The sequence below is a fragment of the Paenibacillus sp. p3-SID867 genome, assembly GCF_025142895.1.
Taxonomy (GTDB): Bacteria; Bacillota; Bacilli; order Paenibacillales; family Paenibacillaceae; genus Paenibacillus_AQ.
In genome coordinates, this window is record NZ_JAMBDM010000002.1 from 576,715 (window position 1) to 634,385 (window position 57,671).

Here is a 57,671-nt window from a genome sequence, read left to right on the forward strand (position 1 = left end):
AAATCAAGACCGCTGTATTGAACACCATCCTTCTTGACGGTTAGCTGCTTCGCCAGATCAATAAGTTCATCCCATGTCATATTGTCAGACGGATAGTTGACCCCTAACAGATCAAAGATTTCTTTGTTATAGTACAAGGCGAGGACATCGCCCGCATCGGGAAGACCGATCAGACGTCCTTCTTTGTCCCTTGAACGTAATTCCTGAAGCAGTTGTGGATTGACTCCGCTCAAATCAACGCCATACTCAGCAATCATGTCATCCAGACCGAATACCATCTCAAGTTCTTCAAACGGTGCTTGACCGGTATAACCTAACACAATATCAGGAACAATGCCTTGCGCACTTAATTCCTGCATATTCTCTGCCGTTCCGTTCCAGTCAACATGCTCGACGGTCACATGGGGGAATTGCTCTTGAATCGGATCAATCATTCGCGGTGTGAAATAGTCGATTCCCCAAGGCGTCGCTATCTTCAGCGTTACGGGTTCATTGCTAAATTGTTTGACAGGCTCTTTCGGTTCCTCTCCCTTACCTTCCTCCGCGCTTGTATCCGTATTATTGGTATCCGCCGCTTCAGACTGGCTTTCCGGTTCATTAGCTGTACTATCGGAGCCGCTGCAAGCGGTTACAAAAACGGTAAACATAAGGCACAAAATCAAGAGTACATTCCAGATTTTACGGTTCTTCATCACAATCAATCCCCCTCACATATATGAATATCAAATTTCAAAAAGCATCCCCCGAACTGTACGGGGTTAGTTACTTCTCTGGCTGATGCTCGGATTGTTCTCGAATCCCCCCCACATAGTAGATAGCAATTTGGCGGATAGAAGGCACACCTTCATAATCTGTTATTTCTAATTGAAGGCCTCGAACTTTAATCGCAGGGATGCGAATAATCGCTTTATGGCCAATGTTTCTTCCTTCGTACACGGTGATTGACCGTTGAGTCTTTTCAGTCGTGACGTTAATCCGGAAACTCCGAACATGTTCTCCGTTCGTTAGATCCTCTTGAATCAGGATGTGATCGATTAAATGAGGTTTCGTTGCTTCATAAGACCATCCTGACTTATTCTGCGAACACTGTTCAATTGAAGCAATCGGATGATCGAATCTTCTACGAATCTCGTCACCCATTGCCTGTAACTGTGCTGTGTCTTTGGCAGGTAACAGACCTTCTCGATCCGGTCCGATATTTAATAGCAAGTTAGCGCCTCGACCTACCGAATAATAATACAAGCCCATAAGTTGATCCAGACTCTTGATGGTGTGCTCATCACGATCACTGTAGAACCAATTCGCCCGCATCTGTACATCGCATTCAGCAGGTAACCATATATGTTCCCCCAATGCATCTTTCTGCTCGGTTAATATCGAGAAATCCGTCGCATCTGTAACATTCCAGCAAGGAATCGGTGCAATCCCGTCTTCATTGCCTACCCACCGGAAATTAGGATCACCCATATTAAAAATCAAAATATTCGGCTGCAGCCTTCGAATCTCACCAATAATCCTTGCCCAATCATACTCATGACCTTCAGAGCCGCAGCCGTCAAACCACAGAATATCAATGTCTCCATAATCTCCAAGCAGTTCCGTAATTTGATTAACGAAGTAATCATCATATGCACGGGCATCCTGATTATAAAAATCTGCCGAGCCGTCAAATGGAGAATAATATAATCCAGGTTTCACACCATACTTACGGCAAGCGGCGACGAACTCCTTCACCACATCCCCTGTTCCCTCTTTCCATGGGGACTGAGCAACCGTGAATGAACTATATTTCGATGGCCAGTTAGAGAAACCGTCATGATGCTTGGCTGTCAATACCGCGTAGTTCATCCCCGATTCTTTAGCTGTCCGAATCCACTGCTCGCAATCTAACTGAGCAGGATTGAATTCCGAAGGTGACATCGGGCGCTTATCAAAATCCACATACCCCTCATAGAATGTACGCAGACCAAAATGCAAAAACAGGCCGAACTCCCAGCTCTGATACTCTAACTGCCTGTGAGTAGGTTTGATCATCGAATTCGTTATCACAAAGACCCTCCTCAACTTTTTTTCTAATCTTAACAATTCTGTTGTGAAGGTGGTGTGAAGATGCTGCGTATTTCATGTGATGATCCATAACGATAAATAGCAGTAAGGACTAGTGTCCTTACTGCTATTTAAAGGGGTTACTTACGTATTAGGGATTCATTACATTTATTCATGCAGACGCTTTGTTTAACAACAACTGCTGCATGAAAGCAATTTGAACAACGCCCAGGACAACGGCACAGATAGGGATCGCCACAACTACTGCTGCCGGGCTCCATAAATAGTGAAGCAGCAAGCTAATGACGCCTGAACTGATCATCATGACAATAATAAGTCCTGACGTGTTAAAACTTGACGCTTGAAAATAACGTCTGCTCTGACGAAATGCTGCATCAATAGTCAATTGATTAACAACAATACAATATTCAACATAAATAAAGATAATCCGGAGAATTACAAATACAACGAGGGACAGGAACAGTCCGATAACACCTAGAAACGCTGCCAATAACGTGGTAATTGCTGTCTTTGCCGCTGTTATGATCATAAACAAGAAGATAAAGCGGACCGCGTACTTTTTGCCGTCTTTCATAAATTGACCGATTGAAATGGGTCTGCCTTCCACAACATTACGCAAAGAAGCGATATAGCCCCCTTGAGCAAAAGCCATCAGCAACAGCATGAAGATAACAGGAATCCACGCTCTCACGGATATCGTGTCCCCCATAAACTGCATCTGATTGATGAGCTGCGGAATATTACTAACATAACTGACCGATGGAATTCCCATCTCCAGAATAAGACGTATGGATAGTGAAGGTACACCAATAAAACCAACAATCATAAGCCCTATAATGAATGATAGCGCATCCAAAATAATCGGATACATGATAATTAATGGGTTTCTGAATAGCAAGCGGAATGTTTTTTTCATGATGAAAGCAAAACCTCCGTCACAACTTATATGGCGAATAGGAGTTCACCAGCAGCTCGTTTTTGGGTGATCTGACTAACGGAAGATCAATTCGAAACATCGAACCCTCACCTATCTTACTTTCTGCTTGAACCGTTCCCCCATGAGCTTCAATCAGTGCCTTGGCAATACTTAATCCAACTCCAATTCCGCCCGTATCTCTAGTACGGGCTTTATCTGCCCGATAAAACCGGTTGAAAATAAGCGGCAAATCGTGCTCCGATATCCCTATCCCGTTATCCCTACAATAAATAGTAACCATTTCTTTGTGATCAATGGTGACTCCCACATCAATGCTCCCTCCAACTGTCGTATACTTGATCGCATTGGAAATTATATTCGTCATAATTTGGACGAAACGGTCAGGATCTACTTCTACGTGACAAGGGGTATAGATCGTATGCAGCGTAAAGTTTATATCTTTGGCTTTAGCTAAGAAGATTAAATTCTCGTAAACATCCCTCACCAGATTACGTATATCGAGTAGTTCGGTATCAAGCTGGAATTTAGCTCCTTCTGCTTCAGACAATTTTTCCACATCATCCACAAGGCGGCATAGCCGATCAATTTCGGCGTAAATACGTTTTAAATTCTCTTCATTCGCTGGATAAATACCATCAATAAGCGCCTCCATTCTGGATAACATTGAAGTTAGCGGAGTACGAAGTTCATGCGTTAAATCTTGCATCGATTGTTCCCGCCAGTGTTCTTGGTTATTCAAATCTACGACAAGCTTATTCATCGAAGTAATCAGCTGATTCAGCTCCAACGTTCCCGTTTCCGTAATTAAAGTGTCCCTATGCCCCCCAGCAATACGTTTCGCCTGAAGGCTGCTTAAACGAAGCGGCTTCGACAATCGCTTGGCAAGAAGATAACAGATAACTACCATTAGACATAGTAAGAGGAAGGCAACACCGCCGCTACCTCCAAATAAAGCAAACGAAAAAAACGAAACGGAAGGAAGATTGAAATCATGATCCAAATCCACCGTAGCATCCAATATTCCGATTAACTGGCCATCGACATAAATCGGACTGCTCGCCGTGAAGGGCCGGCCATATTGCTGACTTTCCAGCCCTGAATCATACAGTACTTCTTCATGGTCCGGAGCATAATAACGCACACTCATTGAATACACATTAACTGCCGTTTTCAGCCAGTCCATCTGCTCGATCGATAGCTTGCCCGGTTCTAGATGTGTGCGCAAAGTAAAGGCGATTTTCTGCGTTTGATCCTCCACAAACTTCATCTTATAAACCTCTATTGAACGATCAAATGAAAGGCGGGATAAGAAGTAGGTCGCTAGCAAAAAGATCAAAGACGTCAAAATAAGGGAGATAAAAAGAATGCAATGGGTCTGACGCAATCTATTCCACAGTTCCATTAGTAATCTTCATCCGGATGGAACGTAAATTTATACCCCGCACCAATTTTAGTTACAATATAAACTGGATTTTTATGATCCTCTTCAATTTTTTTGCGGATATTTTTTATATGCGTATCTGTCGTTCTCCCATCTCCAATATCCCGATAACCTTGAACTTCATAAGATAAATCTTGTCGACTATATAACTTATTTGGTTTTTTGAGCAAAACGCTTAACAGCTTAAACTCGGTAACCGTTAAATTCACGAGTTTGCCGTTTACATATACTTCCTTCGATTCAAAGTTTATTTGAAGTCTTCCTTTGTTAAATCGCATCACAGTTCGGCTATTTACAGAGAGCATATTCATTCTTCGTTCCAGAGCTCGAATTCGAGCGATGACCTCTTTCATACGGAACGGCTTCGTAATGTAGTCATCCGCACCTAAATTAAGACCATTAATCGTATCGATTTCACGAGCCTTGGATGTGATCATGATGATCGGCATGCTGGAAGACCCTCTTACTTTCCGGCAAACTTCTTCCCCTGGTATGCCATGAATCATCAAATCCAGAATTAACAAATCAATTTTAAAGTTATGAATTTTTTGGAGGGCATCATTACCATCTTCCGAGGTATATACCGTCCAACCTTCATTCACCAGATATGATTGTAATATATTGCAAATTGATTCATCATCCTCAACGATTAAAATGTTCATGCTATATTTCTTCTTCCCCCCATAATTTAGTAAACTCAATATCCATATATTCTATCACCTAACAGCCTTCCCTAAAATAAGCAGCATGAATTAAAAATAAGAATAAGAAGAAGTAGGCATTTCTTATACAAGCCTGCTTCTCCTTATTTAATCATAATCTGATATAATGCATGACTTTATTTCTTGCTCTCTTTCTCTTTCAATAACGCATCATATTCCTCTACCATTTTGCGTAAAAATGTGTTTATGTCTTCCTTGCCGTTCAATTTAATAAACTCTGCGGTCTTATCATCAATAATGTTAGCTTCGTAATAGAAAATGTCTGGACCAAAAGGTGAATAAACCGGTTTAGCCGGTTCTCCTTTATAGGCAGCATCAATGTTATAAACGCCTACATTATCTTCACCCGCCATATATTGTCGTATTTCAGCGTTCTTAACCACTGGAGGAGCTCCGCCAATGGATAAATTCTTCTGGTTCTCATCAGAAACTGCGAATTCTAACACTTGAAATGCCTCTTTAATGTGTTCACTGTTCGGGTTAATAGCCAGTGTAAGCGGTACGTTGTTTGGCAATACACCTGGAAGCTCGCTCCAGCTTGGGTACGCAGACATACCGAAATTCAAACCTTCTGTATGAGCATATAAGTTAGCACTGTTTACAAAGGACAGAATCATGGCGACATTTCCTTTTTCAAAGCCAAAATTATCCTTCTCTGATTCAGCGGGAACATTGTCCGGGATACTCACGACACGATGGATTAAATCAAAATATTTGGCGAAAGCAGGATCTTTCTCGAACATAATTTCTCCTGTTTCCGGATTTGTACCAGGAGCGGATAATTGAAGCATCGCTTGGGATAGGCCACGTGTGGCTAAGCCAACGTATGTGCTGTCACCATGCTTTCCTGCAAGTTTCGCTGCCTTATCAAGAACTTCATCCCATGTTGGTGTTTCACTTGGGTATTCAATGCCCATCTTATCGAAAATATCTTTGTTATAGAATAGATTCACGACAACATCTTCAAATGGTAAGCCAAGTAATCGGCCCTGCTGTTCCGGATCACGTAACCGAATGGCATCAATTGCGCCATCACGGAATTTAGTCAAATCCAGGTTACTTTCAGCAATCAAACTATCCAGTGGATAGGTCATTTCCAACTCGTTTAATGTCACGAACGGGTCGGTTACGAGCATAATATCTGGTGAATTATTAGCAGCGTTGGCTTCCTGAATTTTCTCAGCAGATGCAAATGCACCAATATGTTCAATTTTAATATTCGGGTATTTTGCCTCCAGTGCATCCGAGAGTCGGCTTTAACTTCTTCCGCCCCCCAAGGTGTCATAAATTTAATCGTCACTTGCTCACCTGAATCGGTTACATCTTCTGTCTTATTCTCATCTGATTTGACTTCACCACTATTTGAACTTGTGCATGCAGAGAGAAAGATTGAAACAAGGAACGTAGAAATAAGTAACATAAACCGTAGTTTTTTGAACTTTTTCATAAAATGCCCCCCATTCGAATTGTAGGCTCACCATGTAAGCCCTTACACTAAATCGTACAGAATATACTTTTAGTGACACGCCCCCTCCTTTGGATATGACAGATGAATTGATTAGATATAATGTATCAAATAATTCATAATCCGGTGTGGATTTCCAGTGATTATCATGTGTGTTTCGTGTGAATTTTTAATATAACTGTGGACAAAGGACTCGCCTTTCGTTCCCTTTCCATCGCTTCAAGCATTTATGACCGGACTCCCCTCTTTCGATAAAAAACCTATCCTGACTAAGATCGGGATAGGTTCTATCTTTTTGGGATCAGGGCCGCATCCGCCGGGCTTCCAGTATCCGTATGTATCAAGTATGTAAGGTTGGCTCCAGCACCCGTTCGGTTTGAGTCTTAGACATGTTTCGCTGCGCAGATAGCAGCTTGTAATATATTCCCCGCTTTTGAATCAATTCTTCATGGGTCCCGATCTCTGCAATGACTCCTTTATTCAGTACAAGCAGTCGATCCGCATTCTTCAATGTGGCAAGTCGATGTGCAATGGCAATTGTTGTCCGGTTCTTGGTGACACGTTGCAGTGCCTCTTGGATTTCCGACTCTGTTTCAATATCTAGCGAAGCCGTTGCTTCATCCAATATTAGAATTCTGGGATTGTTCAGCACGGCTCTAGCAATCGCAAGCCGCTGTCTTTCACCACCTGAAATGTTGTTCCCGTTCTCTTCCAGTTTTGTATCATAACCGTCTGGGAACTGACTAATAAAATGATGAGCATTAGCTATTTTTGCAGCCTGTATCACTTCTTCCATCGTTGCCTCTGGTTTTGAATACTTGATATTATTCATAATGGTCCCGCTGAACAAAAATGTCTCCTGAAGCACAACCCCGATTTGAGAACGCAAATCCTCTTGCTTGATATCTCTAATATCCACACCATCTATGCTTATCGTTCCTTCATTGACGTCATAGAACCGGGAGATCAGATTGATAAACGTTGACTTCCCTGATCCCGAGTGACCCACGAGCCCTATCATTTCACCCTTCTTGATATCCACATCGATGGACTTGAGTACGGGCTCATACGATTTATAACCAAACGTAACATTCTTAAAGCTTATCGTCCCCTCAATCCTGTGCTTCAGGGATTTCTCCTTGTCGATGATCTCCGGCTGCTCATCAATGACAGAGAATACGCGCTCTACAGAAATTAGGGCGTTAGCAATCCATCTCGGCATATTCATTAACCACCCAAGTGGACCATAGATCATCGCTGCGTAACCAGTAAACTGAACGAGTCCGCCAAGTGACAGCTCTCCGCCTAAAATCATATGGCAGCCAGCAAGCAATACAAAATATTGTCCAATCTGGATCAAGTAATGAGAGATAGGCGATAAGTAACTGTATACTTTTTCACTTTGGATTGTCGCTAATGCATACTCACGGTGATACGCCCTAAACCGCTTGATCTCCCGCTCCTCTTTGCCGAATGCCTTAACCACGCGAATCCCGCTCAGCACATCGTGCAGGAATGAATTGGCTTTATCATGGACCCGCCACTGCTTGCGAAAGAGCTTTCTAAGCACGACTTTCCAGACAAAATATTGAATGTAAACAACGATTGGCGCAGGCAAAATGATAATAAGGGCAAGCTTCCAATCGGTATAAAATAGCAGGAAGCTCACAGAGGCGAGCATAATGACTTGATAGATAGCCATTGAAAACACTTCTTGAATCAAATTCCGAATGCGGTCAGTATCGGAATTAATTCGATTCATGATATCGCCTGCACGCTGCGAGGTTAGGAATCCAAGCGACAAGCTTTGAACCTTCTCAAAGACAAGCATACGCAGATCTGCCGCTATTCTCGAGCTGACACGGGCCATAATCCTACCTCTTAACACCCCTAACAGCTCTCCTGCCACTAAACCAAATGCAATTCCAGCAATCGCAAATAGAAATATCCGTGTACTTGGGTTTACGCCGTCTGGCGGCTGCAAAGCCGAATTCACGAGTATTTTCTGGAAATACGGACCCGTTAACGTAACAGCTGACATGATTAATAGTACAACGAGTGCCGTGATCAATATTTTCCAATGTGACTTCGAGACGCCCCAGAGCTTCTTAAAAGCCGCTCCTTTATTCATACACTTCGGACATAACCGGGTACCTTGAACAAGGTGGCCGCCACATTGTGAACATACACTCTCGCTCTCATTGTTGTAGATTCGGATCTTGCTGTTCGAAGCCATGTAATTTAGAATTTGAGCAATGTAAGAGAGCCTTGCCGCATGCTGCATCGTGCACCGGATGATGATCCTCGGGGTCTGCATATGCGTCGCCTCAATGATCACATTTCCGATTAAAGGAACAACCTTATAATCATGTGCCTCATGAACAGCACAGGTTTCGATAACTTCTCCATTGTCTACGTGAACCCACTTGGTCTCCCCAATCACAAAATAACCATTCGTCCTACGGCTATCAAACGATAAATCTGCGGGGACGCAATACGTAATATTTTCTCCTAAGGCTTGCTGAACAGCTAGAAGATCTTGCTCTGACAGCTTATATTGAAGATTCATCGCAGTCTCCCCTATATATACATTTCCACCAGTCGATATTCCTTTTCGCTTAGATGCTTGATATCCTCGATGACGAATCGGTTCCCATACACATCGATAATTAATAGTTTGCGATCTGTCACGAGCTTCACATTCCCTCCGCCGCTACGAACCGTAAACCGAACACTCCCGGAAACGGTTTCGGTCTCCCAGTAGGAGTACCCGAATTCTTCTTTAATTCCGATCAGTTTCGTTATCTCAGGAGCAAAATATCTCATTTTTATTTGCTCCTCCAGCAGGCTAACGGTATTCTTCGGGAAATCTTCATCCAAAGACTTGATGATGCCAATCTCTTTATTTTCACTTGTGCGAACCGATATATATTCTCTTCTATTGGTGTGTGGGAAGGAGCAGTGCAAATATACCGCCGGATATTTCTCATCATTCACTTGAACCATAAGCATTTGGCCTTCTGTTTTTGTAAACACTGTGTTATCAGCCGTTAAATAATTCATGCTCGCTGCGACAGACAAATCGGATTGATTAGGTACCGTGATTTGCATCAAAAGATTAACCCACCCTTCTCATGCTCAGCGCTTCATCATGCTTTTGTACTAAGCCATGGTATACGCCTTTTATCGTCATTAATTGATCATGCGTTCCCTCTTCAACGACCTTGCCTCCATCCATAACCAGTAAATAATCCGCATTTCTTAATGTGGACAACCGATGCGCAATCGCTATCGTCGTTCTACCTTGAATTAACGTTTCAAGTGCTTCTTGAATTTGAAGTTCCGTCTCCGTATCCAGTGACGCGGTTGCTTCATCCAGGATTAAAATTTTCGGATTATGCAGCACCGCTCGTGCGATGGATATTCTTTGCTTTTCTCCACCAGATAAAATATGACCTCCAGTACCTACGATCGTGTCATAGCCATCAGGCAGCTTTTCAATGAAATCATGCGCATTCGCAATTCGAGCAGCGTTAATGATGTCATCCATCGAGCATTCAGGATCAGCGTAAGCAATATTCTCGGCGATTGTTCCCATGAACACATATAGTTCTTGCGACACAATCCCGATGTTTTTACGCATCGTATCGATTTTGAGATCTTTCACGTTAACTCCGTCAATCACGATTTCACCATCTGTAACATCATATAAGCGAGAAATCAGATTCACGAGTGTGGATTTACCGGCACCCGAATGTCCCACGACACCGATCATCTGTCCAGGTTTTGCATGCATTGACACATCTTTCAGGATCAGCTTGTTCGGCTCATAACCGAAGGTAACATGGGAGAGACGAATATCGCCATTCAATTGCTCCATATGAACCGCATCCTCCTTTTCGACAACATCGGAGACGGAATCCTGTATTTCAAAAATGCGCTGCGCCGCACTCATACAACTGGACCACCAATTGACAATGTTATTCATAAACTGCAGTGGACCGTACAGCATGTAGATATAACTTACAAAAGTCATGATTTCACCGAACGAGATACTGCCCTGCATCACCCTCCAACCACCAAAAGCCCAGATTAAGATGCCCCCGAATTGAGTTACGATCGTTAATATCGGGAAGATGGTACTGCTCATCAGGTTAAAGGACTGTTCCGATTCAGAGTAGGAAGTATTTGCCCTCTGGAAACGCTCAAGCTCTTGACGTTCTTTCCCGAACGCTTTCACAATTCGCGTACCTTGTATCGTATCGCTGATCATGGCGTTGAGCATGCTCACACGTCGATGTCTCCGCCAAGACAACCGCCAAAGCTTAGGGAACACCCATCGTATCAGCAGCAAGACAAATGGAATCGGGATGAAGCAGATCAATGTGAGTTTCCAGTCCATAATCAGCATAATGGTTGTAATACCGACGATATTCATGGCATTGACGATAAAGTACGAAATGCCATCCACGAAAAAATACTGCAATTCTTGCGCATCATTGCTAACCCTGGTCATGAGCTGACCGGTTTGTTTTTTCTGAAAAAAACTAAGCGATAACCGCTGCATCGCAGCGAACACGCTTGCCTTCAAATCAAATACGACATTCGCCGCCAATCTGGCATTTATCATGCTAAATAGGACCCCGAACAATAAGGAAATCGTTCGAAAAACGAAAATGAGCAGGATCACGAGACCAATTCGTCCAGCGAAGTCTCCGGTATTCCCAAGTGCTTGATCGAACAAGACCGTACCTTGCAGATAAGGTATGGCAAGACCTGTAGCGGAATTGAGCAGCATAAATAAAACAATGAAAAACATCAGAAGTTTATACTGTCCAGCAAATCTTAGAAGCCTAAAGAAGATGGCATGTTTCTTCATACATTTCGGACAAATGGGCCTGCCTTCTTCGGGAAATCGCATTCCGCACTTTGGACAAGTGGTGTTCTCCTGACGATCTTCTACATCTTCATCGCTAATGTCTTCGTTCTTCTTAAGCTTTGTAAAGATCGAGACAAACTTGGCCGCACTCCCCATCTCTCTATTTGTAAATGCTGCTACTACCCTCTCCTCTTTCTCTTTTAAAACAATGATACCGGAGGCGACTAAATTGACAGTGAATGCGGTTTCAATGCTGTCGATATTCATGGACTCTACATTCGCCTCATCCCCTTGAAATGACACAACAAACAATCTTTCCTTACTTAGAATCAAGTACGTGTTTGCGTAACCTTCGCCATCTATACTTCGATCACATAACATCCAGTAGATAACATCATATGGTTTATAAGGTTCTATCGCGGTAATCACATTTGGTGGTAAACTCTTGATCATGGGCTCCCCTTTCATCATTCGATAAATCCATAATTTTGGAGTATTCTTTGTTTGAATGTTTACTCATATCTCCTTACATAGGACTCCCTTATCTATAGAAGTAATCCTTGAATTAGAACCTAAAAAGGTATTTATCCCCTGTAAATATTTTATCAACTACGATGTGAAGATAGTGTGTGTTCTTAGGTAAAGTGTTGTTTTGAGGGTACACCCAGATAAGCAAAAATGAAAGTAACCTTTTACGTCTCGCCACTTCAACCTCCATGATGAATTCCAGTAATTGTACTTTTCCGTTGATGTCAATTCTGGTTTGAATTCCTCAAACTCCCTAAACACAAAGAAGCTGCCCCAAAAGCCATCATCATGGCAATGGAACAGCTCCTCTCTTATTTAGGTTAAAAATATCAGCTTCTACGGTATTTCATCGTTCGCTCATCCTCGATCACGCCGCTCCAGTTCATCCCGAAGGCAAAGTCATATACATGATGCTCCGAATCGACATGGCATTCCATATCGTGCGCGACATCTTCCAGCTGCTCTTCGACGGTTCGCATATGGGCGGGCATTTGCATCGGCAGCAGCCCGGACGGCTCGGCTGCTCCCGTCAATACATCCATCATCGCCTGATTCTGAACGCCGAAGTTCGCCAGGATGGCGTCCACTTCCGCTTCAAATTCCGAAACAACCGTGGGATTGCTCAACAGCATCGAGACGATGACGGGTTTGCCCTTCATTTTTTCCTTCGTCTCCAGTACCATATCTAAGTCCGTCGTATTATGCGGGATGACGGTTTTTCCTCTATAAGAACGGTTCCGCGGTTCATTCCCGTGTTCATCGCCGGCCAGGCTAACTTCACGAGCATGTTCCGCCGTATACGGCTTGTATTGCAGGCTGATCGGCACATAACCGTTCCAGCCCTGCTCCTCATCCTCTTGGCTGTAGCCGGTACCGGACTTCGGTGATGTGATAAAGACAAGGGCGAATTCCGCTTCGTCCGGATTGTCGGTTACTTCGAAATATTTCGAGACGACCTCCAGGTTGGCCGGATAATCGTAGCTCTCCGGCGTCGGATTGCCGAACCAGTCTTTCCCCGGCGGGAGAAAACGTTTGGGGATGTATACTTTGCTCTTCGCACGAAGCGGAAGGACCCCGTTTTTGTTTTTGAGCATGACAATCGATTTAAGCTGCGCTTCATAACCTTCCCGCATATATTCGGGGTTCCCAACCAGCTTGACGCTCTCCTGTGGATCGAGGTACGGATTTTCAAATAAACCGAGGCGGAACATATTTTTCAGCAGCCGGACGGCCGATTGCTCGAACCGTTCCCGCATATAGGCTTCACCGTGTTCGCGAACCCCCAGCTTGTAAGCCTCCAACACCGGCTCGATCTCATTATTGCCGCCGAATTGGTCAACCCCGGCCATCAGCAGCTTGTAATGGCGCTCGGCCACGGTCAAATCCTCCACGCCCCATGGTTTTCCGCTCAGAAAAGAATCCCTGGGGCCGGAGACGTCGGCCGTGATCATCCAGTCCGTGCATACAACGCCGTCATATCCGTATTTCCCGCGCAGCAAATCCCGAATCAGGTACGAATTATAGGAGTTGCCGACATTTTCGCCGTTTACGGTGTCCTGACCGGAGGAGATCGTGTAATACGGCATGACGGCTGACGCCTTCCCTGTTTTGCCGTCCAGCTTGAATGCCCCGTCAATAAATGGCACCAAATGCTCGTCAAAGTTGTTTCCCGGATACACCGCATACTTCCCACAGCTGTAATGGGCGTCCCTGCCGGCTTCGCCCGATCCTCCTCCCGGCCAATGCTTCACCATCGCATTGACGCTGTCATATCCCCAACCGTCCGCGATTTCCCGTTCGCCTTCGGAAGCCTGGAAGCCGTCGACATAAGCGCGAGCCATATCGGCAGCAAGCTTCGAATCTTCGCCAAACGTGCCGTTATACCGGAACCAGCGCGGCTCCGTGGCGATATCGATTTGCGGAGACAGGGCGGTTGCTAGCCCTAACGCGCGATATTCCCGGGAAGCGATCCTCCCGAACTCCTTCGTGATCTCGGGATCGAAGGTCGCGGCCAAGCCCAGCGTCTCGGGCCACATGGAGATATGACCTCCCGCACCCGCGTTGAATTCGGAGCTTGAATCCGAAGCGTGGCGGGGATCGGAGCTGTTGTTCGCCGGAATACCGAGACCGGTACCCTCAGCAAACGCCTGTATTTTGTTGTTCCAGCGCGCTGCGACTTCCGGGCTTTCTACCGTGGTCACAAGCACGTGCCGCACATGGTCTTTGACCAAAAATGCGATCTGCTCATCGGTCAGTTCCCAAGACTTCGCTCCGCTCTCCTCATACGTTTTCCCGCCGTACGTGCCTGAAAACCAGCCATTACTAAGCGCGGGAATCGACTGATGGCGGCTGTACAGCATCAGGCCGGCCATTTGCTCGACCGTCATTTTCGACGCCAGGTCTTTCGCCCGTTCCTCCGGCGACAACCGCCAGTCTTCATATTTGTCCAGCTTGCCGTCACGGCTTAAATCTTTGAAGAACAAGCCGTCCTGCTCGATGATACCAACGCCCGATTCCTGACTGTAGCCCAAAGTCGGGCCGCCGGGATTTTTTACATATTGAACGGTTTCTTCTGTCTTATTGATCGTATCTAGAGTATGGTTTTTCATGTTCTCTCTCTCCCCGATTCTCTTTATTTTAATCCGAGTTTACCTTCAGTTCATAGTTGCAGGCGCAAGGCTGCTGTCAACAGCTTCGGTTCCGTTATCCGTAGCTACCGGTTCGCCTACTTCCGGCAGCGGCTTGATGGATACCATGCCGATTGCCGTGAATATGGCAAGGACGAGGTAGAAGAACGTCCAACTGCCAATTCCAATCGACGTGCCTGCGCTTAACAGAAGCGGTGCAATCGCCGGAACAATCGATTGCGGCAAGGCGTTTGCCACGTTCATAATGCCAAAGTCTTTGGCCGAGTCTTCTTTCCGCGGCAGAATGCGCGCAACCAAAGCCATATCGACGGCGGAAAAACAGCCGAATCCAAGACCAAGCACCGCGGATGCGATGACATAAGCCAAATAATGAGGAACAAACGCAAATATCAGTACGGCAATCACCATAATGAATGCAGACACATACAAGAACGGTTTCTGCTTCCGGAATTTATCCGATAACACCCCGCCGAAAATACTGGTCAACGACATGGCAATCGTGGAAATAATGTTCACGCTAGCCACGCTGGCCGTAGCTTGGGCTTCCGTGTAACCCATCCGGTTAACGAGCATCACCGTGAGGTAAAGGCTGCTGCAATACCCCATCATCATGAGAAATTTCGAAGCGACCGCCCAAGAAAACGCCGGGAACCGCCGCGGACTAGGGTAAATTTTGCTCAGTTTCTCTCTGAGCGGCACGACCGTGTTATTCTCGCTGATAATTTCCACTTTTCCTTCTTGAATGAGAAACAAGCTGATGATCGGACCCACGATGCCGATCGCGGCGATAAGCGTCCATTTCGCGGCCGAGGAGACATCCGTCAACAATGTCATCAATACCATCCCGACGACGATCCCGAGCGGTAAGGACATGCCGAGCAGACCGGAAATCGTGCCTTGTTTTTCTTCTTTCACCTGATCGGGAATAAGCGCCGTATACGCCGCCATCCCAAAGTTGAAGAACAGCTGCGCAACCGCCCATCCTACGATGATGAGCCATAGCGAGGATGTCCAGCCAATCATGAGGAGCGCGGCGCTGCCGACCAAGGGCCCGAGCAAAATCCAGGTGCGCCGGCGTCCAAATTTATTGATCGTCCGATCGCTGATCGCTCCGCCCAAAGGGTTACCGATCAAGGCGAAGAAAGCGCCGATACCGGCCACGAGCCCATAAGACGACGTATATCCATCCGGATCGATCTCGATCATCTTAAATGTCAACAACAGTGTCGCCGGTGTCATGAGTGCGACCATCATCAGGCCGTAGCCCAACATCACGCCGAAAGTCAATCGGCCAAAAGGGGTTTTGACCTGTCCTTTTACTTTAGCTCCAGCCATTTATATAACCTCCCATTATCTTGAAAACGATTACAATCAAATTATAAAAGAAACCGCCTTCATGAAGACAGGCGGTTGTTTATAGACTTATAGGGTAATTCTTAACCTCATTATGAAAGCGTTTTAAAACCACCTTTCCGAAATGCTTAAAAATTGACACAACGTACAATACCGCTCATACCATAGGCGTTAATTCAATCAGCTGCACCTCATGCGGTTTCAAGGTGGAGCCAATCACCGTCCCGTTCTCCACATTCAAGACTTGGACCTGTCTTAACGGGGAGCTCTGCTTCAGATAAGCGATATCCTCAGCCGTCAATGATTCCGGTGCCCCCATTTCCACCCATTTGTCGTAGCTGCTGCCGTGCTTGCGGGTGATCGTTTGGGTAACCATGCGGTACGCGCCCTGAGGTAACCCGCCAAGCGCGATATCGATTTTTAAGATTTTCTCTTCCTTGAATCCGTTATACCTGTGCGTTTCATCAATAAACGAAGTGTCGCCGAGAGCGTAAAGATCATCATAATGAACGTAATTATACGTCATGATTTGAATGGTATCTCCCCGGGCAGCCACGATATATCCGTCCCCGCTTGCAATCAGCGTCTCCCCCAGCTTGCCCAACAGCCGGTACGCATGCATGGCGGGCTTCGGGATCCCATATTGGGCGATGAGCCCAAGCCCTCCGTGAAACAAACGCGGTGACGGGAACGTCTCCTCGATGTTGTCGCTCAGCACCCAGTAACCAAATCCGTCGATGGCATCCAGATTATCGAGGATGTTTTTGGCGATATAAGCGGCCTTGTATAAGGTATCGTTCGTCAATTCTCGGTGATAGGCGGTCGAATTCCATTCCGTCATATATACCTCGCGGCCGGATAACCCCTGATCGGTTAACAGCTGCAGCTCGATCGCAAGTCTTTCCCTAAGAAAATCGGGATTCGGCGAAATCCCTCCGAATTTCTCCAGCAGCTTCCGGTACAGATCTTCATCCAGCTTGAGTTCCGCTTCTTCCTGTTGTATTCGTTTTTCGATTTCTTCATGCGGATAAAAATGCAGCGGAATGAAGTCGGGAAGACAATCGTTCTTCCGGCAAAACGCGAAAAAATTCGTCGCCGTGTCCGGCGAAGTCACGGTGATGATCCGGCCGGGCGCGCCGATCTTCAGTCCTTCGGATAGCCGTTTGAAGGTTCTGTAGGTGGCCAGGTACAGCTCATGATATTCCTGTTCGGATCCGGGCCAAAATACGTTTAATTCCGGTTCGTTCCAGAACTCGAATCTCCAGCTCTCGACCTCCGCCGCACCGTAACGGTTCATGCAGTGGCGAAGGAAGCTGTCGATAAGTCCGCACCATTTATCCAGCGACTTCGGCGGGCTCGTAAAGCTGGCTCTGTAGAACACCGTCTTCCCGGGATCGGATGCCAGCGCGGAGGGCATAAATCCCAGCTCCACGAACGGCTTCAAGCCAATCAACAGCATAAAATCGAACAGCTGGTCCACCAGCCTGAAATTGTAGCGCGGCCGCCCTTCCTCGTCTTCATCATATACCATCATCCCGTCGTCAAAGATCCCGTGAAAGCGTAAATACCGAAACGGACAATTTTGCTGGACATAGATCAGCTGTTGTTGTACGTCGGCATGCAGCCCTTCCTGCGCTTTCCCAATCGTGATGAGATTTTTCCATGTATGCTTCAGTTTTCTTCCCGGAGCGGCCGCGTTCACCTCATAGGTCTTCGTTTCGATTGCCTGGATCGTTTCAACCTCCAACGATTCGGTCCGCCGCAAATACTGACGGATGATCCCCAGTGCGCTGGATTGATTAAACTGAAGATAATTCGAAGAGATGTCTTGCTTTTTGGCTTCCGTCTCCCGGTCAGGTCGATACTGTTTACGGTATTCATGAGGGGTCATACGGTATTTGTTTTTGAACGCCGTGTAAAACGATTTGGCATTGGGAAATCCGTGGCTTAACGCCAGATCAGCAATCGGGAGGTCTTCATAACGAAGCAGCTCCTCCACCGCGTTCTTCAACCGGATGCTTGTCAGATAGGATTGGAAATTAAGCCCGATATTTTCGCTGAAAAATTTGGACAGATAAGGTACGGACAAAAATTCTTGTTTGGCGATCGATTGCAGGGTGATCGGCTCATTATAATGCTCGTCGATATAATTGATAATACGGAGCATGCGCTCCATATATTTCTCGTTCATCGCGCCGCCGGTTTCGGAGGATTTGAACTGTTTAATGAGCATGGAAAATACCGCCAGCATGCGGATGCCCATATCCAGCTCGTAAGCCTCTCCTTTTTTCTGCTTCAGCTCGACCATCTCTGCCAGCATCTGGCGGATTCGGTTCAACCCGCTTTTCTGTTCCGGCCGGACCGTGGAAGAATTGCACTCAAAGCGGATGTCCTCAATGCCTTTAATGTTTTCCTTCAAAAACACCATTGGAATCAGGAACGTGGCGATAATGTTCATGTCCAGCCCAATGACCTCATGGACATGGCTTGAATTGATCACAAATACATCGCCTTCGGTTATCGTGTGCTGCTCCGTTCCGACGGTGACTTCCAGATTGCCGGACAGCACGAATATGATCTCCACGCTGTTATGCCAATGGCTCGGCACGTAATTTACCCGGTGCAGCGATACATCAAACGGCAGATCGTCCGCTGTCTCCACCAATTCAAAGATGGACGTTTTCAAAGATGTCCCCCCAGACAAAGATTGCGTATCTTTTTGTACTATCGTCCATTATACAAAATAGTATGCTTCAATATTTGAGCGCATGGTACAGAATGGCGGCAAGATCCCAAATCTCCAATCAAAACAAAATTACCCTGATCGAAGTCTAAAGACCGCGACTAGGGCATCTTGTTGTATTGTAATTTATCGTTTTATTCTGCTTTTTCGCCTTTTTCGGCGTAACTCATATCACCTACGGATTCGATCTTGTACGTTCCGTCCTTGTAAATAATCTTCGTTACACTCGCATTTTCCAGACCCGCGGGGGGAACTTGGCTAGGGTCAATCGTTTGAAGGAGAGCGCTAATCGATAAGCCATGAGAAACGACAAGCACGTTGCCGCCGCCGTTTTCGGTTGTTTCTTCGCTGATTTCATCCAAAGCCGTTCTCAAGCGAGTGGAGATCGCTTCCCAATCCTCAGCCTGTCCGGTCTCGTCCGAGGCGGCAATCGTGTCAGCAATTTTCCCCATATCAGACTTCATATCCAGCTGTTTCATATCGGTAATCCCTAAACCCTGCAAAATCACGTTCCACATATTCGCGTTCAGGTCCCCTTCGTACTTGCCGAAATTCCATTCCCGCAGATTCTTGTCGGTCGTAAGCTTCACATCTGTTTGTCCGCTCTCTTCAAGGACGAGGTTCGCCGTTTCAATCGCCCGACCGCTGTCACTACTATATGCGGCAGCGAATGGAATCCCCTTCAATCCTCTTCCGAGCTGTCTGGCAACCGTGACACCGGGCTCCGTCAGCGGCGAATCGGCCCAGCCTTGCACGCGGTCGCTTGTGTTCAGCATTGTTTTTCCATGCCTTGTAATATACAAAGTAACCGTGTTGTCCTTGCTTGCAGCCTGATCCGAGCCGCACGCCGCCAATGAAATGATAAGAGATAAAAGAACGGCAAGAAAAAGCACATTTCTAAGTTTACCCATACCCTATTCCCCCTAAGTAATATCTTTTTCAAGTGGAAGGAAGCTTAACGTCGGAAATACAAACATGTCGGAAAGCGCTTCCAAATATAATTATAAAAAGAAACGCCGTCTCCCGGAGAGACAGCGGTTTATCGTTTTTTGCGTCATCAATTAATTAAAAATTTCAATATTATTTACTTGTTCCAGGATAAGAGGTTAAATAATTACCCATACCATCTTTTCATTCCATCACACCCTAGGGTAGGGCCCACTCACGAACACCATGGATCACCTCAGCTTGATGCCTTGTCCCATCAATTGCGGCCTTACATCCACCAACCCCTCACCCGGCTTACGCAGAGCTTCCAAAACAACCTGTGCGTTATACCCGTCATGGAAATCATAGATCTGGCCGGGCTCTCCATTTAGAATCTGAATGATTTGCTTCAGGATCGGCAGCGGGCTGACGACATCATCCACAGGTACAGGCTGCAGATCGGTATCCTTGCCGCTTAGGTATAAGTTGCACCAGTTCTCCAATGCCAAGGTTCCTTCCTTACCGTGAACCACCAGGGAGACACGCTCCTCCCCTTCCCGTTGGTCGGTTCCCCGCAGGCGAATCTCGATATCATTATGTAATCTCAGAACCGCCTGGACTCGGCTTTCGGACTGATTCGAATCCGGCGGAAACTCGATCTCGCTCTTCACATGCGTAATCGGCCCGAACACCTGCTGGATCATCTGGATCCAGTGAATGCCAACCTCCAACAAGTATCCGCCCTGCTGCCTTGACGTGATCCAAGGATTCTGCTGCCAAGCCCTCGGCCACTGTGGAAACTCCAGGTACAGATACATGCTTTGGATCTTGCCGATCGCCTGATCCTCAAGCAATTTCTGCAGCTTCAGAACGGCCGGATCGAGCGGAAGCGAGAAATGAACCGCATGGAGCACGTTGGACTCCTCAGCCAGCTCTACCAGACTCCGGGCTTCAGCCAAGCTGTTGGCCAGCGGCTTCTCGCAGAAGACGTGGACACCTTTCTCAAATGCGATCCGGGCCACGTCATAATGCAGGGAGGGCGGAACCGCGATATACACCAGGTCAAGCGGCACCTCGAACAGCAGTTGGCGATAGTCGGTGTACAGCCTTGGATGAATACCTGCTTCTGCGACTTCCCGGTGCAGACTGGATTCATCACTGTCGCAAATGGCGACCAACTCGATCTTTTCCGTATATTGGGGCAGTAAGCGGTGAATCATATGCCGGCCCATATGCCCTAAGCCGATGACGGCCATTTTTTGTTTCATCATCCTGTTCTCCTATTCCATTCGCGATTGAATTTTGCCATCACATACACGTCCCCTATTATAGATCAAGGGGCTGCAGCCCGTACACTTGGATTACCGAAAAAAAACAGCAAAAAGGCTGCCCGAAATGGGCAGCCTTTGAACTTGTCATCATCGCGGATCGATCCCCCGCCCTTGCGGCACTTCAAACAGCAGGTTAGCGATCATCTCATGATATGCCGCATGTTCTCAGCATGGTACTCCTCGAACTGCACCACAGCATCTGCATCGCTAGCAGATACTCCTTCATACAGGTACTCTGTACTATTTGCGGGTATCCATTTCACTCCACACCCTTCAACGACTCGATCATATGAATCCGCGTCACTTTTTTCCGAAGTATGAGGTTGGAGAGGAGGGTCAGGATGAACGCCAGCACAACCGATGCCAGCATAATCACAAGGTTTAATTGATCCGGAATTTGCTGATGCGTACTCGAAAGTGCGCTGATGATAATGGAATAGACATAGCCGCTGATCGGCAGAGCGACAATGACTGCAAAAGCGGTTAACAGCATGTTCTCAGAGAAGATCAATCGGTTAATTTTACGTTTGGGATAACCTAATACCTTCAGGGTGGCCAGCTCACGATTCCTTTCATAAATGTTGATGGAAGAGATCGTGTAGATGGCGCCGAAGGACAGAATGACGGCGCAGATGATAAACATGATGAAGATAAAACTGTTTTGCTTCAGCATATATTGCGCTGATTTCTTGAGGTCGTCCTTATCGGCAATGGCCTCCACCTGAGGGTCCTGTTCAAAGAAGCTGCGAACGCCCTCCAGATCGGCAGCGCTATGGACGCTCACTAACAGCGAGGTGGGATCGTAGTCGATACCCAAGCTCTTCATATAACCCGGTGTGCTGTAGAACGACGGATTCGAGTATTGTGTAGAGATGTCCAGAACCTTCATATCGACAATGGTTTGGTTAAGCTCCGGTGCTGTGAATTGAAGCTGGATCGTATCCCCTTCAGCAATATGATACTGATCCGCGTAAGATTTCGGTACCAGCACGCCATGATCTTCTAACGATAGCCGGTTGCCATGTTCATCATAAAAGCGAATCAGCTCATTATCCTGCTCCGTAACCACCAGCGCAGCGTTTTCTTTGTTTTCTCCTTGGATGAATTCCACAGGGTAGGTGGACAACCCATAATGGTCTGCAATGCCAGAGGGTAGTGCTGCCGGATCCGGGAACGATCCCATCGCATAATCGATTCGTAAATCATACGTATTTACCTCTTCAATCTGGCCAGCTACCTTGAGCAGGGCCGTCTGCGTGCCAAAAGCCGTGATCAACAAAACCGTACTGACCACAACGCCAACGGAGCTCGCGAATGCTTTTTGTTTATTTAAGAAGATATTTCTTAGAATAATCTTGTTGCTGTAGGACAGCCGACTCCAAATCCCTGGAACTTTCTCGATGAGCAGCTTCTTCATCTTCTTCGGCGGTTTCGGACGCATCGCCTGGGCAGCACGTTCTTGCAAAATCGCTCTGCCGCTGAAATAGCAGGACAGCATGCCAAAAACACTAGAGCAGATCATCGGAGGTAGGAGTGTAAAAAACGAAAGGGTGAACGTCAGGTCGGGCAGGGAGTAGGATCTTCCAATTGACGTTGTAATGAGTGGAATGAACAGGGCGGCGGCGATGGCATAGCCCAAGATGGAGCCGATGACGCCTGCCAGCACGGGGTAGCCCATGTAATGGAGCATGATGCTTCTTTTTTTCACCCCTAATGCCTTCATAATGCCCACTTGATTGCGCTGTGAATCTATAATCCTCGACATGATCAGAAACAGAATCACCGCTTCGATCAAAAAGAGAACGATTGGGATCACCCTGCTCATCAGCTTATTATTATGAATCGTTTGCTGGGTCTGGGAATAGTTGAAGGTTCGTTCTTTACTGACCTGGCTTATATAAGGGAGGGACTGGGAATGTGCTTCAATGGCCTGGCCTAACTGGTCCATATCGTAACCGTCCTTGGCGTCAATCAGGATCTCATTGTAGAACATACCGCCTGCAATTTCAGGAATGGTCTCTTCGGGGATATAAGCGATTCCATAAGCTTGATGGTCCTGGGTTTCGTTCTTCTTGGCATGCTCCACATTCTCATTCAGGCCGCTAATCGTGAACGTCATGTCCTTGTCATTCACACGGAGGCTGATGGAATCACCGACACTATAATGATGCGCCTCGGCATAGTGGGAGTCCAATAGGATCTCATTCGGCCCTGCTGGCATCCAGCCCTCCATCATCCTGGATGTGTTGATTGCATTCGGTACGGGGATCGAGTGCACCGTTAAAATAGCTTTATCATCTTCAAAAGCCTGTTCGGCCTGGACGGTATAACGCCCTTCGATATGTTGAATGCCTTCAATGCCTCCTAAATCGGCCACATCCTCTGCGGAAATTTGACTGTAATAGACGTTCAAGTCGCTTAGATTATGTTCTTGAAAATACCCCTTCGTATAGCCGCTAAGATTGTCGCTCAATGTGACCAGTCCCGTGTAGAAAAAGGCTCCCACCGCGATTACCAAAACTATGGCTATGAATTGTCCTACCGACTGTTTCATGTCCCTTAATAATTTCAACGCTAAAATCTTCATCACCACTCGATCCCTTCAACGCTTTGTTTGTGATCATTGATCGTGATGCTCTCGATCTTCCCGCTCTTGACGCGGATCACTTTATCCGCCATCGGCGCGATGGCCGAATTATGGGTGACCAGCACGACGCATGTCTTCGTTTCCTGGTTCAAATCTTGAAGAAGCTTTAAGACCGATTTCCCTGTCACATAATCCAAAGCACCGGTGGGTTCGTCACAGAGGAGAAGCGCGGGGTTCTTGGCAACCGCTCTTGCGATTGCAACTCTTTGCTGTTCGCCGCCAGAGAGCTGGAAAGGGAAGTTCTTCAAACGATCCGTTAGTCCAACCTTATGTAAAATATCACGGGCGTCCAGATGGTTCTTACATACCTCTGTCGCAAATTCCACGTTCTCCAGCGCATTCAAATTCGGAATCAGGTTATAGAATTGAAATACGAAGCCAACCTGCTCGCCGCGGTATTCGGTTAATCTCTTCTCGCTCCATCCGGTAATCTCTTGATCTCCAACAATCACTTGCCCCGAGGTAGCCGTATCCATCCCGCCGAGAATGTTCAAAATCGTGCTTTTCCCCGCCCCGCTGGCCCCCAGAATCACGACGAATTCCCCCTCCCGGATCGAAAAATCAACCCCCGCAAGGGCTTGAATCGTTACTTCGCCGATTGGATAGGCCTTGGTTACGTTTTTGAATTCGATTAACGTTGTCACTTCGTACATCTCCCCACACAGAAAATTTCCGGAATTGGGCTGCCCGCCATTCTCGGTCTCTTGTAAAGAAACTACCGTTTCTCACTAACCGCTAGTTTCATTCTATATCCATCATAACTAGCCTCATGGATATTTCTTCCTGCAGCCGATGTATTTACGTATCGGTCTTCAGAAGGATCTTTGTCGCCGCTTCTCCCTTTTGGAATCATGAACACAAAAAGAGTCATATAGGTAAACAACACCTACATGACTCTTATACTTCCTATCTGAAATTGCAACACAATCCTTTTATTCTCTGTAGTAAGCGTAAAGCCTTCGATGACGGCATCCTCGAATGAAGCTTTTGCTATTCATTTGGTGCGGCGGTCAACGTACTGCGTTGTTTGATTTTTTGTATGGACAGATTCAAGCTGTAATTCCCATAATCGAGAAGTTTATTAAGAAAAAGGTTCAGCTGATCTTGGGATGAAACTTTTATCGTTAAATGGTAACAGCCTTCTCCCGAGATTCGATGTGCTTCAACTATCTCATTTTGATCCATTATAAAACGAATAAACGAATCGTGATTGGCTGTTTTCATATGAATGATAACAAATGCTGTATAAGCAAGCCCTAATTTCATTTCATCGATGATTAGGGAATAGGCTGTAATTACACCGCTCTCCTCAAGTTTTTTGATACGATTGCCTACTGCTTGTCCAGTCATATGAATTTGTTTCCCTAAGTCTTTCCATTGAATCCTAGAATTTTCGGTTAGTAACCGAAGGATCTGATAATCCGTTTGATCAAGTTGCATACCATAATCCTTTCACCGTGAAATGATTTCATGTAAAAGCGTTTCATCAAAGCATCGATTAAATTCAAGATGTCATTTATCATTTTACTATACAACAACCCTTATCCCAAAGTTGACAAAGGGAACCCGTATTGGTTACCTGGCCGTTGAGTAAACTATATCCAAATCAAAAAAGGAGTCTATTGCCATGAAAATACAACTCATTCGAAATGCGACACTTGTTGTCCAATATGCAGGGAAGAAGTTTTTAATCGACCCTTTTTTGGGAGAAAAAGATTCGTATCCGCCTTTCCCTAATTCGTTACGCCAAGATCAAAACAATCCTTTGGTTGGCTTGCCAACCTCGGTTGACCATATTATCAGCAACTTAGATGCTGTGATAGTCACTCATCTACATTTAGACCATTGGGACGATACGGCTAAAGAGGCGCTGCCAAAAGATATTAAAATGTTTGTACAAAACGAAGAAGACGCAGCAGAAGTCAGAAACGCCGGTTTTCAAAATGTAGAAGTGCTGCAAGAAAATTCAGCCTTTGGAGATATTCGATTAGTTAAAACTAAAGGCGAACACGGCAGAGGAGAAATATTACAACTTGCCGGACATGTGTGCGGTGTTGTCTTTAAGCACCCAAGCGAGAAAACATTGTATATTGCTGGAGATACGGTTTGGTATGAAGCTGTTGGGGAAGCAATCGAAACACACAAACCGGAAATCATTGTTGTAAATGGAGGAGATAATCAATTCCTTCAAGGCGGATCTCTAGTAATGGGGAAAGAGGATATCTACCAGGTTTATAAAGCCGCCCCTGAGGCGAAAATTATATCTGTCCATATGGAAGCAGTTAATCATTGGACATTATCAAGGGAAGAATTAAATATCTTTACTAACGAAAAAGGAATCTCCTCTAATGTTTTGATCCCAAATGACGGGGAATCCTACACGTTTTAATGTATCGATGGATTAAAGCCAAAGTTCCTACAAGACCCTAATAGCCTCTAGGGTCTTTTTCCTTGCCAAAACATGCTTTTAAATAACCACAAATACGGGTTCAGGCATTATGGTCTTTATCGCCGCTTCTCCCGCAGCATGCTTAACACAAAAAGAGCCATATAGGTTAACAACTCCTACATGACTCTTATGCCTCCCATCCGAAATTGCAACACGAGCCTCTTTTACTCATGGTATACCTATATATTCTCAGGTTTCCACACCGCGCCGAAGCTTGTACGATGAACGAGTCTATAAAAGCGTCTCTGAAGCTAGCGTAAACCCTTCAATCGCAACATCCTCGTCGACTTCAATCATGATGCAGCGTTTACCTTGGAAATTCACCTGTTTGACATACCTTAAATCCTGCGGGCTAATCGAAATCGTAGCTACCTTGGTTTCGATCTTAATGGATTTGGAAGTATACTTCGGCATGACGCTGGTTGCTTTCATCTCATAGTTCTTGTTGTCCACGATGGTTTCGAATGCCCGCTCCACCTTCTCGGTTGTCACGTCCTCTACGCCGCTTGCGTTCAGTACGCGCTCCAGATCTTTATAATCCAGCTTCGGAGGTTCTTCCTCCTTCGTCTCTTCGTTAATTTCGATCACCCGGTTAATTTCCTCGTACACCTGAGCAATGGTGGCTGAATCGAGCTGTTCGCCGGCCACTTCCTTGACGATATCCTCGAAGATCGCTCGCTCTTCTAGTGCCGTCACGGATCTTTCCCCGTTCAAGACCTGTTCGACAAAATGCGGATCCGGAAAATTCGATTTTCCCGTACAATACAAAATACGATTCACATCGGAATAATTGTCCGTCACGCTAGGGTACAGGAATCCTTGCTCCGGCGTGCTTAACTTGATAATCGGATCTACGATGACATTGTACTTGAACTCCCGCTCCACATAATCGAACAAGAGCGTCTTCCGTTGTTTCTCCGTAGAATTCACGCTGCATAAAATGAATGGATGGGCGAACACCTCGTTCTTCTCGCTCTCTTCCGCTTCATCGTTTCTCGCCTTGGTCGGCAAATAATACTGTCCCCGAACGAACGTGACTACCATATCCCGCTCATATTGGGTATCCTTCAGCATTCGATCCACCAGCATCAGCATCAAGTCCTGCCATTCTTCCGGATCACCCGACACGAGAGCTTGGTGAAGCATGACCTGCGCAGGTTCCTCCGCTGCTTCCTGAAACCTCAATTCGAACAATTTTTGATCCAGTTCGCCGGTCAGCAGTTTTTTGAAATTCCCCATGTATAACTCTTGCTTCTCCCGATCCACCAGCTCGAACGGCAGGCGCTCCCAGTGGTAGATTTCATTCGTTTCCTTTGTAATATAGACATTGAGAATATCGTAAATATTCATTAAATCGTGATCCAGCTTAAATTGCTTGCGTATATTGGCGACTTCTTTTTTGTTCATATCCGATTCGGCAGCTCCTTCAATATAATCTGGCTTATCTAGTATAAATTATTGATCGTAAATTGGTAAGCGATCTTGCGGATTGCCTTGCTGCGCCTTGGGTCCATTCTCCTGCGGCCCTGAGCCTCTATTGTTGCATATTTGAATACCCGAGTCGAGGACATTTCCTTGAATAACATCTGACTTCATTGTGTGTATTTACCTTTTTCCGGACACGCAGAATTATGGAAAATATCAAAAAAGGAAGATAAGCGGGTTGATTATCGCTCTAAGGGTGGTTCCCTGCTTTTCTTGCATCAAGTTCATCAGGGGAGTCATGCTCTCGGAATAAAAAAATGGCGATACGGGTTCGTTCCGTATCACCATTTCATGTTTCATGTTACTCAGTTCGCACGCCGTTGCCGCCGAGCACCGATATACGAACGCTCGCTAGCTATGCACACACTTCGCATGTGGCCGCAAAAGTGCCGAACAATGCGCATGCCTAACACGTTACAGCTTACCCGCAGCTTTCACCTTCACGAGCAGCGCATTGCCCGGCAAATACGCAATCGGAATGTCCTCGACGGACACGATCTGTACGGTCTCCGGATTCGCGCCAGCTGCCGTTGCCTCGTTCATGGCGCTCTCCTTCGCATCGCGGATAACGTCGTCATAGCTCCAGTCGTCCAGCGAATAGATCCTCTCGGACTCGCCGCTAACCTCTCCCAGCGCTGCGCCGATTGCGTTCGCCGCATCATAGTTGTCCGGCCGGATGATTCGGCTTGCCCCTGCCAGCGTATCCGGTACCAACAAACTGCCGCCGCCGACCAGAATGACATCGACCGGGTCGGCACTCGTTTTCATCCGGTCTATGGCATCCTCCAGAATCTGCTGCATGACGGCATCCACCTTACCGCATACAGCTTCGTCCACGGCATCCGCGTTGGTGCCCGGCCATACGGCACGGCCCAGCTTTACGGCTACGTCCGTCGTCGTCAGTGTATCTCCGCCAAAGATGCGGGCCCGTGTCGTCAGCTTGTAGCCCACGCTGTCCGGGCCAACCGTCACGCCGCCTGCGTCGTCCAGCCGGACGATTGTGCCGCCGCCGAGGCCAATGGACAAAATGTCCGGCATCCGGAAATTCGTGCGAATGCCGCCGATATCCACCGCTGCCGACGACTGGCGCGGGAAGCCTTGCACGAGCACCCCGATATCCGTCGTCGTGCCGCCGATGTCGACGACCAGCGCGTCGCTCAGCCCGGACAAATGCGCCGCGCCCCGAATCGAATTCGTCGGTCCGCATGCAATCGTCAGAATCGGGTAGCGGAGCGCATATTCGCTCTTCATCAACGTGCCGTCATTCTGGCAAATGTACAGCTGGGCATGGATGCCGAAGCCGTTCAGCGCTTCCTCGAAGCCGCGCACCACGCCCGCAATGACTTGCAGCAGCGCCGCATTCAGCACGGAGGCATTCTCACGCTCCAGCAATCCGATGCTGCCAATCTCGCTGGAGTAGGTAACCGGCATGTCCGAACCCAACACCTCGCGCACGATGTCTCCAACGCGCTTCTCCTGCTCACGATTCACAGGAGCAAATACGCCGCATATCGCCACAGCGTCGACTTCGCCGCTCATCCGGCGGCACAGTTCGGCGATCTCCTCTTCATCCAGATTGGCGATCTTGCGGCCGTCATACTCGTAACCGCCAGAGGCGACATAGCTATGCGGCCCAACTGCCGCGCGCAGCGATTCGTCCCAGCCGGCCAGCGGAGGAACGGCTGTTGTTGCCGGAGCGCCGATGCGAATCAGGCCGACCCGGCCAAGATGCTTGCGCTCCACGATGGCATTGGTGCAATGCGTGGTGCCGAGCATCGCATAGCGAATGTCTGCTCCATTCACGCCGCTTTCGTGCAGCAGCCGGCGAACGGCCTCCACAATGCCTTCATTCACGTCAGCAGTCGTGTGGACCTTCACCTTGTGCACGCAGCGCAAGTCGGAGTCCAGCAGGGCGGCGTCCGTATTCGTTCCCCCTACGTCAATCCCAATACGGTAAACCTGGTTTGTGTCAGTCGTAGTTACCTGGGTCATTTCGCCGCACCTCCTTTCGAAACCAACGTCTCGATCGGCACATAATCAAAGTCATAACCGAAGTATCTCGGCCCGGCCGTCTCGATGCCTTTCGGCGTGCGCCATTTATCATCGCACGGCAAACCTGCTGCCGTCACCCGGGCACCATACTTCAAGTTCTCCGTCGTTACCGGCATACCCGTATCCTGATCCAACAGCGTAATCAAGTCAGGCGTAATGGCGAGCGGTTGATCGTCAACGGTGGCGAGCAGGAACTCATTCTGGAAAAACAGCCGCATCGTTTTTCCCTTGTTCTCGCCGGTACCTTCAAATACGGCTTCGCCGCGCGTAAAGCCGCCGTCCATGCGGCGACGGATATCCACGGCCTTGCCATGGAACAAGGCATGGCCATTCAGCTTCGCGAGCAATTCGCGCACAGGGTTCAGCTTCTGCTGCTTCGCTTCGAACAGCGTCCGCCCGATCTCATAGGCGAGCGTCAGCGTGCCGCCGATCGCGCTCTGCTTCACCTGCGTGCCGGATACCGGATAATCGCAGATGGAGGCAGAACCCCCCATCTCCACCGTCAGCGCACGCGCCATCCGTTCCTCCCACACGCCGTCAATCGTATGCATCAGCGCGCTGTTGCCGCGCTCGTCCGCCATCGCCACCGGGCTGCACGGGATGCCTTCCAGATGGAACGTCACCATCTGCGATTCGGGAAACGCACGCCCCATCGCATCGGCATCGACGAGCGGAATTCCGCGCTGTGCCGCCGCAATGACCGGAACGAGCGAGTTGCCGCCGCCGACCTCGATCGGCATAACGGCATCCACCTTGCGGCCCAGCTCTTTTTCCATCAAATCAAGCGGTTTGGTCAGCTGTTCAGCCGAAGGAATTTTCTCCAGCATCACCGTCGGTGCTCCGATCATCGATACCGGCACGATAAGCCCTTCATCGTCCAGCTCTTCGAGCTGGGCGACTCGAACCGGGCCAAACGTGCGGATCGCCTCCATAGCCATCAATTTTCCGACATGCGGATCTCCACCGCCGCCCGTGCCAAGCACCGCAGCTCCGATCGCGATATATTCAATGGCCTGTTCATCCAATGTGGTTAATCTGGTTGCCTTGTTCATGCTTTCATCCCTTCTTTACTACCCATTTGCCTATGATTGCTTGTACGATAAATGCCATCAAGAAGCTGTCCAGCGCCGGAACCTGCGTCACCTGGAACCATCCAAGCCCATCCGGGGCCATCGTTGTTATGAACCCGAAGAACGTGGCTATGACCCATACGACGATGGAGCGGGGAATCCAGCTCCGATTGCTGTCCAGCCCGTCAAACGAGAATCTATTTTTGTTCACCAACAAATACTCAGCCGTATAAATGCCTCCCAGCGGTGCGACTAGCATCGTAATGTACGTCAGGAACGTCATAAAACGGTCATAAATGCCAAAGCAAGCAAGTGCCGTCGCAATGAGACCTGCGATAATCGTGATCACGGATTTAGGCACCCGTTTGAAGACGACGGAGAAGCCCAGCCCCGCGGAATATAAATTGTTCGTATTGGTCGTCCATTGTGCCAGCGTCAGCACGATGATCGCCGGAATACCGAGTCCAAGCGTCAGAAGAATGCCCGTCAGATCGTCGGAATCCATCGTACGCGACAGAAAGATTGCAATAATGGTCATGAAGCTGTTGCCGACAAAGAAACCGATAAATGCTGCGGTAACGGCATGTTTTGGCGTTTTGGCCCAGCGCGCGATGTCAGGGGACAGCGCCGTTCCAAGGATAAAGATACCGATAACCAGCGAAATCGCCGTCCCCATTGGCACAGCCTCACCCTCGAACGGTGCCCAGACGGTGCTTCCGCCTTCCCCGTTAAGCGCCATGACCAGCGCGATAATGATAAATACGACGAGCAGCGGTACCGACCAGACGCTTAGTTTTTCAATCGCCCTGTAGCCCCAGATCGCCGTGGACATCATCAGAAGTCCGCCAATGATCGACAGTACCCAGAGCGACCAATGCCAACCCCATAGCTCGCTTAACGCCGTCTGGAAGTTGGAAGCGAAGAAGCCGACCTGAACGCCGAACCAGCCCAGCGATGAAATGCCGAGAATGACCGAGACGATTAACGCCCCTTTGTTCCCAAACAGAAATCGGCTGATCATGGCCGTCGACAGGCCCGTTTTGGCTCCCACATAGGCGCAGACAGCCCCGATCATGCCCAATATGGCTGAACCAACGATGACCGCCGTAAGCGAGTCGCCGATGCTCATGCCCGCGCCGAGCTGCGCACCCAGAAACATCGCAGACAAGTCAATGCCGATCGCAATCCAGACGAATGCCATCGAGAGCCATGATTTGCGCAAATGCTGGGGTACGGGCTCCCGTTCGTAATCTTCTATTTTCGTATCGTTGCTCATGTTCCACCCTCTTCTTTCTGTAAAATCTTGTTGATTGCCTTAAGCTTCGACGGATCTCCAGAACATCTCAAAGGCATGTTTCAGTTTCCGTTCGAACAGCTCCGGCGATTTATAATAGTAATATTGCATGCCCAGCCCGTCCATCAAGGTGAGGTACGAATCCACCAGCGTCTCCATCGGGACGATAGCCAATTCGCCGCGATCCAGACCTTCCTGCATGATCTCGACGATAATGCTGCTCAACAGCGTATCGAAACGCCCAAACGCCTCCTGCATCCGATCCTTTAGGAAATCCGGCGGGAAGATTAAGTACCGGAAAGCAAATGCGGCAAGCTCCCGCTTGTCCCGGTGGAAATCGTATTGGCGAAGCAGCAGCGCATGCAGTTTTTTCTCCGTACTCATTCCTTTGCTGGTTTCTGCCATCGCTTGGATATATTCGTTATAGGCACTCATCGATTCTTCGAAGACCGTCATGAACAGATCTTCCTTGCTCTCAAAAAAGGCATAGATTGCCGGTGTCTTGACGCCGACCTCCTTCGCGATTTCCGATAATGCCGTTCCGTCGTAGCCCTTCTGTCCGAATAACCTCAGCGCAGCTTCTTTCAGCTTCGTTCTGGTCATGTTCATCCCCTTTTCTCCATTTTAATTAACGTTAATTAAGTAGATTATACAACTTTCTGCATAAAAATCAATCTATTTGATGTCTCTGCCAAATGCTCTTCCAATCTTTATACGTTCGGCATCCAAGCGGGACAATGTACTGAGATGGATAAACTGCCCATACCAAAAAGAGATATCCTTACTCGAAGGATACCTCTTCTGGAAACTTGAACCTATTCATTCAAACAATCTTTGATGTTTATGAAAAAATCGGTAAAAGAATTGGACATTGTCCAGCTCAAACCATTCTGCCGTTTGCAAAATTTTGGCATCGAGATTGTAGATCTTCGCATGAAGCGTGCCCAGAACAAAGGGAGAGTGAGTCGCAATAATAAATTGACTGTCAAAATAACGCGCGAGATCGTTCATTTGCTCGGCCAGCTTGATTTGATTCGCCGGAGAAAGTGACGTTTCCGGTTCATCCAATAAATACAGTTTCCCGGGAAGCAAATATTCCTCGAAAAACTGCATCGAGCTTTCCCCGTTCGAATACTTCTCCTGAGCGAATTGAATGATATCCATCTTCTTCTTGAATTCATACGACTGCTCCAGCTCTTCTACCTCGGCCTTGCTCTTTCCCTGAACGAGCTGCTCATGCAGCAGCCCCTCGCGAAGCACGCTTTCCTGCTGTATCTTCTTGATTTCATACAATAGATCCTCTGACTTGATGTACCGGCTCCCGTCGGGAAGCTTATATATGGGACGCTCCTGTTCATCATGCCCGAGCTGGTAGCTGCTCTCCTCGATAAACCGCTGCGCGTACACGTTGTGACCATAACTTGTCATTCGCTCAGCGCCCACGATTCCCAATTTGTTGGCGATCAGATTCAGCAAGGTGGACTTGCCGGAGCCGTTACTGCCGTATAATACCGTAATTCGATCAAACAGCAGAACTTCCCCTGCCATGTGCCTGAACACATGATCTGGATATATATTCGGATTGCTGGAAATGTAAGGGGAGAGTTTGAAGTTACTTAAATATTGCATCGCCCTTGCTCACCTCTCGGAAAATGAATTAATGCGGTTTAATATTCATACCCCGCAACCTTCAGCAAAGAAAGCTGGAAGCATATAACTTCTTCATAAGCGAAGGCTTCTCCTGTTCGATTCAACATTTCTAGGCCGACTTAGCCTATGGAATGGTCTTTAGCAGCTTGCTTGAAGTATAGAAGAAGTTAGGCATACCTATCAAATGTCTTGAACTACATCAAATGTCACATCCTGATTCGAGGTTTCTGCTGCTGGGCAACACGCTGCATAGAAAAAGAGATGCCTCTCGGGGTCCATTAGCGGCCCTTTGAGTCATCCCTATTAGCTCAAGATGTTTATCCGATTTAGTTATTCCAGTATTGCTTGGCAATCTGTTGACCTTGATCGATTTTTGCCCATTGCTCGGCTTCGCTTAGCTCGTTACCGCCATCGCAGGACGCAAAGCCGCATTGATGCGAGAGCAGCAGACGATCCTTATCAATGATTTTGGATGCTTCGTCAAGCAGACGGATGACGCGTGCTTCATCATCCAGCGTATTGGTTTTGGAGGACAGCAAGCCCAGAACAATCTCCGTTTCCGGTCTGTCCTTGAAAACCTCCAGAGCTTCAATCGAACCCGCACGATCATCATCCCACTCCAGGAAGAAACGATCATATTTCAACTGCTTCAGGAACAGGTTGGCGATTTTCGCATAAGATCCACCGCCCATGTTGCGGGAATCATAGTTACCGCGGCAGTTATGTGTCCACATTTTCAAGCCGAGGCTGTGACCGAAGTCAATCACCGTATTGTTAATCTCAATAAATTCGGTGGCGAGACCCTGTACTTCCGCTTGATTAATATGCTCCCCTGTAAACGGAGAGTTCGGGTTGTCGTCTGCAAACAGCTCCCACAAGCAATCATCGAATTGCAGGATTTTGCCGCCTGCCGCAGCGAATTCAGCCACGAATTCTTTATAGGCGCTCACAAGGCCCGCTTTGAGCTCCTGTTTGTTCTGATAAACCGCATCCGTACCGCCAATGTTATCCGACCAGGAAAGTTCACCGTAGATATGGGAAGGCGATGGTACGCAAAGTTTCGTTTGCTGGTCGCCAGCCGTTTCTTGCAGCTGTTTGAACAGCTTAATGAAGTGATGATTCTTTCCACTCAGTTTGCCAGTAATCCGCAGGCCAATATCTTTGCGTGTTTCATATTTCGAGGTTCCGTCCACATCCCGGAAAAAGTAGCCATGATCAGCAATATACCGCTGGGCTCCGCCAAAGCCCCATACAAAATCCAGATGCCACATCGATTTGGAGAATTCGCCGTCCGTAATAACCGACAGGTTATGCTCGATTTCCTTTTTCACGACCTGTTTGATCGCCTCGGTCTCGCACTCGGCATACCCTTCAAAGTTTTCATAGAACGGATACTGGATATCATCACGATGTTCTATTTGCGTTTTATATTTCAGCAGCTCTTCGGGCCGCAACAAACTTCCTACGATCTGAAACTTATCAGTCATGTACATAACCCCCTCGTTGTATAGCGATATCATATCACGACGAGAGGAGTTATAAGGCATACCAAAAGCTCATAACTAGTTATAGCTAAAAGCTATAGCAAGAATGTCCGCTGAGATTTTTCCAAAAGAAAAAACACAGCCAACTCGGCCATGTTTTCCAAACAAGTTATTGGTTTCTCATGGAGCGCAGTTGTTTCTCAAGCCTGTCCATTTAATTCCCTCGTTCATCTGCCTCATCAGAATTCTTGCTTCCAAATTCATCAAGCAGCACCCTTACTTCACTTGTTGATTTTGCGTTCATTAAGTTATTTCTGAGTTCACTCGCTCCTCGGAATCCGCGGACATAGATTTTGAAGAAGCGCACAAGTGCGCTGAAGGAGCGCCGCATCTGCGCCGAATATTGATCATGGAGATCCAGATGCAGCCGCAGCAGATCAAGCAATTCCTCACTGCTATGATCCCTCGGCTCCTTCTCAAAAGCAAATGGATTATGAAAAATCCCACGCCCTATCATAATGCCATCCACACCGTATTGTTCAGCGAGCTTCAGGCCGGTCTGACGGTCAGGAATATCCCCGTTAATGGTTAGCAGCGTATCGGGTGCCACCTCATCACGAAGCTTCTTAATCTCTGGAATCAGTTCCCAGTGAGCGTCTACCTTGCTCATTTCCTCTCTTGTCCGCAGATGAATGGACAGGTTCACAATATCTTGCTTCAAAATATGGGTCAACCAGTCGCGCCATTCGTCTACAGCCGTGAAACCGAGCCTTGTTTTTACACTGACGGGCAATCCCCCGGCTTTGGCCGCCTGGATAATGTCCGCTGCAATGTCGGGACGGCAGATCAAGCCGCTTCCCTTCCCATTCTCCGCTACATTCGCTACAGGACAACCCATATTAATATCGATGCCTTTAAACCCTTCTTTCGCCATGCCGATACTCATCTGACGAAAGAATTCCGGCTTATCTCCCCAGATATGGGCTACCATCGGCTGTTCATCCTCTGTAAAAGTCAAACGTCCGCGCACACTATGGTTCCCATCCGGGTGACAATAGCTCTCGGAATTCGCAAACTCCGTAAAAAACACATCCGGCCTGGCTGCTTCACTGACGACATGGCGAAACACAACATCCGTCACATCTTCCATGGGCGCCAGTATAAAGAAAGGCCGCGGTAAATCACGCCAAAAATTATCTGTCATATCCAATACTCCTCTATATTACATACCAGGACAAATCTTTATCCCGAAATAGGAAATACAACCTCTTCATGTCCTTGCTTTTTCTTCACTTATAGCATATTTAAGCAGCGTATATCAAACGGCAGTATATGTTAATCGCAGAACCTTATTTTATCGCCTTATGCATTGCCGCGACACCGCCGCTATAGCTTTTTACATCTACCTTGGAAAACCCCGCTTCCAAAAACATTTGTTTCAGTACGTTTTTATTGGGGAAATGACGGGCCGATTCTTGTAACCATGAGTATTCCTCATAACTTTTGGCAATAAACTTTCCAAGCAAGGGCATGATATGGCGAACATAAAAGAGGGAAGCTTGTCGATAACCGATTATTGTGGGTTGGGATGTTTCTAGACAAACGACTTGTCCGCCTGGCTTCGTTACTCGATACATCTCCCGCAGCACGGTCGAATAATCGGGTACATTTCTTAAACCAAAACCAATGGTTACATAATCAAATGAATCATTTTCAAAAGGGAGCTCCATGGCATTTCCCTGGATAAGGGTAAGCTGCTTTAAAGCTTGTTGCTCCTGCTTATCTTGTGCTATTTTGAGCATGTTTTGGCTAAAATCCAACCCAATGACTTCTCCATGCGTTCCAACAGCATTTGCTAAAGCAATCGCCCAATCCCCGGTTCCCGTGCACACATCAAGAGCTTTACTTCCTTCTTTCACATTCATCCGTTTCATAACATCATGGCGCCATGCGATATGTCTCCTAAAAGTGATGACCGAGTTCATCGAGTCGTATTGATCCGATATCTTTTCAAATACCTGATGAACTCTTTCCGACTTTGTTTGTTCAGACATGCCATTCCCTCTCTTCCACAAGTGTTATAATATTCTTTCAACGAAAATGATTTATGCTCATCACGCACGGCGCCGCAGTTCATAAAAATATTGCACAATCGGATGCTTTAGCTTCATCCTATCTGCCATGTTTACAATCCGCTTTTTGCCAACTCGTCTGTCTACCAAGGCTAGAATATTCAATAAGATATCATCGCTCTCCATGCTTTCTTCTATAGAAGTAGATAAGAACTTATTCGCTGTAGCGACAAAATTGGATTTACTTAATGCAGCCTGTGCTGACAAAAGCTCCTTTGCGAGTACGGATATTTTTCTGTTTCTTGCAATGACGTTGAGACGATCCTCGGGAACGGTCCCTTTGGTTTCCTTTCTGACGGCTTCCAATTCATCATCGCTGATCGGAATTTGGATATTGGGATCATTCTTAATTTCCAGCTCCGTCTGATACCACCTTATTGAGCTGGTTTTATCACTCATATGGAGTACGTTCTTTTTATCTACCGAAATATAACAAAGCCCTGCTTTATCAGGTAAATAACGATAACCGGTTGCGCGATATTCAACTCTTCCAGCTAATGCAGGACTGAGAAAGCTCTCCAGCTGTTGCTTCAATTTACTCCAGGACATGGTTCCTCCTATGTTTTCAAACCCTGAGGGGCGGGGTATCCATCTGCACATCTTAATCAGTATGAATAAACCTCTGCCAAAAAACAACCCATAACATGTCCCACATATTGAATGGAATATCTGCTTCTCCTCTTTATAGAAAAGAAAAAATCGAATCGATCGCAACCACAAAAAGTACCTGCTCAAAGGAGGAGCAGGTACTTTTTTAGACCGTTATATCTGTGTCCAAGATTCGGGATGCATATATTTAGCTGCTAGGGCTAAATCCTAGTATGCTGAATTGAATATTTTATAGCAGCGGGTTCTCGTGTTTCGCTTTCAGAATCGACCAGCGCCGCTCCACTTCTTTTTCAAATTCGCCAAGCATTTCTTTGTTTTCTTCCTTGAGCAGATGTCTTGATTTGCCCATATATTTCAGCCAGTCGCTGAGCGGCACCTGTTTTTTCTTCGCTTCAGGATCGTACGTAATATTCGTCTCTCCCTGCTCTACTTCATAGAGTGGGAAGAAGTTTGAATTCACAGCCGCGCGGACGATGTTCTCCCCATCCTTGTCACTCGATTTCCAGTTCAGCGGGCATGTGATCAGCAGCTTGCCGTAGACAGTACCTACATTCTGAGCGTACCACTGCGCTTTTGCCGCCTTTTTCACAAGATCCTGCGGGAATGCTTCCGTCCCCGTGAATACATACGGAATATGTGCCGCAGCCATCATTTGCACCGTATCCTTGTGATGGAACGCTTTGCCCTGCTGCTGTTTGCCGACACCGGACGTACTGGTCATATGCCCTAATGGCGTAGAGTACGAAAGCTGCGCACCGGTGTTCATATAGCCTTCATTATCATATTCCAGAATGATCAGATTATGGCCCCGCAGCGCCGTCCCGATGGCCGAACCCATCCCGATGTCCATGCCGCCGTCGCCGGTCACCATGACAAAAGTGAAATCCTCGGGAACTTCGATTTCCCCGCGGCGTTTCTTCTCAAGGAACGCTTCTACCGTGCCGGATAAAGTAGCCGGTCCGTTCTGGAACAAATTATGAATGAAGCTCTGCTTATGCGAGTTATACGGATAACCCGTTGTTGTGATATAAGCGCAGCCGGTATGGAATAAAGTAACGACATTGCCTTCAATCCCTTTGAAAAAGAGCTCCAGCGCCGGGAAAATACCGCAGCCTGGGCAAGCTCCGTGGCCGGAAGCAAACCGTTTCGGTTTCGCCGCAAGCGCCCGCATCGGCGGCACTTTAACGGATAATTTACTTGTCTCTTCATCCACCTTTACAGTGATCAGGCCAGATTTAAAGCTGTCTCCATTCATCGGGGCAATGACCGGCTGCAGTCTTTGCTTCTCAGCTCCCGGTGTTTGGCCGTAATAATCAAACGCCACTTTGGCATAACCGAGCTCCATGGCCTCGATCGTCAAGGCAAAAAAAGCTTCTGCGTCATCCGCGTAATAGTCTTTCCCGCCAAGTCCAAATATGCGGGACAGCACAATAGGCTGCGGACCACGGATGTCCTGCAGGGCCGCTTTGACCTCATGGGTCAGATTGGCCCCGTGCGCACCGTAAGAATCGGCACGTTCGCCAACCAGCAGCGCTTTGACACCTGTCAACGCCTCGCGGATTTCTCTCGCCGGGAACGGCCGGAGAATATTCGGGCTGATTACGCCCGCTTTGATTCCTTTCGCCCGCAGCCGATCCACGACGTCTTTGGAGGATTCGGCCGCCGAATTGAGCAGGAATAAAGCCACCTCCGCGTCTTCCATTCGGTACAGATCAAGCGGCGAATAGGATCTTCCGGATAAAGCCGCGTATTCCTCTGCCACTTCCTTGAATACCTTGCCCGCACGGTACATGGCGTTGGACTGTTGGAAGTGGTTATTCATCAAATCGTCGCCATTCATATAAGCCCCAACAACGATCGGGTTGTTCTCGTCCAGTACATGTGGATATTCAGGCGCCTTTTCCCCTACAAACGCCTGAACGGTTTCCCGGTTCGTAAATATGTGTACCCGGCGTTTCTGGTGCGATGTGAAGAATCCGTCATAAGCTACAATGACCGGCAGGCGTACGTCTTCATGTTCCGCGATACGCAGCGCCATGATATTCATGTCATACACGGCCTGCGGTGAACGGGCGGTCAAAATCACCCAGCCCGTATTCAGGCCGTAGTAAAGATCCGAATGGTCACCGCGAATATCCAGCGGTCCGCTGACCGCACGCGTCACCAGATTCATGACCATCGGGAAACGTGTGCCCGCCTGCACAGGAAGCTGTTCGATCATATACAGGAAACCATTCGCGCTGGTAGCATTGAATACCCGTGCTCCGGCTGCGGCCGCACCGTAGCAAATCCCCGCCGATCCATGTTCGCCGTCAGCTGGAATCAGCTTGATGTCATGTTCGCCGCGTGTACGCATCATATCAAGATATTGGGCGATTTCCGTAGATGGTGTAATCGGAAAATAACCCATAATGTGATAGTTAATCTGGGCAGCCGCCAAGGCAGCCATTTCGTTGCCCGATTCGAAGACTGCCGTTTGAGCGGCCGCCAGCTTGTTCTCCGTTGTTGTTTCTTGAATTTGCATATTCATGATCTGACTCCCTCCGCGGTTAAATAGGGAAATGATTGCGGCACACGGTGCTGCTCCGCATAATGCGGCTCTTCTAACATGGCAGCTAAAGCGGTGGTCGGACAAGCTTCGATACACTTCAAGCAGCCTTTGCAATACTGATAATCGATGCCTTTCATAAACATCTGCATATTCCCGCGCTTATCCGGCTTCTTCTCCCACACGATGCAGAAATCCGGACATACCGTATCGCAGGCGGCACAGTGAATGCAGTCCTCGATCTTGTACTCTGGCAAATATCCCTGCCGGGAGCCGCTAAGATCCTTCAGGACACTGTTCGCGGTAACGTTCAGAATCCCGCCCAGCTCCTGCGTTTCATATCCAAGCACCGGCTGCGGTCTTGCGAAAGCGATTTGGTTTATAAGCTCTGAGCCATTTCCCAAGGAAAGGAACTGAACTTCGTTATATCCTCTATCAAAAGTCCGCACATTCGCTTCCACGAGGTGGGGCAGCTTTTTCTCAAATGTTGTACGGATCACCTGCCGCATATCGTCCGGGTTCAGGAAGCTGCAAATCCGGAACAATGCCCCCAGCATGGCCGTATTCACTTTGGTTTTTTCCTCAACGGAAATCTTCAGCGCATCAACTACAGCCAGCGTTCCCTGCGTCATGTTCAGATCAACGGCCACTTCGGATAGGTCTCGCGCCGTATTCACCAACGCCGTTCCATCAGGCTGTAATCCGCTTATGACATCGATCGTCTTATACAATGCTTCATGAAATACACCGACGACATGCGGCTGCTCAATGGGACTGTGATCGCGGATTTCCACCTCGGAATCGCAGAACCTTACGAAGCTCTTCACCGGCGACCCTTTTTTCTCCGAACCATAGCTGGAAAAATTCGAACCGTTAAGTCCGGAGCCGGTCACCCCGGCTTCGGCCAGCATTTTTCCGGCCAGATTGGCGCCAAGCCCGCCGATGGATTCGAGACGGATCTCGAAAAATCCCAGTTCATTCTTTTGAGGTAAAATCGACATGTTCTCTCCTCATTTCTTCTTAGGTCATTAATTCCAGTTTAAAAGAAGAAACTGACCGGGTTTGTGATTATACTCACAACTTAAGAAATTGTGATTCCAATCACTATGTCGGTTGTGGGAGCGAAGTATACTGTCTTCAACAGTCCAATTGCGAGGCAATCTTATACTGACCTTAAGGCAAAAAATCACGAAATTGGAGGAGAAAATAATGAATAACAACACCCAAGAGACCTTAGAGCATCAGCCGTCCATGTTCTGCTTTCAATGCCAGGAAGCATCCAAAGGAACAGGCTGCACCATTGTCGGAGTATGCGGCAAACCCCATGATGTGGCAAACCTGCAGGATTTGCTGATTTATCTGCTGAAAGGCATCTCTTTTCTCAGTCTGGATGTCCGGCTGCCGGAGGTGCTTGAACAGCGCGTATCGCTGTTTATGATGGACTCCTTGTTTGCAACGATTACGAACGCCAACTTTGACCGCGAGGTTTTTGTGGGAAGAATCCGGGAAGCGATCGAGCTCCGCGGCGAGGTGCGCACCTATTATAACGAACAATATCCGGAAGGAACCGCCAATCTCCCTGATGCCGCCGTCTGGCAAGCGGATAACGAAGCTTCTTTTGATGAAAAAGCACGTACGGTGGGTGTCCTCTCGACCCGCAATGAAGACATCCGCTCGCTGCGCGAATTGATTACTTACGGCTTGAAGGGGATGGCTGCTTACACGTACCACGCGCTTCATCTGGAGAAGGATGATCACGAATTAAACCGTTTTATGCGCCGTGCGCTTGCCGCCACGCTTGACGACAGCCTGGAAGTGCAGGATCTGGTCGCTTTGACGATGGAAACCGGTAAATACGGCGTAAACGCCATGGCGATGCTTGATGAAGCGAACACCTCGGTTTACGGAAACCCGGAAATCACGAAGGTCAATATCGGGGTAAGAAACCGGCCCGGCATTCTCATCAGCGGCCATGATCTGAAGGATTTGGAGGAGCTGCTGAAGCAGACGGAAGGAACCGGCGTGGACGTATACACGCACAGTGAAATGCTGCCTGCCCACTATTATCCGGCATTCAAGAAATATGAGCATTTTGTAGGCAATTACGGGAATGCCTGGTGGAAGCAGAATAGCGAATTCGCAGCCTTTAACGGACCGATACTAATGACGACCAACTGTATCGTTCCGCCGAAAGACAGTTATAAGGACCGTATCTATACAACAGGCAACACGGGGGTTCCGGGTGTCCGCCATATTCCAGAAGGAACAGACGGTGCTCCCAAAGACTTCTCCCTACTAATCGAGCAAGCGAAAGGATGCCCGGCTCCCACGGAGCTTGAAACGGGTGAGATCATCGGCGGTTTCGCTCATGCCGCTGTCATGAACGTGGCCGATCAAGTCGTCGATGCCGTGAAATCCGGGGCGATCCGCCGCTTCTTCGTCATGGCAGGCTGCGATGGACGGATGAAATCCCGCAGCTATTACACCGATTTCGCGGCTGAACTTCCAAAAGACACGGTCATTCTAACTGCAGGCTGTGCCAAATACAAATACAATAAACTGGATCTAGGCGAAATCGGCGGTATTCCGCGGGTCCTGGACGCTGGTCAATGCAATGATTCTTACTCCCTCGTCGTGATTGCATTGAAGCTGAAGGAAGTATTCGGCCTTGAGGATATTAATGATTTGCCGATTTCCTATAACATTGCCTGGTATGAGCAAAAAGCGGTTATCGTGCTGCTTGCCCTGCTTTATCTTGGCGTTAAAAATATTCATCTGGGCCCTACGCTCCCTGCATTCCTGTCGCCTAACGTTGCCAAAGTCCTCGTGGAAAACTTCGGCATCGGCGGCATTACCAATGTGGAAGATGACATGAAGATGTTCCTTGGCGCCTAATTAGTAGTCGAAGAAAACCTGATAAAGAAAAAAGGGCATGGGTTATGCAAGCAATGATCTGCTTGGTAACTCATGCCCTTTCAAATTAAATAAGCCGCTTCCACTCAACAAGGAAATCCTTCCACGTCGCTATTTTTCAATTTACCTATCAATGTAACACCTTAATTCTTACCACCATAGCCCTTGTAAGTAGCGTAAACTGCATCTGCATATTGATCCGCCAGAATAGGACGTCCATAAGAATCCGTAGCTCCCGGATACCAGTTATCTCCACCGTTGTAGTGTAATAATCCGTTATAGATATTTCCAAACTTCGTAATCTTCTCATTTAAAATTAACGCACCCAGATATACCTGCTCTTGTTCACTACTATGATTATACGCACGGCCAAATTTTGAGTTGAATTGAGATAAATACGCATTGCGTGTGTTTGGTTCGACCTGCATCAATCCGTCGCCGGCCGATGGACTACCTGGTAAACCTGCGCCAAAGCTGCTTTCCTTTTTGATAACAGCACTTAGCAATAAAGCAAAATCTCCGCCTTTCCCATAGGCATTGTCCGCATTCATGACATATGTCCATATATGGCTTGGAACCTCGGCAGGCTTTGTTACTGTAGGAGGTGGTGAACCCGTATAAATCTTGACCGATGACATTTTGTCATTGATCGTGTTGCCAACCCAGGAAGAATCTGAAGTGAAGGTCCACTTGGTTCCTCCAAAATTATCATTCTCATATACTTCAACCGTCCAACCGCTTGGAACCTTAAGAGACGACATCCAGTCATTCGGAATTCCGTTTGCGTTCAACTGAGACAGTGTATAATTGCCTATCCCGAGTGTCACTGCTTTTCCTCCATAGTTTATATCTGCATAGAATGTTACTCCGTTCGTTGTCGGTGGTGTGGTTGGTGGCGTAGTTCCGCCGCTACCGTCTTTCTGCCATAAAGCAGGAACATTGGACGGTTCCCAACCTACTAGAGAAGTATGTGCCTGAAGACAGGTATAAGTACTTCCACTATAGGTTACTGTGTCATTTACTGCATATGCGGTATTTGGAGCCCATGCTCCTCTAGCGGCTGCGCTCACTGACGGTAAGGCAGCGCAAAATGTGGATAGAAATACTGCTAAAACTACCAAAAGTGATAAGGGGTTAAAATGAAACCTTTTATTAGTCATTTTCAAACCTCCTTTTTTCTTTATTTATCTGTAGCGCTCCCATGAGACATTCCACTGGTTTTTACTGTACTATTATCTTACTTTATTTCCATTTTCTAAATTAATTCCACAATTTTTTAATCAGATTATTACAATTCAAACAATACAACGGCATGAAAAGCGACCGGCAGACTGCACCTGATCATTAGAAACGTAGCGGACGTTTACCAATACGTCCAAACTTATAAGGAGCAATATCCGGAAGTCCGAATTGCATTACTGCCGATCCTGACGATAACGGATTTACTTAAGCAACAACAAGGCGGCTCCTTACGAGGAGCCGCCTCTATTCTTTGTATGGGTTTTAATCTATATTCTCAATACCCCATTCTCCTGCTTCGTTTTTAGTAAAGAAGTAGGTAATTCCTTGATTTTCAATACTCCCGTCTGAGGATTTTTTTGCAAAGCGCACGCCTACTCTAATTTGTTCTGGCTGATCGACTTTTTCTATAAGATCCAAATCATAGAACATAAATTGATCGCTTTCGTTTGTGTAATAGAAGCCTTCTCTTATAGTTTCCAAAGACTCCTTATTCAGATTCTCTTCAAACTTTTCTTTGTTGTTCTCCACAACTGATTCAAGATTGTTCCTTAACTTGGAGATAATGTTTTCGTCAAAGAAGCTGCCTTTATATTTGTCAAAGTCAATAGAGACGCCTTTCTTAAAATCGGCCGCTGTGATGTCCTTAATTGCTTCTTTCTCGGCTGGTTCGATCAGACTTTCTGTTTTTGTTGGTGTATTGTTGGTTGAAGGTGCTGGGCTTGTGGTGTTGGTAGGTTCTTCGCTATTGGAAAGAGTGTCAGTGTCATCTGATTTCCCACATGCAGAGAGTAGTAATGCTCCGATTAAACATAAAGATAGAATACCGCGAGAGAGATTTTTCATTAGGTTGAATCCTCCTTGTAAGTTTGGGTATATATGTAAGAACGCAAGGGAGAAAACAAAGTTAGTTGGATTGGCTGCTCTTGCAATCTCTCGGTTTACGTACGAGGTTATCAGGGCTATCGCCGTAACACCGTATACCTTTGATAGATACCTTAAAATCGGCCTTCTGGGTGGCAACAATTCAAAAAGCCTGTCCGGAAACCTCTCATGCATGGTTTGCATCCAACAGTTCGCGATATAGAGCAATTGAGTTTGAGTGCTCATTCATCGAATACACGTATACTACATCTGTTGGTCGCCAAAGTCTTCGGTATGTTCAAACTGCACCTTCGCCTCATCGACTTCAATTACATGATGGGACATGGATTAGCTAAAAATCAACCCAAAAAACGGGCTGTTGTTGGACAGCCCGTTTTTTTCACATTAACAGTCTAAGTACTAGCAAAAGAACCGTAAAAAAGAGTAGTATGAATGCCAATATAAATGATACTTTATGTCGTTTTGTTTCTTTAACATACTTCCACTCCATGTAGCCACGATAAAAAAAGGGTATTGCCAACAGAAGTGCTAGCAAGGGTTGTGGTTGGCTTCGATCTAAAAGCCAAATTGCTAGTAGAACTGGTGTAAGTAAGATCAGTGAAATGATAATATAATGCTTATGCATTGGTGTATCATTCATATCTTCTTCCCCAACAACTAACACTTTGCCAAGAATAAACTGACCGATTAGTACCACAACAATAATAAAAGAATAAAAAGCCTCCATATATAACCTCCCAGATTTTATTTTCAAAATACAGGGAATTTATCCACTTAATAATGCATTATAACAAACTAAACCGAAAAATAACTCGAAATCTTATCCATTCTCTCTGTTTATGAAGGGTTCATACGAAATATTCCCAAAGAAAAAAGCTCACTCAAGATGAGTTGAGCCTCTATTCCCGTGTCGATCGATCTGGGTCTGTCAAGATTTCTGTGTAAACTCATTTCCAAGCAATCCCCCCGAGGGGGATTTGGCGTTTCTAACGTAAGTAGTTGCTGATCCGATCCGGAAAGAAGACCGAAAGCTGAAGCAGCATCTGTCCCCAGTTTTGGACGCGGCCTGTCCATTTGCGGGTCACATCCATCGTGGCCAGATAGAGCATTTTCAGCAGAGCTTCATCAGTCGGAAAAATACTCTTTCCCTTGGTCACCTTGCGAAGCTGTCGGTGGTAACTCTCAATCATATTTGTTGTGTAGATGAGCCTGCGGATCTCAGGTGGGTACTTGAAGAAGGTCGAGAGCTCCTACCAGTTGTTGCGCCAAGAGCGGACGATGAGCGGATACTTGACGCCCCAGACTTCCTCGAAGCGGTCCAGTTCAAGCAACGTCCCTTCCTCAGTTGCCGCCTTGTAAATCGGCTTCAGGTCGGCAGTGACTTTCTTGAGATCCTTGTACGAGACACGTACCGAGTGGAATTACGGATTTGGTGGATGATACACTTTTGGATCTCGGTCTTTGATAGCAGGCAGCAATCGATTCGGAGAAACCACTGAGATTGTCCTCACAGATGATGAGAATGTCTGGACACCACGATTTCGCAGGTCATTTAGGACGCTTAGCCAGAACTTACTGGATTCATTCTCCCCGATCCACATGCCGAGCACATCCTTGTTTCCGTCCAGGTCGATGCCGATAACCATGTAGGCCGCTTTGTTTACAATGGCACCGTCCTGCTTCACTTTGAAGTGAATCGCATCCATGTAAACGACGGCGTACACGCCTTGAAGCGGCCGATTCTGCCATTCCTTAATTAGAGGCACGATTTTGTTGGTAACATTGGAAATGAGCGTAGGCGAGACTTCGATCCCGTACAGGTTTTGCAGATGGTCTTGAATCTCTCGTGTGCTGGTCCTTTGGCGTACAGGGCGATGATCTGATCTTCGATGCCGGTTACATTCTTCTGGTGCTTCTGCACATCAACCGGCTCGAACTCACCCATCCGATCCCTTGGAACCGCAATTTCTTGCTCTCCGTATTCGCTGACCACCGTCTTCTTGCTCTTGCCATTTCGGCTGTTTGGCGTCATCTTGGCTTTGACCTAATGCTTTTCGTAGCCTAAATGCGTATCGAGCTCTGCTTCCAGCACCTCTTGAAGAGTTTCAACAAACAGTTCTTTCAGGGCATTCTGCGCATCCTGAGCCGTTACCAGCTTGTTCTCCTTAATGAACGTCCATAGTTGCTTTTTTGTCCATAGTCCCATGTGTTCTCCCAACCTTTCCATCACTTTCCATTTTAATAGATTTGGGAGTTTACACAAACTATTTTACAGACTCCGACGAATGCACACCATGCTTCAATAACCTTACATATTGGAAATTAACATATTTTCAAATGCCTCATCTGGATTATTTGAGTTGTTTATATGTAACCATTCTTTAAAATCCCCCTCATAAGTAATCTTTCCTTTATTAAGTATGATTAGGTGGCAATCTAGGTAAATTAAATCTTGAAGTTGATGTGTAGATATAATACAAGTCTTTCCCTCTTGTATGAGGTTTCCAATTAATTCATAAATTTTCTTTCTAGATGCGGGGTCTACTCCACTTGTTGGCTCATCGAAGATATATATTGAACGGTCAATCATAATTAATAGATGGGTAAAAAACCATCTTCTTTCCCCGATAGACATTTTCCCAATTCTTAATTCCCACAAATGTTCAAACAAATCTTTTTCACGTTGCGACATTTTTTCTGTGTAGTAACCCGTTTCTTTTACAATTTTTTTATTATCTATTCGCTTAACAAAATTTGCAAAGTCTTTTCCTTTAATAACAGGTGAAAAGAAGAGACTTTGAGTCACATATAATATATCTTCTACATGAGGTATATTTATCTCTCCTGATTCCGGTTTCAGAACATTTGTTATACAGTCAAACATCGTTGTTTTGCCTGAACCATTTACTCCAACAATTGCATTCAACTTGTTTGGATGTAATGAGAAGGTAACATCCTTTAAAACAAAATCTTTTCCTCTTGGATATTTATATTTAAGATTTTTAATATTCATAGGAATAATCCTCACTTTAATTAATACTAAAAGTATGGAAAGCTTAGTTTCAGATATAAAAATATTATTGTAGCTCTATCTTTGTAGCATAGATAGTAAATTTATTTTTCTCATGGCAATGTACCCTACAAAACCAAAAAATAATAACGGAACAAAAAACTGAACATATAGAAATTCATGATGGAACATTCCAAACAAGGAACCCATGTTTAGTGAGATCTCATAGATGAATTTAAAAGGATTAAACATCTCCAAAAAAACCGCATTTTTTATATCGACATTAATAGCAACTAAAAAAACTGGATATATGAGAATATTTAATATTGTGGATATGCTGGAAACCTGAACAGGTAAAAGTGCTATGATAAAGGTAGCAAAGGCTAATGGTATTGAAATAATGACTATGATAACCATTAGCATCAATAATTTGAATGAAAATATACTGTAAATAAGCGTTAGAATTGTTGTGAAAAGCACTAAACTTAAAATAGCAAAAGCAACTTGTGTCAGGACTATTCCGAAAATGATTGGATATTTGCTGCCTGCTATTAAAGTATATGTCTTTAATAATCCACTTTCTTTAAGTCTTGCTGATTGTAGTCCAATTCCATTTAAAAATGTGCTGATGATAATAAAGGCCCAAAACCAAAAAATATATTTAATGATATCTAGATTATTGCTAGTGGAATCCAATATATTCCTCTGTAGAACTAATGCTATAAAAAGAGGAAAAATCACCGACCATACAAACGCCACTTTTTCGAACAGTAACATTTTTAAATTTAATATAAAGAATCCGAAAACTCTCCTCACACTATTCTCTCCCTCTATAAAAAATAGAACTTTTAAACATATAGTTCATAGTTCATTGACATTAACTGATTGCGGACTTTGTTACGCTATTTATAATTGATATAGAGGCAGGGTATGAAAAAGTTTTAAATATTGCTTCATTAGTATTAGAAATTTGTTGTTTTTTAACTAGCTTAAATATCCCCTTGACCCCCTCATCAGCCTCTAAGTGGCTATATAAACCTAAAAACTCATATTTACCCAATTCTAACATCCTATTCCTAGTATTTTCAAATTCTAACGCCATCTGTCCTAATAACTTTAATTTACTTGTATTGAATTCATCTTTATTCATACCATTGTCTCTATAGTGATTTATTTTTTTGAAAGTTTCCTGAATAAGATAGTCTGTATCGTTCACTTTTGGTAAAGATGCACTGATTATAAATAGCCCCCCCTCTTTATATATAAGTGGATAGGAATGTACCATATAAACTAAGCCATGATTGTCCCTTAGTTCTTTAAACAAAATGGAAGACGCACCCATCCCGAATAACTGATTGAAAATCATAAAAGCAAGAAGATTAGAATCCATATAAGAAAACATGGGAAAACCCATCATGATAAAGTTCTGCGCAGTATCTCTTTGTGCTATCACGTTACTAGATTTATAATCTGGAAGAGCACTTTCTAAGCGATAATTTTCCTTTTTACTCAAATCCGAAAATTTTTCTTCTAATATAGTTAATACTTCGCCCTCATAGTTCCCTGATATAGAAAGGACTATTTGTCTCGGATCTAGATTTTGAAAATAAAAATTTGATATATAATCACTCTTCATTTTTGAAATTGTTGTTATATCTCCTAGAATAGGGCGAGACAGCGTATGATTTCTCCAAATTTCGGTTAATAAATTTTGTTGACAAACTTCATAATAATTATCCATATGCAAGTAGATTTCATTTATAATCACCTTTTTCTCTTGGTCAATATCCTCTTGTTTAAACACTGGAAAAGCAATTAATTTATATATTAAATCGGCAACATAGCTTGAATACTCTTTTAAACATTCAACATAAATGCACATATACTCCTTAGTAGTAAAAGCGTTAATGCGGCCTCCTACGTTTTCCACCAATTCGTTAATCTCACGTTTATTAAAATAATAATTTTCTTGAAAAAGAAGATGTTCAATAAAATGAGATATACCGCTATCTTCCTTTGTTTCATATTTCGAACCGTACGGTAGAAATATGCCCATAGAAAAAGTGTTATGACTTTCTATATGATCCGTTACTAATCGGATACCATTTTCGAAAACTATCTTTTCCATTCATTACACCCCTCTTATCAATATTTTAAGGAAAAGGAATCATTCTATATGCATTAGGAAAGTTTTCGATATTTTTATTAAAATCAATTTTTGTCTCTTTTTCTGAAAAAATCTTTGGATACATATGAGGATAACCATTGGGTGAAAATACTTTAACAATTTTCGTTTTGAAATTGTCAGTAAAACAAGGTATATAGATACAATAAGGAATTATATTAAGATCGTATGAAATCGCCTCTATAGATTTTGAGAAATCAACCTCGGATCTATTTTTATTATAAACTTTCTCATCTATTTCGCTTCCATTTTCCCACAAAAAATGGTATTCATCAACAAATTGTTCAATTGTAATATTTCTATAATAATCCATGTATAATTCATTGTTCTGATAGATATTACTTGAAACCTCATTGATATATTTTTTTGTCCAACTGTCAGCAAAAGTTTGGAAAGTTTCTTCCAAAGCATTTTCAATTGCTCTTTCCAAATCAAAATTTGCGCTTAATCCTAATGCTTTATGTACTTCTCCATATCCAATTATAAAAATTGTATGTATTTCTGAATGTAGTGAAATATCTAATATATATAATTTGTCAACAAAATCGAATATTTTCTTATACAGATTATTAATTTTTTCACTTTTTATATATTTTATATCAATAAGCTTCGCTGGCTTTTTAGTTATCCATGAAAATACAAGAGATTGCCTTTCGAAGAATTCCATAAACGCTGAAGTAATTGCCAAGTTAGAATCTAAGTGGGAAGCAATTCCGCATGAATCATTAAATTGCCCTGAATCAATAAGATATATTTTGTCAGAGCTAATAAATTCTTGTTCACCACTTAACATATTAAAAGATAAAAGGAGTTCTTTTTTATTTTTGGAAACTAAAGTGTTTCTTTCAATCCATTCTCCTATAGCAGATTTAATTACTCTATTAATCTCAAAATGCGAATTATGGCCATTAGATGAAGAGTTTAAAGGTGAAGATATATAGGCTTGTTTAGACTGTGACAAAAATAAAGAGCGATTAATATAGAACCTGTCTCCTATAAAGGGCTCTCCTTTAACATAATTTTTTAATTTCATATTATCTGAACTCCCTTTAGATAATTATGCAATCTGGAATATTATACAAATCACTTTCTGTTAATTTTATAGTTTTCTTATTAATAGTTTGATCAACATTTATTCTTTGTTTAAGCGGAATATGGTTATTTAGATTTTTCGAAAAAATCTTCACGATTTTCAAATTGCTCTTTATACTATTTCTTAAGAAAATAGCATGTAACTCTTCAACCCAGGGAGGGAAACTAAGCAGTAATTCATCAACTCCTCCATTTTTATTCTTAATAGGTTCCTCTATGTAAGTATCTTTAAATGATTCTTCTAAATATTTCAAACAATCCCCATGATACTTATAATCAATAGTTGATACTTTTTTATAATTTCTAATATCCTTTACTTCGTTTTGCCATTTTAATAAAAATGCTTCTTCAATGGCTGCTGTAATACTATCTTCCAAAATTAAACTGGTTCCCACTCCTGATGCGTAGATACAATGCTCATCAAATATAAAAGCAAAGACAGCTATCGCAGGCAAAAAATATGTATTCACAAAAAGTTTTAAACCCTTACCTTCTCTGTGCAATTTTTGTATTTCATATTCGTAACCAGTAATATTTCTATCTAAAATACTCCCTTGTTTTCCATACCAAAATAAAAACAATGCGTTTTTCCCTATTAATTCCAACAGCGCATTCTTAATAGCTTGTTCACTATTAGTATGTGCTGCTGTACCAGTTGTGTCACTGCACATAGGATTACTAGCTTTATATTTACTATATTCAATTGGTAATTCATTAATGTTTTGCGATAATAAATCAAATGTGTTAACTTTTCCGTTTGAATTTATACATCCTCCTAACATTAAAGCTCTTCTTTCTAGAGATTCTGAAAAACTCTTCTTAAGAGATAATATTTTGTTATTACTAATCGAATTGCAACCACTCGGTCCTTTAAATTCACCTATTTTAAAATTCCCAATATAAGAAAAAGTTTTATAATAATTATCATTTAAAAAAGCTTTATATGGTATGTTAAAATGGGATAGACTGCGTGTTATATGAATCATCTTCATTTCCCTTTCATTTTATACCCAAACCATTGAATTAATGAGATCGGTATTAATCTAGGATTTAAACCTGATAAGTAAGTTAATGCATTATCATCAAATCCAGACCAACAGAATTCACCTAGTCCTTTTTTTTCTGATACTAAAACCTCTCTTAAAGCTTGAGCCATTAACCCAATTTCAATTAGTGCATGTCTATAGCCTCTTTGTTTGTACTTAATGATGGCTTTTTTCAGATCAATAGCATACCCTATTGCAAAATTAGAATAAATTTGTTTATTTGAAGTATTTAATACAGATAAAAAATCATTAAACTCCTCAGAGCTCCATTCTTTTATTTTTTTTAAGCTTAGTGCATAGGTATCGAAAACGTAACAACCTCTTAAATTCGATAACCCCTCTATTGCATTATTTTCTAATATATATATCAAAGGAACAATTGGATATAATGCTCCAGCTGAAGGATATCTTTTTGAACCCGAGTCAAAATCTCTCCCAAATGAATTATAAATAATTGAATCGAAATCTTTTTTTGACATCCGATCTCCTGAAAAATCTCTGTGACTGTTTTGGAATTTTTTAGCTTCTACTTCTAACTTAAGCTCCGATGAGAAGTGATTGGGAATATTATCTGAAAATTCGTTGTTATTCAACCAAGTTAATAGTTCTCTTGAATAAGGGAAAACATCGCAATTTTTTCTTTTGTAAACGCCGCTTTGGTGAAATTTTATAGTTTGATTAAACAATTCCTGATCCAAAAGATTATCTAATTGATAATCCCAATATTTAGATGTATTTTTTTTGATATTATTCATAACAATCACACATCTCCCAGTGAATACCTATGTCTTTTGTTTTAATTTTTGTCCTTAAATCAAAAGAGATACACTCGTTTATTTCATGTAAAGATTCATGACTTTGTATTACAAAACCGCTTTTTCTTAAAATGAATTTATCATATAAATCAAATAGGATTTTCGTGATATTTATGATTTCAATTATTTCAAGTGGATACTCAACTTTAAATTTATTATCCTCATGGTATAAAATATCAACTAACTGTTGATATGTTAGCTCATTTGTGTCACTAATTCTTAATTGTGATTCTATATGACCCATATGACAAAAATGGCACGGACTTTTCCAATCTGAACAATAAGGTGAATCTACATAAAATTTGTTGTTATAAATATAACTCATTAACAAAATTGAGTTTTTATTTCCTTTTATTTCTTTAACTATCTCCTCAGCCAGTTTTTTGTCGTATGGATTAAGAAAAACCATTACGAAATCATTGGATTTAATATGTGGTTTATCTAACAAAGATATATCTAATGAACTTGTATTTATCGAATTTATAAAAGATCGGAATTCTTTGTGATTTGTGAAGAATTTTGAACAATTAATATTATAATTTTTTTTATGAAAATTTTGGATAATTCCATACTGCAATAAAAAATTAATTGCTTCTTCAGTATATTCCCCAAAAGAAACTTCCAAATATTCTTTATCGATTTTATTATTTGTCATTTTGTCCAATTTCTTTATCACGTCTATCATCTTAGCGTTTTGAATATTAACAATACCGTGTTTATTTTGTAAAACCATATTTTCATTAGGCAAAATATGGTATATAAAGTTACCTACTTGAAATCCCTCTTTGTTTTTGGTTTCTAACATAATAATCCCTCTTTTTGTGCATTAAATTATTTGAAGCTCAAGTGAATAACTTTAATCTTTATGTACTCTTCGACTCGTAAACATAGAAGAGAGAAAAAACCTTCTCTCTTCTATATCTAACAACAAAGTTTAGGTCTCAATTTGAGAAGAACCACCAGAACCACAGCTACAACAGCAACACAATACGATTTTCCAGTCATTTCTCATTTCTTGTTGTCCAGTTAGTACCCCTGTTCCAAAAAGTTGATCATTTTGAACATTATTAACTGGTTCATAAAGTTTTTTTCCAATTGGCTTTTGATTATTAATTTCTATCATATTTATCACCTCTCTTGTAAAATTCCCCTGAACTATCTTGTTAAAGATTTGCGCCAACAGCATCTTTTTCAATTTGTGAAGAGCCGCCAGAGCCACAACTACAACAGCAACACAAAATAATTGACCAGTTATCATTTCTCATTTCTTGTTGTCCAGTTAGTACTCCTGTTCCAAAAAGTTGATCCTTTTGAACATTATTAGCTGGTTCATAAAGTTTTTTTCCAATTGGCTTTTGATTATTAATTTCTACCATATTCATCACCTTTCTTCCAATTCTATTGAAATACCTTGTTAAAGATTTGAGCCAACAGCATCTTTGTCAATTTGAGAAGAGCCGCCTGACCCACAACTGCAACAACAACACAAAATAATAGACCAGCTATCATTTCTCATTTCTTGTTGTCCAGTTAGTACTCCTGTTCCAAAAAGTTGATCATTTTGAACAATATTAACTGTTCCGTAAAGTTTTTTCCCAATTGGCTTTTGATTATTAATTTCTATCACACTTATCACCTCCTTATATAAGGATCCTTTGGGAATAATTAGGATACGTTGCTATATATAGTGTACTTCATATTTTTAAATTTTCAATATCGTTTTAGTATTTTTCGCCAAAGTTTGATGATTTAAGCGATTATGTAATGGATTCATTACTTCTTAATGAATCGACTGTGGCAGAAACTTGTCAACTAAGGCATTGGTTGGCTGGGGGTCAAGAATCGCGTCGAATTGCAGTTTGATAAAGTTATCACTAAATCCACGTTGACTGATCTGACATCAGTGAATTAGAGAACTCAGAAAAGAGCCCAGGCTAATGTAAAAATCATCAGCCTGAGCTCTTCATGCTAAACCCTCGATTTTATGGTACTTCTGTTAATTCATAAGTAAAAATGACATGTACTTAATTACTTAAGATTTCGAATCTTTCATCAAACGTTGGATAAAACGTATAGAATACCGGCACAGCATGTTCATCGTAGTCGTCATGATTCCACAATACGGTTAACCATTCTTCAAAACAAGGTAAAGTTTTTACAATGACCTTTGAATTTTGACTGATAAACCCTAATCTGTACTCGTTATTAGGGATTCCTTCCTCACATAGGAACACCCAGTGGTCATTAGAGTTCTCAACAGCATCAAACATAGTAAAGGAAATAAGACGATTGGAATCAATGAGCTCATCTGTCTCTCGAATGTGTATTTTATCTGGGAGATCCGGAAGAATCACATGACTTTTACATATTGCCCCACAAGGCGAGTTCTCACTAATCCCGCCGATAGGTTCACAATCAAGTAAAAAAATCCCATTAGAGAATTCACTTAGAAAAGTACAAAACGATAGTGGTAGTTTCACCTCTAATCTATCTTCAAAATCTCTAATATCTCGATGTTCTGCAAGCTCATATCTATCTACATCAGAATACCTTTCTTGAAAACATTTCATGAACTCTCTGACATCCATCGAAATCCCCCCTCATATTTTTAATTTACACGACAACCATATATCCAAGAATGATCAATGATGATAACGGCAGCTTTATTTCTCGAAAACAGAGTGGTATGTTTCATAGGGTAACTCAAGTTGGCTAGATATCTGTAGAAGGAACTCATCCGCTTTCTTAATCAGGTTCATTAGATGTGTGGGCTTCATTTTGCTTATGAGGGAGTTCTCCTGTGATAAAAAGGATAAGGATTGTATAAATATCAACGGTTCCACATTCATCTCCGAGTCTTTAGCCAGGATGAGGTGCTGCAAGAGTGGACCCACTAACGGCCTTGTGAGTGTTTCTCAAAATTTTAATCAAAGTTGTCAATTTTCAATTCTCGAGTGCAATGAACACCATCTTTCAAACCCGCAAGATTCATCCATTCCTTCTCAATTCCATTACGATAATTCAAAATCTCTTCCCACTCCATTATGATTTGAAATTGCTTAGCAGTAAGTTCCTGTCTTAGTGTTTGCTCAATTTGCGACTGCTGTCCGAGAAACGCTTCGAGCTCCTCCTTTTAGCTGCAGTTCTCGCTAAATTATTGAAGCGTTCATCCAATGCTGACTTTATCCATTCCGGACAATTTTCAATATCAAAGGAAATCCCCTCCCAAGGTAAAGTTGGTGATTTTACCGTAGGAGGGGATTGTTTTCAATGTGCAGTTTTGGTTCATAAACTCACGATACAAGCCCGATTTATTGTGATGCTCTAAATTGGTCGATAAGAACATCTCTTGCCGTCCGTAAGCTCTGAATTTCTTCACGGAAAGTGAGTCAAGAAGCGGCGATTGTGTCAAAGGTTTGGTTACGCTTTACCACTATTCGTTTTGGTCGACTTTCAAGTCTAAGAAAAGTCCCTAACTGGGCTTCAGAATTATTTAATCAGGTGTTACAAGAAATATTCCTCCGTCTCAAAGCGGAAGGAGTAGCGTGGAATGGGGAAGCCCTCCGTAAAATAAGCCTTTCAGCATTAAGAAGTCAATGTCAGCCTAGTCTAGCTTAGCACTAGTACCGAGTTTGCAAGTCTCTTTTCTCCACCGAGCACTGTTGTGTAGTACCGCTGCTCTATACCATAGAGCAGTTTTTTTAGATCATCTTCTGATTTTAGCTTGAAATGAGAGTTGCTTTCATCATACTGCAAATCTTCACAGTATCCCTTGATATATGAAAATATACTCTGACGATCTTCATCAGAATAAGTAGACAGGGTATCCATTGCTAAAGCGATACGCTTTCTGTTTGCAGTCTTCACCTTGTTTGCTTCATAACCATCTTCAAGTTGAATAAAATTATTCTGTAGGAACTGTTCGGTCTCTGACTGCGTCGCTTCCTTGTACAAGGAAGCAATTCCACGAAAAATGCTTGATATAGTACTTAATTTCCTGAAAAAAAGTATATCTGAGTTTTTGT

47 protein-coding genes and 1 pseudogene (1 of these 48 running past the window's edge) are annotated in these 57,671 nt (G+C 44.6%); 2 read left to right on the forward strand and 46 right to left on the reverse strand.

The genetic code is table 11. The features are described from left to right. The 17 genes from M4D81_RS05825 to M4D81_RS05905 all read right to left on the reverse strand — a co-directional run. Positions 1-692, reverse strand: partial view of an ABC transporter substrate-binding protein gene (locus M4D81_RS05825; protein WP_260064997.1) — the beginning only. It extends 694 nt beyond the left edge of the window; the window shows 692 of its 1,386 coding nt (coding positions 1-692); the start codon lies at positions 690-692; its stop codon lies off the left edge, out of view. 70 nt (positions 693-762) lie between these two features. Next, positions 763-2,049, reverse strand: a complete 1,287-nt coding sequence (locus tag M4D81_RS05830) for an alpha-L-fucosidase (RefSeq protein WP_260064998.1) — start codon at positions 2,047-2,049, stop codon at positions 763-765. A 169-nt stretch (positions 2,050-2,218) separates the two neighbouring features. Continuing rightward, complete coding sequence (locus M4D81_RS05835; protein WP_260064999.1) at positions 2,219-2,983, reverse strand: hypothetical protein; 765 nt, start codon at positions 2,981-2,983, stop codon at positions 2,219-2,221. 19 nt (positions 2,984-3,002) lie between these two features. Continuing rightward, entirely contained in the window at positions 3,003-4,271 is a 1,269-nt protein-coding gene (locus M4D81_RS05840) for a sensor histidine kinase (RefSeq protein WP_260065000.1), read from the reverse strand. Positions 4,272-4,405: 134 nt separating this feature from the next. Next, on the reverse strand, positions 4,406-5,107 hold the full coding sequence (locus M4D81_RS05845) for a response regulator transcription factor (protein ID WP_260065002.1): 702 nt from the start codon (positions 5,105-5,107) through the stop codon (positions 4,406-4,408). Between the two features lie 176 nt (positions 5,108-5,283). Next, positions 5,284-6,405, reverse strand: coding sequence for an ABC transporter substrate-binding protein (locus M4D81_RS05850; protein ID WP_260065107.1), 1,122 nt, complete (start codon positions 6,403-6,405; stop codon positions 5,284-5,286). A 567-nt stretch (positions 6,406-6,972) separates the two neighbouring features. Continuing rightward, entirely contained in the window at positions 6,973-9,201 is a 2,229-nt protein-coding gene (locus M4D81_RS05855; RefSeq protein ID WP_260065004.1) for an ABC transporter ATP-binding protein, read from the reverse strand. Positions 9,202-9,212: 11 nt separating this feature from the next. Continuing rightward, positions 9,213-9,743: a DUF1854 domain-containing protein gene (locus M4D81_RS05860; RefSeq protein WP_260065109.1), complete on the reverse strand. Its 531-nt coding sequence runs from the start codon at positions 9,741-9,743 to the stop codon at positions 9,213-9,215. 7 nt (positions 9,744-9,750) lie between these two features. Then, positions 9,751-11,964, reverse strand: coding sequence for an ABC transporter ATP-binding protein (locus tag M4D81_RS05865; RefSeq protein WP_260065006.1), 2,214 nt, complete (start codon positions 11,962-11,964; stop codon positions 9,751-9,753). A 404-nt stretch (positions 11,965-12,368) separates the two neighbouring features. Then, positions 12,369-14,648, reverse strand: a complete 2,280-nt coding sequence (locus tag M4D81_RS05870) for a glycoside hydrolase family 3 protein (RefSeq protein WP_260065008.1) — start codon at positions 14,646-14,648, stop codon at positions 12,369-12,371. A 45-nt stretch (positions 14,649-14,693) separates the two neighbouring features. Further along, a complete protein-coding gene (locus M4D81_RS05875) occupies positions 14,694-16,022 on the reverse strand; it encodes an MFS transporter (protein ID WP_260065010.1) in 1,329 nt (442 codons plus the stop codon). A 175-nt stretch (positions 16,023-16,197) separates the two neighbouring features. Beyond that, positions 16,198-18,726, reverse strand: a complete 2,529-nt coding sequence (locus tag M4D81_RS05880; protein ID WP_260065011.1) for a GH39 family glycosyl hydrolase — start codon at positions 18,724-18,726, stop codon at positions 16,198-16,200. Positions 18,727-18,917: 191 nt separating this feature from the next. Further along, the gene (locus tag M4D81_RS05885; RefSeq protein ID WP_260065013.1) at positions 18,918-19,694 is read right to left on the reverse strand and encodes a histidine phosphatase family protein; all 777 of its coding nucleotides are present in this window, start codon (positions 19,692-19,694) and stop codon (positions 18,918-18,920) included. 267 nt (positions 19,695-19,961) lie between these two features. Next, positions 19,962-20,981, reverse strand: a complete 1,020-nt coding sequence (locus M4D81_RS05890) for a Gfo/Idh/MocA family protein (RefSeq protein WP_260065014.1) — start codon at positions 20,979-20,981, stop codon at positions 19,962-19,964. Between the two features lie 319 nt (positions 20,982-21,300). Continuing rightward, positions 21,301-23,628 carry an ABC transporter permease gene (locus M4D81_RS05895; protein WP_260065110.1) on the reverse strand — a complete coding sequence of 776 codons (2,328 nt, stop codon included), beginning with the start codon at positions 23,626-23,628 and terminating at the stop codon, positions 21,301-21,303. Next, on the reverse strand, positions 23,628-24,332 hold the full coding sequence (locus M4D81_RS05900) for an ABC transporter ATP-binding protein (protein WP_311200610.1): 705 nt from the start codon (positions 24,330-24,332) through the stop codon (positions 23,628-23,630). The genes M4D81_RS05895 and M4D81_RS05900 overlap by 1 nt, the downstream gene beginning before the upstream one ends. Before the next feature lie 346 nt (positions 24,333-24,678). Continuing rightward, positions 24,679-25,128, reverse strand: coding sequence for an Lrp/AsnC family transcriptional regulator (locus tag M4D81_RS05905; RefSeq protein ID WP_220686453.1), 450 nt, complete (start codon positions 25,126-25,128; stop codon positions 24,679-24,681). A 187-nt stretch (positions 25,129-25,315) separates the two neighbouring features. Here M4D81_RS05905 and M4D81_RS05910 point away from each other — a divergent pair, with 187 nt between their 5' ends. After that, entirely contained in the window at positions 25,316-26,077 is a 762-nt protein-coding gene (locus M4D81_RS05910) for an MBL fold metallo-hydrolase (RefSeq protein WP_260065017.1), read from the forward strand. A gap of 291 nt (positions 26,078-26,368) precedes the next feature. Here M4D81_RS05910 and M4D81_RS05915 read toward each other — a convergent pair whose 3' ends face one another. From M4D81_RS05915 to M4D81_RS05970, 12 genes are all read right to left on the reverse strand, one after another. Then, positions 26,369-27,544 (reverse strand): DUF4317 domain-containing protein, encoded by a 1,176-nt coding sequence (locus tag M4D81_RS05915; RefSeq protein ID WP_071221414.1) that lies wholly within the window; start codon positions 27,542-27,544, stop codon positions 26,369-26,371. 492 nt (positions 27,545-28,036) lie between these two features. Further along, positions 28,037-29,614, reverse strand: coding sequence for a hydantoinase/oxoprolinase family protein (locus tag M4D81_RS05920; protein ID WP_260065019.1), 1,578 nt, complete (start codon positions 29,612-29,614; stop codon positions 28,037-28,039). Continuing rightward, positions 29,611-30,726 carry an S-methyl thiohydantoin desulfurase family protein gene (locus M4D81_RS05925; protein ID WP_260065021.1) on the reverse strand — a complete coding sequence of 372 codons (1,116 nt, stop codon included), beginning with the start codon at positions 30,724-30,726 and terminating at the stop codon, positions 29,611-29,613. Before M4D81_RS05925 ends, M4D81_RS05920 begins: the two co-directional genes overlap by 4 nt. 4 nt (positions 30,727-30,730) lie before the next feature. Beyond that, complete coding sequence (locus tag M4D81_RS05930; RefSeq protein ID WP_260065023.1) at positions 30,731-32,020, reverse strand: cytosine permease; 1,290 nt, start codon at positions 32,018-32,020, stop codon at positions 30,731-30,733. Between the two features lie 39 nt (positions 32,021-32,059). Beyond that, a complete protein-coding gene (locus M4D81_RS05935; RefSeq protein WP_260065113.1) occupies positions 32,060-32,641 on the reverse strand; it encodes a TetR/AcrR family transcriptional regulator in 582 nt (193 codons plus the stop codon). 216 nt (positions 32,642-32,857) lie between these two features. After that, entirely contained in the window at positions 32,858-33,667 is an 810-nt protein-coding gene (locus tag M4D81_RS05940; RefSeq protein ID WP_260065024.1) for an AAA family ATPase, read from the reverse strand. A gap of 347 nt (positions 33,668-34,014) precedes the next feature. Continuing rightward, positions 34,015-35,175, reverse strand: coding sequence for a cobalamin-independent methionine synthase II family protein (locus tag M4D81_RS05945; protein WP_260065026.1), 1,161 nt, complete (start codon positions 35,173-35,175; stop codon positions 34,015-34,017). A gap of 211 nt (positions 35,176-35,386) precedes the next feature. Beyond that, a complete protein-coding gene (locus M4D81_RS05950) occupies positions 35,387-36,376 on the reverse strand; it encodes a tRNA dihydrouridine synthase (RefSeq protein WP_260065028.1) in 990 nt (329 codons plus the stop codon). Positions 36,377-36,521: 145 nt separating this feature from the next. Then, positions 36,522-37,226, reverse strand: a complete 705-nt coding sequence (locus tag M4D81_RS05955; protein ID WP_260065030.1) for a demethylmenaquinone methyltransferase — start codon at positions 37,224-37,226, stop codon at positions 36,522-36,524. Between the two features lie 60 nt (positions 37,227-37,286). Then, positions 37,287-37,853: an SF0329 family protein gene (locus M4D81_RS05960; protein ID WP_260065032.1), complete on the reverse strand. Its 567-nt coding sequence runs from the start codon at positions 37,851-37,853 to the stop codon at positions 37,287-37,289. Positions 37,854-38,142: 289 nt separating this feature from the next. Beyond that, positions 38,143-40,443: a thiamine pyrophosphate-dependent enzyme gene (locus tag M4D81_RS05965; RefSeq protein WP_397376657.1), complete on the reverse strand. Its 2,301-nt coding sequence runs from the start codon at positions 40,441-40,443 to the stop codon at positions 38,143-38,145. Then, positions 40,440-41,462 (reverse strand): 2-oxoacid:acceptor oxidoreductase family protein, encoded by a 1,023-nt coding sequence (locus M4D81_RS05970; protein ID WP_260065034.1) that lies wholly within the window; start codon positions 41,460-41,462, stop codon positions 40,440-40,442. The genes M4D81_RS05965 and M4D81_RS05970 overlap by 4 nt, the downstream gene beginning before the upstream one ends. 208 nt (positions 41,463-41,670) lie before the next feature. Between M4D81_RS05970 and hcp the strand changes: the two genes are divergently transcribed. Beyond that, on the forward strand, positions 41,671-43,356 hold the full coding sequence (gene hcp / locus M4D81_RS05975) for a hydroxylamine reductase (RefSeq protein ID WP_260065036.1): 1,686 nt from the start codon (positions 41,671-41,673) through the stop codon (positions 43,354-43,356). 161 nt (positions 43,357-43,517) lie between these two features. Here hcp and M4D81_RS05980 read toward each other — a convergent pair whose 3' ends face one another. The 17 genes and pseudogenes from M4D81_RS05980 to M4D81_RS06065 all read right to left on the reverse strand — a co-directional run bounded on the left by M4D81_RS05980 (position 43,518) and on the right by M4D81_RS06065 (position 57,600). Beyond that, on the reverse strand, positions 43,518-44,534 hold the full coding sequence (locus tag M4D81_RS05980) for a carbohydrate-binding protein (RefSeq protein ID WP_260065037.1): 1,017 nt from the start codon (positions 44,532-44,534) through the stop codon (positions 43,518-43,520). A gap of 343 nt (positions 44,535-44,877) precedes the next feature. Beyond that, a complete protein-coding gene (locus tag M4D81_RS05985; RefSeq protein ID WP_260065038.1) occupies positions 44,878-45,459 on the reverse strand; it encodes a hypothetical protein in 582 nt (193 codons plus the stop codon). A 418-nt stretch (positions 45,460-45,877) separates the two neighbouring features. After that, the gene (locus M4D81_RS05990) at positions 45,878-46,225 is read right to left on the reverse strand and encodes a DUF4181 domain-containing protein (RefSeq protein ID WP_260065040.1); all 348 of its coding nucleotides are present in this window, start codon (positions 46,223-46,225) and stop codon (positions 45,878-45,880) included. A gap of 259 nt (positions 46,226-46,484) precedes the next feature. Further along, a pseudogene (locus M4D81_RS05995) lies at positions 46,485-47,530 on the reverse strand (IS256 family transposase). Positions 47,531-47,542: 12 nt separating this feature from the next. Next, positions 47,543-47,704 (reverse strand): hypothetical protein, encoded by a 162-nt coding sequence (locus tag M4D81_RS06005; protein WP_260065043.1) that lies wholly within the window; start codon positions 47,702-47,704, stop codon positions 47,543-47,545. Positions 47,705-47,806: 102 nt separating this feature from the next. Then, on the reverse strand, positions 47,807-48,511 hold the full coding sequence (locus M4D81_RS06010; RefSeq protein WP_260065045.1) for an AAA family ATPase: 705 nt from the start codon (positions 48,509-48,511) through the stop codon (positions 47,807-47,809). Positions 48,512-48,586: 75 nt separating this feature from the next. Next, a complete protein-coding gene (locus M4D81_RS06015) occupies positions 48,587-49,324 on the reverse strand; it encodes a hypothetical protein (protein WP_260065046.1) in 738 nt (245 codons plus the stop codon). Between the two features lie 61 nt (positions 49,325-49,385). Further along, entirely contained in the window at positions 49,386-50,636 is a 1,251-nt protein-coding gene (locus tag M4D81_RS06020; RefSeq protein WP_260065048.1) for a M16 family metallopeptidase, read from the reverse strand. A 25-nt stretch (positions 50,637-50,661) separates the two neighbouring features. Next, on the reverse strand, positions 50,662-51,726 hold the full coding sequence (locus M4D81_RS06025) for a YcaO-like family protein (RefSeq protein ID WP_260065050.1): 1,065 nt from the start codon (positions 51,724-51,726) through the stop codon (positions 50,662-50,664). 16 nt (positions 51,727-51,742) lie between these two features. Next, the gene (locus M4D81_RS06030; protein WP_260065052.1) at positions 51,743-52,771 is read right to left on the reverse strand and encodes a YcaO-like family protein; all 1,029 of its coding nucleotides are present in this window, start codon (positions 52,769-52,771) and stop codon (positions 51,743-51,745) included. Positions 52,772-52,773: 2 nt separating this feature from the next. Beyond that, on the reverse strand, positions 52,774-53,586 hold the full coding sequence (locus M4D81_RS06035) for a nitroreductase family protein (RefSeq protein ID WP_260065053.1): 813 nt from the start codon (positions 53,584-53,586) through the stop codon (positions 52,774-52,776). Then, complete coding sequence (locus M4D81_RS06040; RefSeq protein WP_260065054.1) at positions 53,579-54,451, reverse strand: McbB family protein; 873 nt, start codon at positions 54,449-54,451, stop codon at positions 53,579-53,581. Before M4D81_RS06040 ends, M4D81_RS06035 begins: the two co-directional genes overlap by 8 nt. Before the next feature lie 129 nt (positions 54,452-54,580). Beyond that, a complete protein-coding gene (locus M4D81_RS06045; protein WP_260065056.1) occupies positions 54,581-54,769 on the reverse strand; it encodes a hypothetical protein in 189 nt (62 codons plus the stop codon). Between the two features lie 40 nt (positions 54,770-54,809). Next, positions 54,810-55,028 carry a hypothetical protein gene (locus M4D81_RS06050; RefSeq protein WP_260065057.1) on the reverse strand — a complete coding sequence of 73 codons (219 nt, stop codon included), beginning with the start codon at positions 55,026-55,028 and terminating at the stop codon, positions 54,810-54,812. 32 nt (positions 55,029-55,060) lie between these two features. Then, positions 55,061-55,273, reverse strand: coding sequence for a hypothetical protein (locus M4D81_RS06055; RefSeq protein WP_260065059.1), 213 nt, complete (start codon positions 55,271-55,273; stop codon positions 55,061-55,063). A gap of 397 nt (positions 55,274-55,670) precedes the next feature. Beyond that, positions 55,671-56,234: a hypothetical protein gene (locus M4D81_RS06060; protein ID WP_260065060.1), complete on the reverse strand. Its 564-nt coding sequence runs from the start codon at positions 56,232-56,234 to the stop codon at positions 55,671-55,673. Positions 56,235-57,255: 1,021 nt separating this feature from the next. Beyond that, entirely contained in the window at positions 57,256-57,600 is a 345-nt protein-coding gene (locus tag M4D81_RS06065; RefSeq protein WP_260065061.1) for a hypothetical protein, read from the reverse strand. Positions 57,601-57,671: the final 71 nt, after the last annotated feature.

Excerpts from the sequence above, each read along its gene's own strand:
- M4D81_RS05835 (WP_260064999.1), bottom strand. The coding sequence starts at position 2,983 with ATGAAAAAAACATTCCGCTTGCTATTCAGAAACCCATTAATTATCATG.
- M4D81_RS05840 (WP_260065000.1), bottom strand. The coding sequence starts at position 4,271 with ATGAAGTTTGTGGAGGATCAAACGCAGAAAATCGCCTTTACTTTGCGC.
- M4D81_RS05845 (WP_260065002.1), bottom strand. The coding sequence starts at position 5,107 with ATGAACATTTTAATCGTTGAGGATGATGAATCAATTTGCAATATATTA.
- M4D81_RS05855 (WP_260065004.1), bottom strand. The coding sequence starts at position 9,201 with ATGAATCTTCAATATAAGCTGTCAGAGCAAGATCTTCTAGCTGTTCAG.
- M4D81_RS05860 (WP_260065109.1), bottom strand. The coding sequence starts at position 9,743 with ATGCAAATCACGGTACCTAATCAATCCGATTTGTCTGTCGCAGCGAGC.
- M4D81_RS05865 (WP_260065006.1), bottom strand. The coding sequence starts at position 11,964 with ATGATCAAGAGTTTACCACCAAATGTGATTACCGCGATAGAACCTTAT.
- M4D81_RS05870 (WP_260065008.1), bottom strand. The coding sequence starts at position 14,648 with ATGAAAAACCATACTCTAGATACGATCAATAAGACAGAAGAAACCGTT.
- M4D81_RS05875 (WP_260065010.1), bottom strand. The coding sequence starts at position 16,022 with ATGGCTGGAGCTAAAGTAAAAGGACAGGTCAAAACCCCTTTTGGCCGA.
- M4D81_RS05885 (WP_260065013.1), bottom strand. The coding sequence starts at position 19,694 with ATGGGTAAACTTAGAAATGTGCTTTTTCTTGCCGTTCTTTTATCTCTT.
- M4D81_RS05890 (WP_260065014.1), bottom strand. The coding sequence starts at position 20,981 with ATGATGAAACAAAAAATGGCCGTCATCGGCTTAGGGCATATGGGCCGG.
- M4D81_RS05895 (WP_260065110.1), bottom strand. The coding sequence starts at position 23,628 with ATGAAGATTTTAGCGTTGAAATTATTAAGGGACATGAAACAGTCGGTA.
- M4D81_RS05905 (WP_220686453.1), bottom strand. The coding sequence starts at position 25,128 with ATGCAACTTGATCAAACGGATTATCAGATCCTTCGGTTACTAACCGAA.
- M4D81_RS05910 (WP_260065017.1), top strand. The coding sequence starts at position 25,316 with ATGAAAATACAACTCATTCGAAATGCGACACTTGTTGTCCAATATGCA.
- M4D81_RS05915 (WP_071221414.1), bottom strand. The coding sequence starts at position 27,544 with ATGAACAAAAAAGAAGTCGCCAATATACGCAAGCAATTTAAGCTGGAT.
- M4D81_RS05920 (WP_260065019.1), bottom strand. The coding sequence starts at position 29,614 with ATGACCCAGGTAACTACGACTGACACAAACCAGGTTTACCGTATTGGG.
- M4D81_RS05925 (WP_260065021.1), bottom strand. The coding sequence starts at position 30,726 with ATGAACAAGGCAACCAGATTAACCACATTGGATGAACAGGCCATTGAA.
- M4D81_RS05930 (WP_260065023.1), bottom strand. The coding sequence starts at position 32,020 with ATGAGCAACGATACGAAAATAGAAGATTACGAACGGGAGCCCGTACCC.
- M4D81_RS05935 (WP_260065113.1), bottom strand. The coding sequence starts at position 32,641 with ATGACCAGAACGAAGCTGAAAGAAGCTGCGCTGAGGTTATTCGGACAG.
- M4D81_RS05940 (WP_260065024.1), bottom strand. The coding sequence starts at position 33,667 with ATGCAATATTTAAGTAACTTCAAACTCTCCCCTTACATTTCCAGCAAT.
- M4D81_RS05945 (WP_260065026.1), bottom strand. The coding sequence starts at position 35,175 with ATGACTGATAAGTTTCAGATCGTAGGAAGTTTGTTGCGGCCCGAAGAG.
- M4D81_RS05950 (WP_260065028.1), bottom strand. The coding sequence starts at position 36,376 with ATGACAGATAATTTTTGGCGTGATTTACCGCGGCCTTTCTTTATACTG.
- M4D81_RS05955 (WP_260065030.1), bottom strand. The coding sequence starts at position 37,226 with ATGTCTGAACAAACAAAGTCGGAAAGAGTTCATCAGGTATTTGAAAAG.
- M4D81_RS05960 (WP_260065032.1), bottom strand. The coding sequence starts at position 37,853 with ATGTCCTGGAGTAAATTGAAGCAACAGCTGGAGAGCTTTCTCAGTCCT.
- M4D81_RS05965 (WP_397376657.1), bottom strand. The coding sequence starts at position 40,443 with ATGAATATGCAAATTCAAGAAACAACAACGGAGAACAAGCTGGCGGCC.
- M4D81_RS05970 (WP_260065034.1), bottom strand. The coding sequence starts at position 41,462 with ATGTCGATTTTACCTCAAAAGAATGAACTGGGATTTTTCGAGATCCGT.
- hcp (WP_260065036.1), top strand. The coding sequence starts at position 41,671 with ATGAATAACAACACCCAAGAGACCTTAGAGCATCAGCCGTCCATGTTC.
- M4D81_RS05980 (WP_260065037.1), bottom strand. The coding sequence starts at position 44,534 with ATGACTAATAAAAGGTTTCATTTTAACCCCTTATCACTTTTGGTAGTT.
- M4D81_RS05985 (WP_260065038.1), bottom strand. The coding sequence starts at position 45,459 with ATGAAAAATCTCTCTCGCGGTATTCTATCTTTATGTTTAATCGGAGCA.
- M4D81_RS05990 (WP_260065040.1), bottom strand. The coding sequence starts at position 46,225 with ATGGAGGCTTTTTATTCTTTTATTATTGTTGTGGTACTAATCGGTCAG.
- M4D81_RS06005 (WP_260065043.1), bottom strand. The coding sequence starts at position 47,704 with ATGGGACTATGGACAAAAAAGCAACTATGGACGTTCATTAAGGAGAAC.
- M4D81_RS06010 (WP_260065045.1), bottom strand. The coding sequence starts at position 48,511 with ATGAATATTAAAAATCTTAAATATAAATATCCAAGAGGAAAAGATTTT.
- M4D81_RS06020 (WP_260065048.1), bottom strand. The coding sequence starts at position 50,636 with ATGGAAAAGATAGTTTTCGAAAATGGTATCCGATTAGTAACGGATCAT.
- M4D81_RS06025 (WP_260065050.1), bottom strand. The coding sequence starts at position 51,726 with ATGAAATTAAAAAATTATGTTAAAGGAGAGCCCTTTATAGGAGACAGG.
- M4D81_RS06030 (WP_260065052.1), bottom strand. The coding sequence starts at position 52,771 with ATGATTCATATAACACGCAGTCTATCCCATTTTAACATACCATATAAA.
- M4D81_RS06035 (WP_260065053.1), bottom strand. The coding sequence starts at position 53,586 with ATGAATAATATCAAAAAAAATACATCTAAATATTGGGATTATCAATTA.
- M4D81_RS06040 (WP_260065054.1), bottom strand. The coding sequence starts at position 54,451 with ATGTTAGAAACCAAAAACAAAGAGGGATTTCAAGTAGGTAACTTTATA.
- M4D81_RS06045 (WP_260065056.1), bottom strand. The coding sequence starts at position 54,769 with ATGATAGAAATTAATAATCAAAAGCCAATTGGAAAAAAACTTTATGAA.
- M4D81_RS06050 (WP_260065057.1), bottom strand. The coding sequence starts at position 55,028 with ATGAATATGGTAGAAATTAATAATCAAAAGCCAATTGGAAAAAAACTT.
- M4D81_RS06060 (WP_260065060.1), bottom strand. The coding sequence starts at position 56,234 with ATGGATGTCAGAGAGTTCATGAAATGTTTTCAAGAAAGGTATTCTGAT.